The following is a 43,007-nucleotide window of genomic DNA, read 5'->3' on the forward strand; positions in this document are numbered from 1 at the left end:
CGCTCCACAGCGACGCGTACCCGTGGTGCGAGAGATCGGCCTCCGGCACGACGGCACCGGCACCGGCACCGGCACCGGCACCGGCAACCGCACCCTCGTCCGCGTCCCCATCCATATCCGCGTCCACAGCGACACCGGGGCACGCGCCCATCACCACCGTCACCACCGCCGTGAGGGCCGACACCGCCACCAGCAACGCCTTGCGCTTGACACCCATGGCGGGAACATATCGATCGTCACATCACGAATCGGGCCTCCCTCAGGCCCGGCGCGCCCCGGTCACCCACATGACACGCCACCGGCACGCGCTCCCACCCACGCCCTCGCCCGCGCACCCCCTCGTCCCGCCCCGCCTATCCTGGCCGGGTCCGCCATCGATCATCGATCACACGCGCGAGGAGTTACGTCATGACCGCCGCGGGGACCCCCATCGCCGTCATCACCGGAGCGAGCAGTGGCATCGGCGCCGCCACCGCCCGCCAACTCGCGACAGCCGGCTACCACGTCATCGTCACGGCCCGCCGCAAGGACCGTATCGAGGCGCTCGCCGCCGAACTGACCGCCGCCGGGCAGCGAGCCTCCGCGTACGCCCTCGATGTCACCGACCGCGCGGCCGTCGACGCCTTCGCCGCCGAGCTGGACCGCTTCCCCTCCGTGAACGTCCTGATCAACAACGCCGGGGGCGCGCTCGGCGCCGACCCGGTGGCCACCGGCGACCCCGCGGACTGGCGCCGGATGTACGAGACGAACGTCCTCGGCACGCTCAATGTCACCCAGGCGCTGCTTCCCGCCCTCACCGCGAGCGGCGACGGCACGGTCCTGGTCCTCTCCTCCACCGCCGGCCTCGGCACGTACGAGGGCGGCGGTGGCTATGTCGCGGCCAAGCACGGCGCCCATGTCCTCGCCGAGACGCTGCGCCTGGAGATCGTCGGCACACCGGTCCGGGTGATCGAGATCGCCCCCGGCATGGTCAAGACCGAGGAGTTCGCCACCACCCGCTTCCACGGCGACACCGAGAAGGCGGCGAAGGTCTACGCGGGCGTCGCGGAACCCCTCACCGCCGACGATGTCGCCGACACGATCACCTGGGCGGTCACGCGCCCGAGCCATGTCAACATCGACCTGCTGGTGGTACGCCCCCGCGCCCAGGCCTCCAACACCAAGGTCCACCGCGAGCTGTGACGACCCCGGCGGCGGAGCGGAACGGCCGGGGCGCCACGGCATCCCGCACGGGGCCGTGACGCCCAGGGCCTGTCCGGCGGATCCTCGCGGGCAGGCCCTGGCCGCTTCAGCCCTTCACACAGATGACCTGCTTCAGCTTCGCCACCACTTCGACCAGATCCCGCTGCTGGTCGATGACCTGCTCGATCGGCTTGTACGCGGCCGGGATCTCGTCCACGACGCCGGAGTCCTTACGGCACTCCACGCCCCGCGTCTGCTCCTCCAGGTCCCGGGTCGAGAACCGGCGCTTGGCGGCGTTGCGGCTCATCCTCCGGCCCGCGCCGTGCGAGGCCGAGTTGAACGACGCCTCGTTCCCCAGGCCCTTCACGATGTACGAGCCCGTGCCCATGGAGCCCGGGATGATCCCGAAGTCGCCACTGCCCGCACGGATCGCGCCCTTCCGCGTGACCAGCAGGTCCATGCCCTCGTACCGCTCCTCCGCCACATAGTTGTGGTGGCAGGAGATGACCTCGTCGAAGGTCACCCGCGCCTTCTTGAACTCCTTGCGGACCACGTCCTGGAAGAGCGCCATCATGATCGCGCGGTTGTACTTCGCGTACTCCTGCGCCCAGAAGAGATCGTTCCGGTATGCCGCCATCTGCGGGGTGTCCGCGATGAAGACGGCGAGATCCCGGTCGATCAGCCCCTGGTTGTGCGGCAGCTTCTGGGCCTGGCCGATGTGGTGGTCGGCCAGTTCCTTGCCGATGTTCCGGGATCCGGAGTGGAGCATCAGCCAGACCGAATCCGACTCATCGAGACAGAACTCGATGAAGTGATTCCCCGATCCAAGCGTTCCCATCTGCTTCGTGGCGCGCTCCTGACGGAATTTGACCGAATCGGCGACCCCATCGAACCGCCCCCAGAAATCCGCCCAGCCCGCCGTCGCGAAACCGTGCATCCGTCCCGGATCCACCGCCTCGTCGTGCATGCCACGGCCCACCGGAATCGCCTGCTCGATCTTGGAGCGCAGCCGGGACAGATCGCCGGGCAGATCGTTCGCCGTCAGGGACGTCTTCACCGCCGACATCCCGCACCCGATGTCCACACCCACCGCCGCCGGGCAGACCGCTCCGTGCATCGCGATCACCGAACCGACCGTCGCGCCCTTGCCGTAATGCACGTCCGGCATGACGGCGAGGCCCTTGATCCAGGGCAGTGTGGCAACATTCCGGAGCTGCTGCATGGCGCCTTCTTCGACCGTCGCGGGATCCGCCCACATCCGGATCGGCACCTTCGCGCCCGGCATCTCTACATACGACATAACCCCTCGATTCCCCCGGAAGCCTCATAACGCAAAAGCCGGAACCAGAGCCGTCAAAAAAGACAGCCGACCAGCATCGACGGCGTTGCGTGCGATAGACATTGTGTCCATCGGCCGTCATCCGGCGGCAAGCAGTTTTCGCGCGGAGCCCCGCGCGGAACCCCGTACAGAAGGGAGCCCGGGACCGTGCAGCCAAAGGCGCGCAAGGCGTACGTACCCGGCCTGGCGGCGCTCCTCGTGGTGGTGGTCGCCGGCTGCTCGGGGGGAAGCGGCGCGGACGGCGCCGTCACCGACACCAAGCCGGGCGGCCCCACCACCGCCACCGCCGCTCAGCCGGGCAAATACCGCACGCTCCGCGAGGCCTGCGGCTCCGTACCGCGCTCCATGCTCAAGGATCTCCTGCCCGGCGCCGCCTCGCTCCCCGAGGACCAGCAGGCGAAGACGTACGAGGGCACGGCCTCCGTGACGTACGACACCGACCGCCGCGTCGGGTGCAGCTGGAAGGCCACCTCCCCCGACGCCTCGAACCAGCTGATGATCGATCTCGAACGCGTCGTGTCGTACGACCCGGCCGTGAGCGACGCCGACCGGGCGCAGGCCGTCTACACGACGAAGGAGACGGCCGCGGGGCTGTCCTCGCCCAACGCCTCCGGGACACCGAGCGGCACCCCCACCGCCTCCGGCGCCGGCACGGGCATCGGTACGGGTACGGACACCGCCCTCGGCACGACCCCGGGGACCGGCGCCCCCTCCGGTTCCGGGACCCCTTCCGGGGCGCCCTCCGGGACGCCGTCCGGCGGCACGACCCCCGACGGCCTCGAACCGCGCGTCCTCGACGGCCCCGGCGACGACGCCTTCCTCGACGATGTCCTCGCCCGCGCCGGCGCTGCCGCTCAGCGGCGCACGGTGAGCGTGGTCTTCCGCACATCGAATGTGATCGTGACCGTCCGGTACACCGAGCAGTCCGCCCACCTCGCCGTGGTCCCCGACAGCAAAGAACTGCAGGACAAGGCGCGAGGACTGGCCGAAACGCTCAACGAGCAGCTCAACGAATAGCCGCCCCCGTCCCCGGCGCCCGCCCCGGGCGCGCGGGGCCCGGACTCCCGCTCAGGGGGCCCGCGGACCCGGCTCGGCGGTTACCGTGGCCGATCGGACCGTATGACAACCGACCGACTGAAGGAACCATGCACCGTTCAGCCTCGCGACTCACCCGCATACTCGCCTGCGCAGCCGTTCCGGTGATGCTCGTCGTCGCCGGCTGCTCGTCCGACTCCGGCGGCGAGAGCGACGCCGACGGCTCCTCGTCGAGCCCGAGCACCGCACCGGCCCCGAGCGTCACCCCGGCCAAGTACAGCGGGCTCCCCGACGCCTGCGACACGATCGGCGAGAAGACGGTCGGCTCGCTCGTTCCCAAGGTCAAGAACAAGGGCGGCACGGCGGCGCGGTCCAGCGACATCGACACCCGCGGCAGCTGCTCCTGGAACGGTCTGGACGACAAGGGCGTCAAGGGCTCGCAGTACCGCTGGCTCGATGTCTCCCTCATGCGGTACGACTCCGACGTCACGCTCGGCAGCGGCGCCGAGCGCGCCGGCGAGTACTACGCGAAGGAGGTCGCCGGGGCCCAGGGCACGGCGGGCGCCAAGAGCGTCAAGTCGGTCGCCACGGCCGGCATCGGCGACCAGGCGACGCTGGTCACGTACACCCTCAACAAGACCGACGAGGACTTCGCGTACGCCACGGTCGTGACCCGCGCGGAGAATGTCGTGATCACCCTCACCTACAACGGTGCGGGTTACGCGGGCGCGAAGTCGCCCAGCTCCGCCGATCTGACGAAGAACGCGGAGAAGGCGGCCAAGGAGGCTGTCGCGGCGGTCACCGCCGGCTCCGAGGACGCGCCGGGCGCCGGGGAGAGCCCGAAGGCCGGATCCGAGGCCCCGTCGGGGTCGGCGTCGACCAAGTCGGGCTGAGGCTGTCGGAAGCCGCCCGAGTCGTTTTCTCCGCAAGCCGCCCGAGTCGTTTTCTCCGCTTATCCACGGGGCCCGGACCTCTCCCGAAGGCCGGGCTCCGCTCCCCGCGCCACGCCGTACACACTCATGTGCCAGGCTGTGCCCGCCGGGTGTCGGGTCGTCGAGTGATTGTTGTCGAGTACCTGACGCCCCATACGGGCCGAATACGGGAGGAGATCGCGGGTGGCCGCGATGCAGCTGACACGCACGCACCGGATTCTCATCGGAATCGTGGTGTTCGGAGCGGTGATCATCGCCGCGATCGGATTCGCGGGGTCCTACGCCGCCGTGCGCGAACTCGCCGAGGCCAAGGGCTTCGGGCAGTTCTCCCTCGTCTTCCCGATCGGTATCGACGCGGGCATCTGCGTCCTGCTGGCGCTCGACCTCCTCCTGACCTGGATGCGGATCCCGTTCCCGCTGCTGCGCCAGTCGGCGTGGCTGCTGACGGCCGCGACCATCGCCTTCAACGGCGCCGCCGCCTGGCCGGACCCGCTGGGCGTCGGGATGCACGCGGTGATCCCGCTCCTCTTCATCGTCTCCGTCGAGGCGGCACGCCACGCGGTCGGCCGGATCGCGGACATCACCGCCGACAAGCACATGGAGGGCGTGCGGCTCACCCGCTGGCTGCTCTCGCCCATTCCCACGTTCATGCTGTGGCGCCGGATGAAGCTGTGGGAGCTGCGTTCCTACGAGCAGGTCATCAAGCTCGAACAGGACCGGCTCATCTACCAGTCGCGCCTTCAGGCGCGGTTCGGCCGCAACTGGCGGCGCAAGGCGCCCATCGACGCGCTGATGCCGCTCCGGCTCGCGAAGTACGGCGTACCGCTCGCCGAGACCGCGCCGTCGGGACTGGCCGCCGCCGGTATCGAACCGGTACTGCTGCCGCCCGCGCCCCCGGTGGCCGAACTCCCGCAGGGCCGGGGCGAGATACCCGCCGCGGTCCCGTCCCCGGAGCAGACGGAACCGCGGCCCCAGGCTCAGGCCCAGCCCCAACAGCCCCAACAGCTTCAACCCCAGCAGCAGATACCCCCGCAGCTGCGGAAGCAGGATCAGGCGCAGGACCAGGCACAGGCACAAGCGCAGGCGCAGGCGCAGGCACAGGACTTCCAGCCGCAGCCGCACCCCCAGCACTCCCAGCAGCCCGAGCCCCAGCAGCAGCCCCAGCCCCAGCCCCAGCCCCAAAGCGGGCCCCAGCCCCAGCAGGAGCCCCAGACCAGCCCCTGGTTCGCGGCCCAGCAGGTGCAGGAGACGGCGTACGAAGGCGCCTACAGCCCCGCGTACGCCGAAGGCCAGGACCCCGCGCCGGTCATGATCCCCGCCGGTCCCGGCCGCAGCCGCCCGCTCGGCGGCGTGCCCGGTCAGCGCGTGGAGGGCCCGTACGCGGCCCCCGAGCCGGAGCAGATCCCCGAACGGACGGCGGAGCAGCGGCAGTACGCCGAGCCCGCCCCCGCCCCCGGCCCTGACCAGCCCGAGGAACTGCCCGTCCCCGCCCTCCCCGACGATCTCTCCCGCGAAGAGGCGTACTTCAGCGCCTTCCGCAAGTACATCAGCGAGCACGGCGACTTCCCCAACGGCCGCCAGTTCGGGCTGTACCTGCTCGATCTGTACGGGATCACCGGCCGCACCGGCGGCCCGCTGAGCGAGAGTTCGCTCCGCCCCTACCTGAAGGAGTTCCGCTTCCGGTACCAGTCGGAGCTGGACGAGCACATCGCGTAGCCGTACCGCATACGCCCGGAAGGGTCCTCACCCACCGGGCGAGGACCCTTCCGCGTCACACATTCGGACCGTCACCGTTCGGCCGTCGCCGATCAGAGCGTCACCGATCCGACCGTCATCGATCCGACCGTCACCGGCCGTAGCCGGGGCTCAGCTCCCGAGCAGCTTGCGCACCCGGTCCGCGCCCACCGCCAGCAGCAGCGTGGGCAGCCGGGGCCCGGTGTCCCGGCCGACCAGCAGCCGGTAGAGCAGCGCGAAGAACGACCGCTGGGCCGTCTTCAGTTCGGCCGTGGGCTTGGCGTCGGGCGCCAGCCCCTCCATGACCTTGGGCACGCCGTAGACGAGCGTGGTCAGCCCGTCCAGCGACCAGTGGCTGTCCAGGCCCTCCAGCAGCAGCCGCAGCGACTCGCGCCCGCGCGCGTCGAGCGAGTCGAGCAGTTCCTGGTCAGGCTCGGCGCGCACGACCGTCCGCGACTCGGCCGGCACCTGGCTGGTGATCCAGTTCTGTGCGCGGTCCAGCCGGGGACGTACCTCGTCGAGCGAGGCCAGCGGCTGCGCCGGGTCCAGCTCGCTGAGGATTCGCAGCGTCTGCTCCTCGGCACCGGCCGTGATGTCCACGACCGAGGCCAGCGTGCGGTACGGCAGCGGGCGCGGCGTACGCGGCAGCTCACCGGCCGCCGTGCCCGCGGCGCGGGAGTACGCGGCAGCGTCGGCCGGCAGGACGGAACCGTCCGCGACCTTGCGCTCCAGCGCGTCCCACTCGTCGTAGAGCCGCTGGATCTCCTGGTCGAAGGCGATCTTGAACGACTGGTTGGGCCTGCGCCGCGCGTAGAGCCACCGCAGCAGCGGCGCCTCCATGATCTTCAGCGCGTCGGCCGGGGTCGGCACGCCGCCCTTGCTGGACGACATCTTCGCCATCCCGGAGATCCCGACGAAGGCGTACATCGGGCCGATCGGCTGCACACCGCCGAAGATCTCGCGCACGATCTGCCCGCCGACGACGAACGAGGACCCGGGAGAGGTGTGGTCGACCCCGGACGGCTCGAAGATCACGCCCTCGTACGCCCAGCGCATCGGCCAGTCGACCTTCCAGACCAGCTTGCCGCGGTTGAACTCGCTCAGCAGGACGGTCTCGGAGAAGCCGCACTCCGCGCAGGTGTAGGTGAGCGCGGTCGTCTCGTCGTCGTAGGCGGTGACGGTGGTCAGGTCCTTGCCGCAGCCGCCGCAGAAGGGCTTGTACGGGAAGTAGCCGGCGGCCCCGCCGCTGCCGTCGTCCTCGGCCGCCGCGCCCGAGCCCTCGGCGGCCTCCAGCTCGGCTTCCTCGGGCTTCTTCTGCCCCGACTTCTGCCCCTGCTGCTGCCCCTGCTGGGCGTTCTTCGGCTTGTCCTTCTTGTCCTTCGTCCGATAGCGGTCGAGGATCGCGTCGATGTCCGCGCGGTGCTTCATCGCGTGCAGGATCTGCGCGCGGTACGCGCCCGAGGTGTACTGCTCGGTCTGGCTGATGCCGTCGTACTCGATGCCCAGCTCGGCCAGCGCCTCGGTCATCGCGGCCTTGAAGTGCTCGGCCCAGTTCGGGTACGCCGACCCCGCCGGGGCGGGCACGGACGTCAGCGGCTTGCCGATGTGCTCGGCCCAGGACGGGTCCGTACCGGGAACGCCGGCCGGGACCTTGCGATAGCGGTCGTAGTCGTCCCAGGAGATCAGATGCCTGACCTCGTGGCCGCGCCTGCGGATCTCGTCCGCGACCAGGTGCGGGGTCATGACCTCACGGAGATTCCCCAGGTGAATGGGTCCGGAGGGAGAGAGTCCGGACGCGACGACGACCGGTTTGCCAGGCGCACGACGCTCCGACTCGGCGATGACATCGTCCGCGAAACGGGAGACCCAGTCGGTCTCGGTGCTCTGAGCCACGATCGGCACGTCCTTCTTCTTTCTCTTACGCCCAGACATTCCGGCGGCTGCCATTCTCCCAGGTACCCCCGGGAGAGCGAAAATGGCTTGTTACCCCATGGGATACTGGGCAGGACTTCATTCCGCACCCGACAGGAACGGCACCAGCCCATGGCCTCGGTCTCTTCCCTCGCTTCGACCGTCGATCAGCGCATCGCGGACGCCCTCTCGGCAGCCCTGCCGGAGGCCGGCCCCGCGAACCCGCTGCTGCGCCGAAGCGACCGGGCCGATTTCCAGGCCAATGGCCTCCTGGCGCTCGCCAAGCAGCTCAAGGGCAATCCGCGCGAGCTGGCGACGCGGGTCGTGGCGTCCCTCCCCGCCGATGGCGTGATCAAGGAGGTCGAGGTCTCAGGACCCGGTTTCCTCAACATCACGATCACGGACCGGGCGATCATCGAGACCCTCGCGGCCCGCGCGACGGACGCGCGGCTCGGCGTCCCGTACGAGCCGAGCCCCGGCACGACCGTGATCGACTACGCGCAGCCGAACGTGGCCAAGGAGATGCACGTCGGACATCTGCGCTCCGCCGTGATCGGCGCGGCGATGGTGGAGATCCTGGAGTTCACCGGCGAGAACGTGATCCGGCGCCATCACATCGGCGACTGGGGCACCCAGTTCGGCATGCTCATCCAGTACCTGATCGAGCACCCGCACGAGCTGGACCACAAGGGCGCCGTCTCCGGCGAGGAGGCGATGTCCTCCCTCAACCGGCTGTACAAGGCGTCCCGGGCGCTCTTCGACTCCGACGAGGAGTTCAAGGCGCGGGCCCGGGACCGGGTGGTGGACCTCCAGGCCGGCGACAAGGAGACGCTGGCCCTGTGGCAGCGGTTCGTGGACGAGTCGAAGATCTACTTCTACTCGGTCTTCAACCAGCTGGACATGGAGATCCGCGACCCCGACATCGTCGGCGAGTCCGGCTACAACGACATGCTGGAGGAGACCTGCCGGATCCTGGAGGAGTCCGGGGTCGCGGTCCGCTCCGAGGGCGCGCTCTGCGTGTTCTTCGACGATGTGAAGGGCCCGGACGGCAACAAGGTCCCGCTCATCGTCAAGAAGAGCAACGGCGGCTACGGCTACGCGGCCACCGACCTCTCCGCGATCCGCGACCGGGTGCGGAACCTGTCGGCGACGACCCTGCTGTACGTGGTCGACGTGCGCCAGTCGCTGCACTTCAAGATGGTCTTCGAGACCGCCCGCCGGGCCGGCTGGCTGAACGACGAGGTCCACGCGGTCCAGCTGGCGTTCGGCACGGTCCTCGGCAAGGACGGCAAGCCGTTCAAGACCCGTGCGGGCGAGACCGTACGGCTGGAGGACCTGCTGGACGAGGCGGTCGAGCGGGCGACGGCGGTCGTACGGGAAAAGGCGAAGGACCTCAGCGAGGAGGAGATCGCCGAGCGCGGCAAGCAGGTGGGCATCGGCGCGGTGAAGTACGCCGACCTGTCCACGTCCGCCGCCCGCGACTACAAGTTCGACCTGGACCAGATGGTCTCGCTGAACGGCGACACGTCCGTCTACATCCAGTACGCGTACGCCCGTATCCAGTCGATCCTGCGCAAGGCGGGCGAGGCGAAGCCGGTGCCCCACCCGGAGCTGGAACTGGCCCCGGCCGAGCGGGCGCTCGGGCTGCATGTGGACCAGTTCGGCGAGGTGCTGGCGGAGGTCGCGTCGGCGTACGAACCGCACAAGCTCGCCGCGTATCTGTACCAACTGGCCTCGCACTTCACGACGTTCTACGACCAGTGCCAGGTACTGAAAGCCGAGAACCCGGCGGAGCTGGTCGAGAACCGCCTCTTCCTCTGCGACATCACGGCCCGCACGCTCCGGCAGGGCCTGGCACTCCTGGGCATCCAGTCCCCCGAGCGCCTGTAACGCTCCGCACGCACGACGGGGCGCCACCGCCACTTGGCGGTGGCGCCCCGTTTCTTCGTACCTCGGCGCACGCTCCGGTAGCTTCCGACCACGGCTACCGCCCGCTCAACCGCACCACCGACCCCGACCGTTGGCATGCCCGTCATGGCCACCGTCAAGGAACAGGACCGGACCACGGCCACGCGCACCCACCTCGACCCCCGGCTCGTATTCCGACTTCGTCCCCGACGCGGCCGAGTACGACAGTCGGCAGCACGGTCCGCGCACGCTCTGGGGTGAAGTGGAGGCCGCCTATGCCTGGTGGCAGAGCGCCGGCTCACCGGACCGCACCCGGTACGGCCTCACCGTGAACGCCGCCGGACAGCGCCTCTGGCTCGACAGCCCGGACACTTTGGTGCCGGAGAGGCGGTAGGGCGCGCCCGCGGCGGCAAACACCCCGCTCCCGCTCACGAGGGAGGCCACGTGAACGGGAACGGGGTGTCAGCTACTGCTGCGACAGCTCCGTCAGAGCGCGACGATGCCTTCGCCGCCGACTCCGTCGGGGACCTTGGTGGTGCTGATCTTGGTCAGCGAGCCGTCCTTGTGGATGCGGAAGGCGTCGACAGCGCCCGCGCCGCCCGTCTGGACGTAGAGGAACTGGCCGTCGGGCGTGATGGACGAGTCCACCGTGCCGACGCCCGTGGGGGTGTTGCCCAGGCGTTCGAGGCGGGCCTCGCGGTCCTGGCGGAAGCGGGTGACGGTGTTGCTGCCCGCGTTGGAGGCGAAGAAGTGGTTGCCGGTGCGGGAGACCCAGCAGGTGGCCTGCTCACCGGACGGTGCCGCGTCGACCAGGGTGGTACGGCCGTCCTTGTGGATACGGAACGTCAGGAGGGCGTTTTCCACGCCGTCGGCGACGACGAGCCGCTTCTGCTCGTCGAAGGTCAGTCCGAACGGCTGCGCGCCCGGCTTGCTGTCCACGACGGGCTTGTGCGACAGCTTGCCCTCACGGCTGAGGTGGAAGATCTCGATGCTGTTGCCACCCAGCTTGGTGGTGACGACGAGCTGATCGCCCTCGGGGGTGAAGGCCACCTGGCCCGGGGTGTGGGTGAACTCGGGCATGGCGCCGGTGTTCAGGTGCAGCGCACGGTGCCAGGCCTCGACCCGGTGCAGCTTGCCTTCCTTGAGCCGGAAGCCCTGGATGGAGCCGCCCTCACGCGCGTTGAGCACGAAGACACGGTCCCCGTGCGCGGTGACGCTGACCGGGAACATGCCCCCGGACTCGATGACCTGCTTACGGTGGAGCCGGTCGCCCTCGACCGCGAACACCGTGACCGTGTTGCTGCCGGCGTTGACCGCGTACAGCAGCTTGTGGTGCTGGTCGTACGTCAGCGATCCCTGCGAGGCCAGGTGGTCCACGACGGAGCCGCCGAGGACACCGCCCTTGCCGCCGGTGTTGTAAATCGCACGCTTGTGTAGGGAACCGTCGGCCTCGCGGGTGTACGCGATCACCTGGTTGCCTTCGACACGGTCGTTCTGGACGAACACTGCCTTGCCGTGGTGCTTGGCGGGCGCGACGGGGGTGGCGACGGCGGTGGTGGCGGTGGCGGGCACGGCGAAGGCCGCCGTCGAGACGGCCACGGCCATGGCGGCCTTGGCAATACGGGCGAATCTGCGGGTAGTTGTCGGCATCTGCTCTTCCTGAGTCGGGCCGGCCGGGCGGCGGACTCCTATGAGGAAGGCGTACACCGCAGCCGGAACAGGGCGTCATTCCGCCGCCATATTGGGGGGAGGCGGGCCCGCGTCGGCGGACCGTCGCCCATCGGGTAATTCGTACGGATGATCAAGGCTGGCGAACGGTCGCACGCCCGGCGGGGCAAACGCGGCCGGACCATACGGCGCATGACGGCACTGGGCCGACCGCCGGGGAGGGGTCCTCGGAGGGGAGGAGTCCCCGGAGGGGACGGAGGGGATCCGTGCATGATCCGGTCCATCGCCGACCGCAGGTCGGTGGGCCCTGCGGGGCGCGCAGTGGAATGGGGCGGCCCGACACCGGCAAAGCGACTGACGGCATGTGGGAGGCCGGGACTCATGCCCCGCTGGTGGGGGTGCGCTGTTTGGTGCGGGTGAGGACCGAGGGGTAGTCGGGGTGGGCCGGAAGGTTCGGAGACGGGTGGGGGCCGCCCCTAGGTTTCAGTTTCGCGGCTCCGGGTCGGGCGTCAAGGGCGCTCCTTCGTCGCGTCGGCAAGCCGATGACCTTCGGTCACCCTTGACACCCAACCCTCCACCGCAAGTGCAGCTTTGAGGGGGGCGGCCCGGGGGAGGGGTCCCCGGGGAAGCACCCATGTGCCAGGGGTCTGTTCCCGACCTCGGCCCGGTGGGTGGTCTGCGCGGCAGTGGAGTGGGGCGGCCCGGCACCGGCAAAGCGACTGATCCCCGTGGGGAGCTGGGATTCATGCCCCGCTGCGAGGGTCCGCTGTCGGGTGACACCTGTCAGCCGAGGCGGACAGGCCCGCCACCTGCACCCAATGTCCCAGTTTGGAAGGGGCTTTGGGGAGGGCTCTGGCGGGTCATGCGTCGGGAGTTCGGTTAACCGGGCCACCTGACACATCACCCTCTCCGACCGGTCCAATCAGCACCTCACCAGCCACACCCGCCCCACCGCCCCAGGGTGCGTGCACAGAGGGACAGGTGTGACTCATGGGGCGGCCAATGGGCCACTCAGAGCCGGTGATGCGTCATGGGAACGACTTAACTGCACTCAGGACGCATGACCGGCCGGGGAGCCCCCAGAACAGCCCGCCAAACTGGGACATAGGGGGTGGCTTGCGGGTCCGTCCGCCTCCGTCGACAGGTGCAGGCGACAACGAGCCCGCACAGCGGGGCATGAATCCCAACCACCCACCCACGCCTGCTCGCTGAGCCGGTGCCGGGCCGCCCCACTCCACTGCCGCGCGCCCCGCAGGGCCCACCGGGCCGCAGGCCGGGAAAGGACCGGCCCCACAAACCCAGCCCCCCGGGGACCCCTCCCCCCGGGCCGCCCCCCTCAAAGCAGCACTTGCGGTGGAGGGGCGGGTGTCAAGGGTGGAGCGCAGCGGAATCGGCGCAGCCGACGCGACGGAGGAGCGCCCTTGATACCCGACCCGGAACCGCGACACTCAAAGATCAGGGGCGGCCCCCACCCGTCTCTGGACCCTCCGGGTAACCCCGGTTACCTCTCGGCACGAACCCGCACCCACCCCCACCGGTGGCAGCCGAAACCCGCTTGCACAGTCGCCCGGCGAGTCGGTACTCAACACTCGGAAGACAAGGAGGACACGATGACCACCCTCGGTTCGTTGAACGAATTCTGCTGGATGGACCTAAAAATCCGCGACCAATCCGGCACCACTGCCTTCTTATCGCGGGCACTGGGCTGGCATTTCGCAGTGGATGAAGAGGACTGGCGCCAGGCCATCAAGATAACCATCGATGGTTACCAGATCGGCAGCGTCAGCAGCCTCGCGAGCCCGATCTACCCGCCGGACACACTCGCCCACGTCGCCTACTACCTGGCCGTTGACGACGTCGACCGCCGCGCCGAAGCCGCGACAGCGAACGGCGCGCGTCTTGTCGTGCCTCCTTTTGACGCGGGCGATCAGGGCCGCACGGCGACGCTGATCGACCCGATGGGTGCCGCCTTCTCCCTGTGGCAACCCCAGGGGTTCACCGGGTGGAAGTTCCCGCCCCGCTTCGTAGGCGCCCCACACCACATGGTCCTGGCCTGCGACCAGCCAGACCAGGCCCGGGACTTCTACCACCAGTTGACAGGTACTCCCCTGATGGCTGCCGCATTCATCGCGGCGCGCGAGCCTACCGCTACCCCGCAGTGGGAACTCTCCGTCGGGATCGATGATCTGGCTGGCGTCATCTCCCGCGCGCAGATCGGTGGCCAGGATCTCGCTGCCCGGGTTCGAGACAACGACCACTCCCCCCTGAGATTGCACAGCCCAGAAGGGCTGTCATTCCGAGTTCACCTTCTGGGGCAATGACGCAGGCACGACCACACGGTGTCGACGGACCACGTTGAGCCGACGGCACCTCATTTCGTCAGCGGTTCTCAGGCCGGGCCAGCAGGAGACCGAGCCAGCCCTCGGCGTGGTGCGTGACCGCCGGGGGCGTTGTCTCGTCGGCCTCCGTCCGGTCCACCACGAACTCGCACCAGACCACCTTGCCGGGACTCCGCTCCCCCACGCCCCACTTGTCGGCGAACGCCGCGACGAGGAGCAGCCCACGTCCGCCCTCACCGTCCGGCTCATCAACGATCCGGGGGACGCCGGGTCCGCTGTCGTGCACCTCGACACGGAGTACGTCTCCGTCGTACCCCAGATTCAGCCGGAACCCCCGGCCGGGCGGCACCCCGTGCAGCAGAGCGTTCGTTGCGAGTTCACTCACGCACAGCAATACGTCGTCGGCGCGGAAGCCCTCGGTCAGATCCCAGTCGACGAGGGCTTGATGGGTGAACAGCCTGGCGGCGGGAACGGACCGGCGATCGCGGCGGAAGAAGCGCTCCCGGAGTACGGAGTGGCGAGTTGTCGCAGTCATGGAGCGATCGTCGCGGAGAGTAACTAAACTTGAGCACCAGGTGACTCCGTACAGATCTTTTGTACGGGCCGCACCAGGATCAAGTACGCGTGCACGTGGGGAGTTGGGCCGGCATGAATCCCAGGAAACATCCGAGGAAGAAGAACGCCTCGGCGATGAAGATGCTGGGCGCCCAGGTGGCGGCCTTCCGCCGGGCGGCGGGTTATACGCAGCGTTCCCTCGGTGAACGCGTCGTGGCGGACGAGGAGACCATCGCGTCGATCGAGCAGGGCAGACGGCCGCTGAAGGCGGATCTGGCGGAGACGCTGGACGAACTGCTGGACACGAAGGGGGCGTTGTCGGTCGGGGTGGCCAACATGCCTGCGATCGACCAGTTTCCGCTGTGGGCGGAGCAGTACGTGGACCACGAACGCGAGGCGATCTCCCTGTCCTCGTATCAGAACCAGGTGGTGACTGGCCTGCTCCAGACGGAGGCATACGCGCGGGCGCTATTCCGCGGACGAGTTCCGGCGTTCAGCGAGGACGAGGTCGAGACCAAGACCGCCGCCCGTATCGAACGCCAAGAAATCCTTCAGCGCAAGGTTCCTCCGACGCTCAGCTTTGTCCTGTGGGAGCCGGTTCTCCACTTTCCCCTCGGTGGCCGAAGGGTCCATCTCGATCAACTGAACCACCTGCGCGCTTGCGCTGAACTCCCTGGCCTCTCATTGCAGTTCCTTCGGCAAGACCGAACAGCCAACGCCGGGATCAGTGGCCCCTTCTACCTGATGGAGACCCCCGACCACCAGCATCTCGCCTACACCGAATCCCAGTTGGGCAGCCACTGGGTCTCCGACCCTGACGGAGTGTCCAACATGTCCCGCAGATATGCGATGCTGCGATCGCAGGCCCTTACCCCCGAGGACTCCTTGGACCTGTTGGACAAGCTTCTAGGAGAGCAATGAACACGACGCTTCAGTGGTTCAAGTCCAGCCACAGCGATGACGCAGGCGGCGCCTGCCTCGAAGTCGCCCCCTCCCCCCACGCCATCCACATCCGCGACTCCAAGAACCCCACCGGCCCCACCCTCGCCCTCGCCCCCACCTCCTGGGCCGCCTTCACCACCTTCGCTGCCACCCACCAGGCGGATACGGCGTACCCAGCGGCCTAGAAGAGCGGCGCCCGGGGGCCGTCCGGTGCTTGGAGGCGCTGCTCGACCACCGTGTGGGCGACCTCGGCGACCTCGTCCTGCGTCAGTTGCCGGTATCCGTCCGCCGTGATGAGCGCGACGAGCGGGAAGAGGCGCCGGGTGAGGTCGGGGCCGCCCGTGGCCGAGTCGTCGTCCGCGGCGTCGTAGAGCGCGTGCACCGCGGCCATGACGATTTCCTGTTCCGACATGCCCTCGCGGTAGAGCTTCTTTAGGGAACCCCGTGCGTAGACGGAACCGGATCCGGTGGCGGCCACGCCTCTCTCCTCGCTCCGGCCGCCGGTGACGTCGTAGGAGAAGATGCGCCCCTCGCCCTTGTCCAGGTCGTAGCCGGCGAAGATCGGTACTACGGCGAGCCCCTGCATCGCCATGGAAAGGTTGCCCCGGACCATGGTGGTGAGGCGGTTCGCCTTGCCGTCGAGGGAGAGGGCCGCGCCCTCGATCTTCTCGTAGTGCTCAAGCTCCAGTTGGAACAGCCTGACGAGTTCGATCGCGATGCCCACGGTCCCGGCGATGGCTATGGCCGAGTGCTCGTCGGCGGGGAAGATCTTGTCGCATTCGCGGTGTGCGATGACGTTGCCCATGGTGACGCGCCGGTCTCCCGCCACCAGTACGCCGTCCGCGTATCCCGCCGCGACGATCGTGGTCCCATGAGGCGCCTCGAAGCCGCCCTTCACCGAAGGCAACGCCCGCCGGGTGGGCAGCAGGTCGGGGGCCTGTGCCGACAGGAACTCCAAGAACGAGGAAGTCTCGGCCGCGGTGAACGCGGGCGGGAGGCCGCCCGTTCCGCGTGAACGATGGGTCATGTCCGTGTCCTTCCTATAGGCCCCGCATACGTGCTTGACGGGTTCCGCCGGCCGACAGGGGCCGCGGGCAGCGCTCGACAGCCCGATACCTGCCCGGCGCCTCCGAATCCGTAACTTCGGGCGAATCGCACCGGAGGCCGACGCCTCAGGCCCGCCGGACCGCGCTCACCAACAGCGTGTCGGCGGTACGCGGGCCCTCGGTCGTCGCCGGTAGTACGTCGACGCTGATCCGGGTGAACCCGTACGCGTCCAGGGCCTTCGTCCAGACCTGCGCCTGGAGCACCCAGCGGTGCATCGTGGTGGGCGCCCCGTCCGGTGTCTTCGCCGCGACATCGGCGGGCACGACATCGAGCTGTGCGGGCGCGCCGTTCAGGTAGTGGCCGAGGCCGGAGAACACCAGCCGCCCGCCGGGCCGCAGCGCGAGGGCCGCAGCGGGCAGCAGGTCGCGCGGGTCGGTGAAGTCGACCGCGCCGAAGACGCTGTAGAGCACGTCGTAGGTGTCGGCCATCGCGTGCAGGTGCGGCACGACATCGGATCGCACGATGTGCAGGCGCGGCGCGAGGTGGCCGTACAGATCGGTGGCCATGGTGTGCTGCGCGGGCGAGGCGTCGACGGCGGTGATCCGGGCCGGCTCGTGATAGGTGGCAAGGTGGGCGGCGTGCCGGGCGGCTCCGGCGCCGAGGTCGCCGACGACTCGCCCGGACAGGTCACCAAGGACTTCCGCGCCGGGTCCGCCGTCCTGGCTCCAGATCCAGTGGAAGGACTCGGGGACCGAGCGGTCACGCTGGGCGCGGGTGCGGCCGTAGTGGTGCCAGAGGTCTGCGGTGGTGGTTGTCACCCGCCTCATCCTGGCGGGCGCGGCCTGGAGTCGGGCCGGTTCCCCGGAATCTCACCCGGGAGCGCTCGGGGCCGCGACCGCCCGCGCGAGCGGCGGTCGGGGCTACTGGCTCGCCGCCGCGAGGGCCGGTTCGACGCGCCGCAGAATGCCCGGCCAGCCACGGCCCATGCCTTCGAACGCTGTCCTGCCCAGGGGGGAGTCGAGGTCGAATCCGGCGTGTTCGAGCAACAGGCGGGTGCCGGTGCCCTCGGGGTGGAGCTGCCAGGTGATCGTGGAGTCCAGCGTGCCGGGGGCGAAGCTGTAGCGGAGCAGGCGTTCGGGCTCGACCGCGAGCACTTCGCAGGACTGCTGTCCCCACTGCCCCATGTCCAGAGTGAAGCGGTGACCCACGACGGGGCGTACATCACCGGTGGCCCACCACCGCGCGTGCAGTTCGGGATCGGTCAGCGCCCGCCAGACCGTCGCGGGCGGATGGGCGATGAACTGGTCACAGCGGATGACCTTCGGGTCGGTGGTGCTCATGGGTTCTCCTCGTCGATCAGGTCGCGCAGCGCGCCCATCCGGGCGCGCCAGTAGTGCTCGAAGGGATGCAGCCACTCGCCCACTTCGGCCAGTGGTGCCGCCTCAAGGTGGTAGTAGCGATGCCGCCCGCGCGGCTCCTCGCGCACCAGCCGCACGTTCTTGAGCACGGTCAGGTGCTCGGAGACCGCGGACCTGCTCAGCGCGAACTCACCGGCGAGATCGCCGGCCGCGCGTGGCCCGTTCCGCAATGACTCCAGCAACTTGCGCCGTACCGGGTTGGCAAGGGCACTGAACACATCGACTGCCGCCATGCGCCTCACTATGCGTCGGAGAGTTCCGACATGTCAACTCTCTCCGACACGTCGGGCGCCGTCACGCCGGCGGTCGCCGCGAGGTGGCGGTCGCCGCCGAGGGCGGCGGCGGCTCGGCCGCATCATGGCCGGGTGGACACTCCGGCCGGGTCCGGCGCCGCGCGCCGTCCCGGCTCCTCGACGCCTTTGGCTCGTCGCCCCCGTATGACCTCGGGAAGCAGCGTGACCAGGCCGGTCGCCGCCAGCACCGCGCCCAGCCACAGCGGTGCCCGCAGTCCGAAGCCGTCGATCGCGAGTCCGCCCACGGACGAGCCGATCATCACGCCGAGGGTGATGCAGGACGAGTGGACGGTGTTCACCAAGGCGCGCGCGTTCGCCGTGCGCTGGACGCGGGTGGCCATCGCGGGGTTCATGGTGACGCCGACCAGTCCGATGCCCAGCATGCACACCACAGCGGGCACCGGTACGTCCGCGAACAGCGCGAATCCGGTGAGGAACGCCAGGTTCAGGGCGAGTCCGGCGCCCAGCACGCGCAGCGTGTACCGGTCGGCGAGACGGCCGACGACGGAGTTGCCGATGACGGTCGCCGCGCCGTACGCGATGAGCAGCAGCGGTACGGTTCCGGTGGAGAAGCCGGTGATCTCCGTCATGATCGGGTTGAGATAGCTGAAGGCCGCGAAGGTCGCGCCGATGATCATCGTGCTCGTGGAGAACACCAGCCACAGCCGACGCTTCTTGAAGACCGCGAGTTCTTCGCGGAGGTTCCCTGTTCCCTCGGCTCGGCCCAGGGACGGCACGCCGACGATGGTGCAGAGCGCGGCGAGGACGGTCAGTGCGGAGATGGCCCAGAAGGCGGCCCGCCAGCCGAACCGTTCACCTATCAGGGTGGACAGCGGCATTCCGAGCAGCGTGCCCAGCATCAGTCCGTTCATGACCGCCGCGATGGCCCGGCCCCGTATCTCGGGGCGGGTGAGCTGGACGGAGATCGAGACGGCCACTCCGAAGAACGCCTGTGAGGCGACGCCGGTGATCAGTCGCGCCGCCAGCATCACGCCGTAACTGGTGGCCGTCGCCGCGAGCACATTGCCCACCAGGAAGACGGCGAACAGGATCATCAGCGCGGTCTTCTGATGTGTCCTCAGGAGCGCGACGGTGAGGAAGGGCCCTCCGAAGGCCATGGCCGCCGCGAAGGCGGTGATCAGGTAGCCGACCTGCGGGACGGTCGCGTCCAGCCCGTCGGCGAGTTGGGGCATCAGTCCGGCGACCACGAACTCGCTGGTCACCATGGCGAAGATGCCCAGGGCGAGGACATATACGGCGCGGGGCATGGCAAATGGCTCCCGTGATGGGGATGGGGGTGGAGGTGTGGGTGGGATGGCGATTATTTTGGATCGATCAGTTCAAAATTTGAGCAGGCGCAAGCGCGTCCCCTGTGCGTACGCGGGTCCCCGCGCGGCTCAGCGCCGGAGCGCGTCCACGGCGATGGCCGCGACGGATTCCAGCGCGGCGCGGTCCGCGCCCCCTTGCGCGGAGACCCGCATGCCGGCGATCACCGCGTTGAGGAACCGGGCCAGTTCGCCCGCGTCCCGCGAGGAGCCGATCTCACCGGCGCGCTGACCGGCCTCCAGCGCCACCCGCAGCGAGGCGAGCCGCAGCGCCAGGTCGCGGTCCAGGATGGCGTCGGCGTCCGGGTCGCGTCCGGCGAGTTCCACGGTCGTATTGACCGTCAGACAGCCCAGGCTGCGACCGCCGCCCTCACCACCGCCGGCGCCCCCGGCCCCCTCACGGACCGCGAACTCGCCCTCGATGATGGAGTCGAACAGCGCCTGGATCCGCTCCACCGTCGGCCGCTCCTGATCCTCCAAGATACGGATCTGCCGCATGGTCATGGTGTCGATGTAACGCGTCAGGGACCGTCTGAACAGGTCGCGCTTGCTGTGGAAGGTGTTGTAGATGCTGCTGCGGCCCAGCCCGGTGGCCTCGCACAGGTCCTGGGTCGAGGTCGCCTCGTAACCGTTCGCCCAGAACGTACGCATCGCCGCGTCCAGGGCCCGGTCCTCGTCGAATGTCCTCGGTCTGGCCATGACCGGCACGCTACAGGTTTTGGAACGCTCGATGCAATACCTGTCTCAGCCGCTGACCGTCAGCCGTCAGCCGTCAAGGGGCTTCTGCCACTCCGACCCACCCGGCGGGTAGTTGTACGACGGACGCCCCGCCGACCCGCTCGTACGGAAGGGCTTCCCGTTGTCGTCCACGCGGATCGTGCCGTGCCGCTCACCGCTGCTCCAGTCCAGCTCCAGGTACCAGCTGACGTCCCGTGTCTTCGAACTGGCGGAGATGTAGAAGACCTCGGGGTCCGACTCACTGACCTTGTAGGGGAAGTCCCGCTGTCCGGCCTTCGGTACGGAACTGGGCCGGCCCGCGTCCAGGTCGACGGCGAAGGACTTCGTGCCCACGCCGCCGCCGCAGCCGACGCCCATCGCGTAGTCGGTCCAGGCGAGCGGGGCGTCGCTCTTCACGATCCGTACGTTCAGGGCCCGCAGCACGACCGTCTCACTGCCCGTGCCCTGGAGGGTCAGCTCGATGAACTGACCGTCGCTCGCCACCCCGCCGAGCGCCCCGACCCAGCCGGGCGCGTCCTGCTCGGTGGGCGGCGGGGGGACCTCCTCCGGCGGGCTGTCGATGAGGTAGTGCTGACTGCACGGGTCCTCGAAGGCGTACGCCCGGGTCGCCACCGTCACCGGCACCGCGTCACTGGAGGGTTTGCCCGCCGCCGGGGGATCCTTGCGCGCGCTGGGAGCACCGGACGGGCTCGCGCTCCGGGAGGGGGAGAGGGAGAGCGAGGGCGAGGCCGGCGGCGCCGTCTTCTTGTCCTTGCCGTCCGGCGAGGCGGCGGGCGACGCGCTCTCCTCCGCCTCCTGGTACGGAGCCTCCGACACCTCCGATGCGGCGGAATGGTCATCGGTCGACGGCCTGCCGGCGTAGGCGACGGCGGGTACGACGACCGCGACGACCGCCACGGCGGCGAGAACAAGACGCAGGCGTTTGGTACGGGGGAAACGGGCGAGGCGGGATCCGGCGACGGATCCACGCACGAACCCGAACCCGGACTCGGACTCGGACTTGGACTCGGATACGAGTACGGGCACGGGTACGGACTCGGGTACGGGTTCGGTCACGGACTCGCGTCCGGGGCCGGGGCCGGGTCGGGGTCCGGCCTCCGGTGCGGGGGCCGCCGCCTCAGCGGGGGCCTCGGCCTCACCGTCACCACCGTCACCACCGCCGGCAGTCCCCGAGTCGGGCGCTGTGGAAGCGGACGGCGAGGCCGACGGAGCCGACGGAGCCGACCGGGCCCGCCGTCTCGCCTCGTCCGCGAGGATCCACCGCCGGTGCAGCTCGACCAACTCTTCGGCGTTCGCCCCGCACAGCCGCGCGAGCCGCTCCACGGACGCGTAGTCGGTCGGCACGGCGTCCCCGTTGCAGTAACGGTGCAGCGTGGACGTGCTGACATGGAGCCTTCCGGCGAGGACGCCGTAACTGCGCCCCGAGCGGTCCTTCAGCCCCCTGAGCAGTTCCGCGAAAGCCTCGGCCTCGGTCGTCGCCACCCGTTGTTCCCCTCCCTGGTTCCTGCCGGCCCGTCCCGGGAACGCGTTCCAGGGAAACCATGTCTCCCCAGGTCAAAGCCTGCGTGAGCGTTCCAGCTTCCCCCATTGTCCCTTGCCGATTGCGGCCGCTTCCGGCCGCCCCGCAAGGTGAGTGCAGCGCCAGCCGAACGGGGAGCAGAAATCAGAACCCGACTCCGTATCAGCCTGGTCGACGCGCTGGCCGTCGTCGTGGTGATCGCCTCCACCGCGGTCGTGATCATGCTCGTCAACCGTCACTGAACGCATCACTCGACAACCTCACCGAAACGGGGACTCCATCCTTATGCGTACGATCCGTAACCGCGCCGTCGCGGTCGCCGCCACCGCTCTCATCGCCTCCCTCGCCCTCACCGCCTGCGGGCCCGGCGACTCCGCCGACGCCGCGAAGAACTCCGGCGGGGCCGCCGCGTCCTCCAGCACGCCGCCGGCCGGCCAGCAGACGCCGACGGACAACGAGCAGCAGACTTCGCAGACTCCGGCCGACCGGATCAGCGGCGCCGGCGGCAACACAGGCACCACCGGCAACACCGGCTCGGGCACCAGCGGAGGAGGCGGTACCACCTCGAAGGACACCACTCCCAAGGGCACCTCCCCCGGCGACCCCGCCAAGCGCATCGCCTGCACGGGCGACAACGCCAAGGTCAAGGTCAGCCAGGTCAGCCGTCCGATCAACCACCTTCTCCTGACGGTCACCAACACCGGCGGCAAGAACTGCGACGCCTACTACGCCCCCGCCCTCCGCTTCGACGACGCCCAGGCCCCCACGCAGGTCAACGAGGACAGCCAGCCGCAGGCGGTCGTCACCCTCGCCCCGGGCCAGTCGGCCTACGCCTCGGTCGCCCTGGGCGGCGACGGGGCCCCGAACATCCCGGCGGAGCAGCTGACCGTCCACTTCCCCGGCCGCGACAACCAGGGCTCGGTGGGTTCCTCCTACGGCCCGATCACACTCCCCGCGGGGACGAAGATCTCCGACACCACGTCCGTGTCGTACTGGCAGACGGACATGGCCGACGCCCTCATGTGGTGACACCCGCCGGTGACGACCTCGCCCAGTGACACCCCCGACTGATCGGGGCCCCTGCCCGAACGGCGGCCGGGGCCCCGATCAGGCCGCGCCCCTACCCCGTACGTCCGGATAGTCCACCTCGTCCGGCAGCCGGTGGCCGAGGGCGGTCAACCGCGACGCGACGTCCGCCGGGCTCCTCCCCGTCAGACTCGCGCCGCGCAGGACGTGTTCGAGGTGGACGTTGTCCAGGAACGAGCGATCGACCGCCGCCAGCAGCCGGATGTCCGCCACGTCCGCGACCGCGGGCACCTTCGCGTCGGCATGCAGCCCGTGCCCCAGCGTGGCCAGCCTCTCCGTGGTCTCCGCGGGGCCCGTCCCGTCGCGAGGGCCGCGCGCAGGATGTGCCGCAGCGACACCCCGACGACACGGTTCACCGACAACCAGGGCGCGCGGCCGTCGAGTTCCCGGCTGAGGAGAACGAGGTCGTCCGCCTCCGGCGCGTCCGGCACGGGCCCGTCCGTTCCGCAGCCCAGCTCGGCCAGCCGGGCGACAATGGCCGCCTGCGGCCGGCCCGTCTCCCGTGCGACATCGAGGACATGCCCGCTGGGGACGGCGGAGTACGCGGTCGGCCAGGGCCCCTGACCGATCCCGTAGCCGAGAATCCGCTCGTCCCCGGGTTCAGGGGTGTAGGGCAGCCGGAAGCCGAGCGCGATCAACCGGATGGCGGCGGCGTGCGGGCTGTACCCCAGTTCCGCCGCGGCGCCGAGCACGTGGCTTGCGGGCACCTCCGCGCCCCAGTCCAGCCACTCACCCTCGCCCCTGCGTCCCAGGCGGATCAGCGCGATGTCCCGGGTGTCCGGGGTTTCGGGCAGCGGATGCCCGGCCGGGACGGCATAGCCGAAGGCGGTCAGCGTACGTGCGGCATCGGCGGGGCTCCGGCCCGCCCGGCCCGCCGAGGCGAGTATCTGGCGCAGCGGTACGGGCTTGCCGAGTTCGAACCAGGACAGGCTGTACGTCTCGGCCTTGATCAGCAGAGCGTCGTCCCGGCCGACCGTGAGAGGCAGCGGGCCGTCGGGCAGCTCGAAATCGGCGTACCCCAGCGCGGTCAGCCTCTCCACGACGGCGGCGGGAGAACACTCCAACGTGGCGGCGGCGTACAGAACATGTCCGAACGGCACCCGCCGGTCGGGCTTCGCCACGGAGGTCTCACGTCCCACCCGGAGACGGGTGATCCGGAGGTCGTCCGGGTCCTGGGATTCGGCGCTGTTCGACATCGTGGACCTTTCAGGAATGGTGCGGGTGCCCGGAGCGGGTACGGCGGCGAGGATCAGACATGGCGATCATTCGGCCACCGCGATGTAACGGCCGCCGTTGCCGAACTCCTCACCGGCGCCCGCCCATTCACCCCATTCGTCCTCGTCCGCCTCGTTCCTCCCGCACAGGTTCACCCGGACCCCGGCGGGCTCCAGCGCCGTCCATATCCGCAGCATCATGGCGTGGCTGAGGAAGTGGTGGGAGAGATCGAGTTCCTTGAGGTGGGTGAGCGGCTGCCCGTGCAGCAGCGCCTCCCCGCCCTCGTCGGAGAGCGTGCCCATGGACAGGCTCAATGAGGTGAGTCGCGGCACGACCGGCGCGGAGGCGGTCGCGGCGGCCAGCTCGTCCTGGATGGGGCTGTTCTGCAGGCCCAAGTGGCGCAGAGCGGGCTTGCGTTCACCGGCGAGGAGCGGGGCGAGCTGCTCGACGGTGGTGCCGCCGCCGTACTCGTCGTCTCCCAGCCACAGCTCCAGCCGCTCCAGCGAGGGCAGATCGGCGGCGGCGATGTGCGCCGCCGCCTCGGGAGGCAGCCCGCCGGACTCGACGCGCAGCACCCGCAGCCCCGCGTGACCTGTCACGGGAAAGTCCAGCCCGTCCCCGCCGCGAACGGCCAGCTCCCGCAGACCGGGGAACGCCTCCAGCAGCGGTGCGAGATCGGACTGCCCTATCGAGGAGATCATCTCCTCCTCGTCCTCCAGGTCACCGAGGAAGAGCGCTTCGAGGCCGACCAGCCGGGAACTCAGGTCGATGAGGAGCTGGTCGGGCATGTAGTGCGCGCCATGGCCGAGGACCAGCGCCCGTACCTTCTCCAGCTCCACCGTGCTGGTGAAGCGGTCCCAGTAGTCCTCGTCGGACGTGTACGGCCCGGTCCGCAGGCACCAGGCGACGGAGGCGGCGTCGGGCAGCTCCGTGGCGCGGGTGTACGGCGGAACGGTCAGTACGGGCAGGCCATGGAAGTGCTCGACGTGGTGCACGTAGGACAAGGGGGCTCCCGAGGTTCTTGGGGCCGGTATCGGTGCGCCCTGTTCTACCAGCGGCCACCGACAGCCCGGCCCCACATCCCGGCCCCGGAGCCCGCCCCAACCCGGAGCCCCGGTCCCACAGCCCGACCCCACAACCCCGGCGTCAGAGCTTCCCCGCCACCTCGGTCGCCCAGTACGTCAGGATCATGTTCGCCCCGGCGCGCTTGACGCCGGTCAGGGTCTCCATGATCGCCGCGTCGCGGTCGATCCAGCCCTTCTCGGCCGCCGCCTCGACCATCGCGAACTCGCCGGAGATCTGGTACGCGGCGACCGGCACGTCCACCTCGGCCGCGATGCGCGCCAGGATGTCCAGATACGGCAGCGCGGGCTTGACCATCACCATGTCGGCGCCCTCTTCGAGGTCGAGCGCCAGCTCGCGCAGGGACTCCCGGGCGTTGGCCGGGTCCTGCTGGTAGGTCTTGCGGTCGCCCTTCAGCGCGGAGCCGACGGCCTCCCGGAACGGGCCGTAGAACGCCGACGAGTACTTCGCGGTGTACGCGAGGATCGACACGTCCTCCCTGCCGATCGTGTCGAGCGCGTCGCGTGTGACACCGATCTGGCCGTCCATCATGCCGCTGGCGCCCACCACATGGGCGCCCGCGTCGGCCTGGACCTGGGCCATCTCGGCGTACCGCTCCAGGGTCGCGTCATTGTCGACCCGCCCCAGGCTGTCCAGCACCCCGCAGTGGCCGTGGTCGGTGAACTCGTCCAGACACAGGTCGGACATGACGACCAGGTCGTCACCGACCTCTTCCCGTACGGCGCGGATCCCGGCCTGGAGGATTCCGTCCGGGTCGGTGCCCGCCGTACCCGTCGCGTCCTTCTTGGCCTCCTCGGGGACGCCGAAGAGCATGATCCCGGAGACGCCGGCCGAGGCCGCCTCCACCGCCGCCTTGCGCAGCGTGTCCAGCGTGTGCTGGACGACGCCGGGCATCGAGGAGATGGGAACGGGCCGGCTGATGCCCTCGCGTACGAACGCGGGAAGGATGAGATCCGCCGGGTGCAGCCGGGTCTCGGCCACCATCCGTCGCATCACCGGGTTCACCCGCAGCCGCCGGGGCCGCGAGGCGGGGAAGGATCCGTGCACAGTCATCGTCAGTCGCCTCTTGGGTCTGGTCTGCTGCTTCGTCGGGGCCCGGCCGGCCGTCGGACCACCTTCGACCATAAACCCGGCATCCCCGCCCCTTTACCGACACCGCGACCGGGAAACCGACGACGGAACGCGGAAACGACGGCGGGGCCCGGCCGCTCCGGCGACCCGGCCCCACTTCGTTCAACGCCCCCGCCCCCGCCCGGCACGCGGGCGTACACGTCTCAGGTCGTACGGCGCCTACGGCTGCCCGGCCTGCGCTCGCTCGGCCGCGTGACCGTTTCGCCTGCCTCCTTCGCTGCCTCACGGCGCTGCGTGCCGAACGCGGCCAGCGCCTCGGCCAGCTTGTGCACCGACGGCTCCGGCGAGAGGACGTCCACACGCAGCCCGTGCTCCTCGGCGGTCTTCGCCGTCGCGGGGCCGATACACGCGATCACCGTCACGTTGTGCGGCTTGCCCGCGATACCGACCAGGTTCCGCACGGTCGAGGACGAGGTGAAGAGCACGGCGTCGAAGCCGCCGCCCTTGATCGCCTCACGGGTCTCGGCCGGCGGCGGCGACGCGCGCACCGTGCGGTACGCGGTGACGTCGTCGACCTCCCAGCCCAGCTCGATCAGCCCCGCCACCAGCGTCTCGGTGGCGATGTCGGCGCGCGGCAGGAACACCCGGTCGATCGGGTCGAAGACCGGGTCGTACGGCGGCCAGTCCTCCAGCAGCCCGGCCGCCGACTGCTCGCCGGACGGCACCAGGTCGGGCTTGACGCCGAAGTCCACGAGCGACGCGGCGGTCTGCTCGCCCACCGCGGCGACCTTGATCCCGGCGAAGGCGCGGGCGTCGAGCCCGTACTCCTCGAACTTCTCCCGTACCGCCTTCACCGCGTTGACCGAGGTGAACGCGATCCACTCGTAGCGGCCGGTGACCAGGCCCTTGACCGCGCGCTCCATCTGCTGGGGCGTGCGCGGGGGCTCGACCGCGATGGTCGGGACCTCGTGCGGGACCGCGCCGTACGACCTGAGCTGGTCGGAGAGCGACGCGGCCTGCTCCTTCGTCCGCGGGACGAGCACCTTCCAGCCGAACAGGGGCTTGGACTCGAACCACGCGAGCTGGTCACGCTGTGCGGCGGCGCTGCGCTCACCGACCACGGCTATGACGGGCTGGTGTCCCTCCGGGGAGGGCAGCACCTTCGCCTGCTTCAGAATCTGCGCGATGGTGCCGAGCGTGGCGTTCCAGGTGCGCTGACGGGTGGTCGTACCGGCGACGGTGACGGTCATCGGGGTGTCCGGCTTGCGGCCGGCCGCGACCAGTTCACCGGCGGCGCTCGCGACCGAGTCCAGGGTGGTGGAGACGACGACCGTGCCGTCGCTCGCGCCGAGCTCGGTCCAGCACCGCTCACCGGCGGTCCTGGCGTCCACGAGCCGTACGTCCGTGCCCTGCGCGTCGCGCAGCGGTACCCCGGCGTACGCCGGCACACCGACCGCGGCCGCGATGCCGGGGACGACTTCGAAGGGAATGCCCGCGGTGGCGCAGGCGAACATCTCCGTGCCCGCGTCGCCGTCCAGCCCCGGGTCACCGGAGACCGCACGCACGACCCGCTTGCCGCCCCGCGCGGCCTCCATGACAAGATTGGCCGCATCCCGGATCGCGGGGATCCCGGCGGCTGCTGACACATCGTCAACAACCGTCAGCGCAGGGGTGTGCACACCCGCCCTGGCGTGGCCGCGTACGACTTCGAGCACATCAGGCTCGGCAATCAGTACATCCGCCCCCGCGAGCGCCTCGACGGCGCGGAGTGTCAGCAGACCCGGATCTCCGGGTCCGGCACCGAGGAAGGTGACGTGCCCCGATGCGGAGCAGGCTGGAAGGTCAGAGGTGGTGGGGCTCAAAGTGCTCGCTCCCCCATAAGACCGGCCGCACCCTTGGCGAGCATCTCGGACGCGAGTTCGCGACCGAGCGCGATGGCGTCGCCGTGCGACGTGGGTACGGGACCGGTGGTGGACAGCTGCACCAGCGTCGAGCCGTCGGTCGTGCCGACGACGCCGCGCAGGCGCATTTCGTTGACAACCTGTCCGTCGGCCAGCAGGTCGGCCAACGCACCCACGGGTGCGCTGCAGCCGGCCTCCAGGGCGGCGAGCAGGGAACGCTCGGCGGTCACGGCGGCCCGGGTGTACGGGTCGTCGAGCTCGGCGAGCACTGCGGCGAGGTCCACGTTGACCGCGGCGCACTCGACAGCAAGGGCCCCCTGGCCGGGGGCGGGCAGGACCGTGTCGACCGACAGGAACTCGGTCACCTCGTCGATCCGGCCGATGCGGTGAAGCCCGGCGGCGGCGAGCACGACTGCGTCGAGCTCCCCGTCGCTGACATAGCCGATCCGCGTGTCGATGTTCCCGCGGATCGGTACGGTTTCGATGGTGCGGCCGTGGTTGCGCGCGTACGCGTTGAGCTGCGCCATCCGGCGCGGCGACCCCGTACCGACCCGGGCGCCCGCCGGCAGCCGCTCGAAGGCCAGCCCGTCGCGCGCGATCAGCACGTCCCGGGGGTCCTCGCGGCGCGGCACGGCGGCCAGCGTCAGATCGTCGGGCTGGGTCGTCGGCAGATCCTTGAGGGAGTGCACGGCGAAGTCGACCTCGCCCGCCAGCAGCGCGTCACGCAGCGCGGTGACGAAGACGCCCGTGCCGCCGATCTGCGCGAGATGCTCGCGGGAGGTGTCGCCGTACGTGGTGATCTCGACCAGCTCGACCGGCCGGCCGGTCAGCTCCCGCACGGCGTCCGCCACCTGGCCGGACTGTGCCATGGCGAGCTTGCTGCGCCTGGTTCCGAGCCTCAGCGGCTTCTCGGTCCTCAGTGCCTTCTCGGTCATACTCGCCCTCTGCCTACACCGTCGGTGTCATTCAGGTCGGCCCGGCTGACGGCGGCGACCGTCTGCGGGTCGAGGTCGAAGAGTTCGCGCAGCGCGTCCGCGTACCCGGCGCCGCCGGGCTCGCCTGCCAGCTGCTTGACCCGCACGGTGGGCGCGTGCAGGAGTTTGTCGACGACGCGGCGCACGGTCCTGGTGATCTCGGCGCGCTGCTTGTCGTCAAGACCCGGGAGCCTGCCTTCGAGGCGCGCGACCTCGCTGCTCACCACATCGGCGGCCATGGCGCGCAGCGCGACCACGGTCGGTGTGATGTGAGCGGCGCGCTGGGCGGCGCCGAAGGCCGCCACCTCGTCCGAGACGATCGTGCGCACCTGATCGACATCGGCGGCCATGGGGGCGTCGGCGGACGCCTCGGCCAGCGACTCGATGTCCACGAACCGCACCCCGCCGAGGCGGTGCACGGCGGCGTCTATGTCCCGGGGCATGGCGAGGTCGAGCAGGGCCAGCTGGGTCGTACGGCGGTGCAGCGCCGTCTCGACGGCGCCGTAGGTCAGCACCAGACCGGTCGCGCCCGTGCAGGAGACGACCACATCGGCGCGGGGCAGCTCGTCGGCGAGGGCGTTCATGTCCACGGCGCGCGCGAGGACGCCCGTCGAGCCTGGCTCGGTCAGGATCTGTACGAGCCGGTCGGCGCGCGCGGCCGTGCGGTTGGCGATGACGATCTCGTCGACGCCGAGGCGCGCGAGTGTCGCGGCGGCCAGCGAGGACATCGAGCCCGCGCCGATCACCAGCGCGCGCTTCTTCTTGGCCCAGGCGTCCACGGCCGCGCCGGCCGCGAGCTGTTCGAGGCCGAAGGTGACCAGCGACTGCCCGGCCCGGTCGATCCCGGTCTCGCTGTGGGCGCGCTTGCCGACCCGCAGGGCCTGCTGGAAGAGATCGTTGAGCAGCCGGCCGGCGGTGTGCAGCTCCTGCCCCAGCGCCAGCGCGTCCTTGATCTGTCCGAGGATCTGGCCCTCGCCGACAACCATCGAGTCCAGCCCGCAGGCCACCGAGAACAGATGGTGGACGGCCCGGTCCTCGTAGTGCACATAGAGATACGGGGTGAGCTCCTCCAGGCCGACGCCGCTGTGCCGGGCGAGGAGCGTGGACAGCTCGGCGACCCCGGCGTGGAACTTGTCGACGTCGGCGTACAGCTCTATGCGGTTGCAGGTGGCGAGGACCGCGGCCTCGGTCGCGGGCTCCGCGGCGAGCGAGTCCTGCAACAGCTTGATCTGTGTGTCGGTGGCAAGGGAGGCCCGCTCCAGCACACTCACGGGTGCGCTGCGATGGCTCACTCCGACGACCAGGAGGCTCATGCCGGCATCACCGCGGGGACGTCCCCGTCGGGTCCCTTCCGGTTCACGGCGCCGCCGCCCGTCTCCGGCGCGTCCGCATCCGTGGCGCTCATGTCCACGGCGTCCACGGCGTCCACCGCGCCCCCGCGCTCGGCGGCCGACGCCGCTTCCGCGGCGGCCCCCTCACCGGCCTTGCGCTGCTCGTGGAAGGCGAGGATCTGCAGCTCGATGGAGAGGTCGACCTTGCGTACGTCCACGCCGTCGGGCACCGAGAGCACCGTCGGCGCGAAGTTGAGGATGGAGGTCACACCGGCGGCGACCAGCCGCTCGCAGACCTGCTGCGCGGCGCCCGCGGGGGTCGCGATGACCCCGATCGAGACGCCGTTGTCGGTGATGATCTTCTCCAGCTCGTCCGTGTGCTGGACCGGCATCCCGGCGACCGGCTTGCCCGCCATCGCGGGATCGGCGTCTATCAGCGCGGCCACCCGGAACCCGCGGGAGGCGAATCCGCCGTAGTTGGCGAGCGCGGCGCCGAGGTTACCGATACCGACGATGACGACCGGCCAGTCCTGCGTCAGCCCCAGCTCGCGGGAGATCTGGTAGACGAGATACTCGACGTCGTAGCCCACACCGCGCGTCCCGTAGGAGCCGAGATAGGAGAAGTCCTTCCGCAGCTTGGCGGAGTTGACCCCGGCCGCGGTCGCGAGCTCTTCGGAGGAGACCGTGGGTACGGAACGCTCGGACAGAGCGGTCAGCGCCCGCAGATACAGCGGAAGCCTGGCGACGGTGGCCTCGGGGATTCCTCGGCTACGGGTCGCCGGTCGGTGAGTTCGGCCAGTTGCCACGGTGCTCCTGCGGGATGAGCGAGGCTGCAGGCGGTCGTATGTCCCTGGACCGCCCCGTCGAATGCAGGTTATGTCTTTGTGAACGCGTGCACAAAGATTGTGTCCGCTTTGTCCGAGCAAAGTGACCGGGGTCACGCGCCTCGATCCCGTGATGACGGAACCGGCGACCACGTCAACCCGTTGCACACACGAAGGGGGCAAAACCGCACACACTCCTCAACGAATACGCCCCCGAGACCGCTCCCCTGTCCTCCCGGGACCGATCCCCGGACGCCCGGCGCCACCTCGGGGCCACTCTCGCGGTCCGGACCATGATCACCAGGGAAAACCCAGCAAAGCGCCCACGATGGTAACCGCCTTTCCCTTCAGCCCCCCAGTTCGCGGCGGAGCCGATCGGCGTCGACTCGCCAGAAGGTGTGCTGCTCCCCGTCCACCAGGACAACCGGAATCTGCTCCCAGTACGCGCGATGCAGCTCTTCGTCATGCGTAATATCCTTTTCCTCCCATGATGCTCCGGTCTCCGCGCACACCTTTTCGACCACGGCGCGGGCGTCGTCACAGAGATGGCACCCGGGTTTCGAGACGAGCGTCACCATCCGCTCGGCGGCCTTCTTCTTCGTCATACGTCGCAGCAGAGGACTCATGCGGCTATTCTCCGCCCGCGCCGGACGCGGTGGCGCCGGCCATCCACAGCCGGGACCGGATCACACGATCAGCGGATTAACGCACCGGCCGTGGAGAGTTCACTCCACGGCATCCCCACGCGTCGGGAAGTACCGAACAGACTGGCTATGCTCACGATATGGCCGCACTGGGATGGCTCACCCCCCGTAAGCGCTCCGCCACCGCACGGAGCGTGCTCGCAGGCGAGGCCGCAGCCGAGGCAGGACTCAGGTCCACACAGGAGTCGCACGCGGCGTCGGAGGCCGAAGCCGCCGCCACGGCGGACAAGGTGCCCGACTTCCCCGTCTTCGGGGACAACCGCGCCGCCGCCTTCTTCGATCTCGACAACACCGTGATGCAGGGCGCCGCGATCTTCCATCTCGGCCGCGGCCTGTACAAGCGGAAGTTCTTCCAGCGCCGCGAACTCGCCCGGTTCGCCTGGCAGCAGGCCTGGTTCCGGGTGGCCGGGGTCGAGGACCCCGAGCACATGCAGGACGCCCGCGACAGCGCCCTGTCCATCGTCAAGGGCCACCGGGTCTCCGAGCTGATGTCCATCGGCGAGGAGGTCTACGACGAGTACATGGCCGACCGGATCTGGCCGGGCACCCGCGCGCTCGCCCAGGCCCACCTGGACGCGGGGCAGCAGGTCTGGCTGGTGACGGCGGCGCCCGTCGAGACCGCGACGATCATCGCCCGCCGGCTCGGCCTGACCGGCGCCCTCGGCACCGTCGCCGAATCCATCGACGGCGTCTACACCGGCAAGCTCGTCGGCGAACCGCTGCACGGCCCCGCGAAGGCCGAGGCCGTCCGCGCCCTGGCCGCCGCCGAGGGCTTCGACCTGGACCGCTGCGCGGCGTACAGCGACTCGCACAACGACATCCCGATGCTCTCGCTGGTCGGACACCCGTACGCCATCAATCCGGACACCAAGCTCCGCAAGCACGCGCGCCGGCTGGACTGGCGGCTGCGCGACTACCGGACCGGCCGCAAGGCGGCCAAGGTCGGCATCCCGGCGGCGGCCGGAGTCGGCGCCCTCGCGGGCGGCACGGCCGCCGCGGTCGCCCTGCACCGCCGCCGCCGCTGACCCGCCGCGCCGGTCCGACCCGGTCCGACCCGATCCGCCCGCAACGAGAGACACGCCCGGGAGACACGCCGCCGGGCGACAAATCGACACGTACGGCCCTGCGGGATTCCCCGCAGGGCCGTACGTACATCCGTCACTCAGGCACAACCCAGCGCGAGAGCAGACAGATCTTGACGCAATCCGATCAGTAAATGGTCACGATGTGCGACTAGATACGCCGCTTAGGCGTCATGGAAGCGACGTAATCGATGATTTGAGCAACTGGGTGTAGCACTGCCTGTACGAAGCGTTATTCTCCTCAGACGCATACCGGACCCCACACGTCGCCACGACGAGTGAACGGTCCCGCACTGCACGTGATGGAAGCTCTGCCTCTGGGAGTCCCGTGTACCCACACGTCGGGGTTGACGCCTCGGGCCTGGCTACGCTGCGCGCAACGGTCATCGACCACTTGCGCGGCTTCGTCCCCACCGCGTACGCCGTCCCCGCCCTCGCCGCACCGGCCCCTGCCGTGAGCGGCCCTATCGGTCCTTGTTATGCCCTGGCGAGCGGCGGTGCGGCGGTCGGCAGACGGGGGAGCCGAAGCAGCACCGCCGCCTCGACCACCGCCCGTCGGCCCAGCGCCGACAGCGACAGCGCCCGCATGATGGAACTCGTCGAGCGCGCCCAGGCCGGTGAGGCCGAGGCCTTCGGCCGGCTGTACGACCAGTACAGCGACACCGTCTACCGTTATATCTACTACCGCGTGGGCGGGAAGGCGACCGCGGAGGATCTCACCAGCGAGACGTTCCTGCGCGCCCTGCGCCGGATCTCCACCTTCACCTGGCAGGGGCGCGACTTCGGCGCCTGGCTGGTCACGATCGCCCGGAACCTGGTCGCGGACCATTTCAAATCGAGCCGTTTCCGACTCGAAGTGACCACGGGCGAAATGCTCGACGCCAACGAGGTGGAGCGCAGCCCGGAGGACTCCGTCCTGGAGTCCCTCTCGAACGCGGCGCTGCTCGAAGCCGTACGCAAGCTCAACCCGCAGCAGCAGGAGTGCGTCACACTGCGCTTCCTGCAAGGTCTCTCGGTCGCCGAGACGGCCCGCGTCATGGGCAAGAACGAAGGAGCGATCAAAACCTTGCAGTACCGAGCCGTACGAACACTGGCCCGGCTGTTGCCCGAAGACGCCCGCTGATCGCCGCTGTCCCCCCACCCTCCACCAGCCGGCCGTCCCCCCTCTGCCCACCCCCACCTCGGACCCAACTCACTGTCGGTGACGCCTCGATGACGCGCTGGTCCGATCATCCTTCGCGCGTAACCCATGTGCCGCGCCGCTCGTTGTGCGGGATGCAGGCTCCCTGCGGTCACGCCATGCCCGCAGCCACTCACTCAATCGTGTGGATGTGCTCAAGGCGTGCAACCTTCCGGACCCCCAGGGGAGTCGATCGTCATGACGAGAGGAGGTGCCGCCAGTGATCGCGAACGTTTCGGCACACCGGCGGGCGAACGCCTTCGCCCAGGCCCTGGAAGACCAGACGGTCCAGGGCGCGGCGGCCGAACAGCCCGCCGAGTCGGCCGAACCGGCCGAACAGGGGCGGCTGTTGGCCCTGGCGAGTGGTCTCGGTGAACTGCCGAAACCGACGCTGGACCCCGAGGTCAAAATGGTGCAACGGGCACAGCTCGTGGCAGCCATGGAGGCCATGCTGCTGGAGGGCACAGCCGCCGGGGGGGCGACTCCGGGCCCCACGGTGCCGGAGCAGCGCAAGTCCGGACGGGGCGCCCACCGGGCCTCCCGCCTCCGGAGATTGCGCCCCAGATCCCGCTGGTCCAAGGGCCTTGCGGCGGGCGGACTCACGGTCGGTGTGGCGGCGGGCGCCTTCGGCGGCGTCGCCGCCGCCAGCTCCGACGCCCTGCCCGGTGATTCGCTGTACGGGCTGAAACGAGGAATGGAGGACTTCAAGCTCAATCTGGCGGACGACGAGTCCGACCGCGGCGAGCTGTATCTGGACCACGCCTCGACCCGGCTCAGCGAGACCCGCCGGCTGATGGAGCGTGGCCGCTCCGGCCGGCTGGACCACGAATCCATGGGCGAGATCAGGCGCACGCTCAGCGGGATGAAGCACGACGCCACGGAGGGCCACCGCCTGCTCCATCAGGCATACGAACGGGACGGCTCGCTCGGCCCGATCGCCACCCTCTCGTCGTTCTCCGCCTCGCACCGCCAGGCCTGGAACGGGCTGCGCGAACGGCTGCCGGTCCAGCTGACGGACGTCGGCGACGAAGTCAGCTCGGTCTTCGACGCCATAGACGAAGAGGTCGCTCCGCTCCAGTCCCTGCTGCCGCGGCCACCGGAGAAGCAGACGGGAGCCACGCTTCCCGGCTCCACACCCGACTCCATCGGCTCCGGCCGTCCGAGCCATCCCTCGTCCCCCGCACCGAGCGAGGGCGGCGGAAGCGGCTCGCACACCAGCGACCGGCCCGACCCGTCCGCACCGGACTCGGACAGCGCGTCCGAGGAGGGCCTGCTCGGCGGTGGCACGGGCGGCCTGCTCGACCCGCCGCAGAGCAGCGCCACGCCGTCCCCGCCCGAGAACCAGGACAGCTCCGACCGTCCGGGACCGGACGTCACGATCCCGCCGCTGCTGCCGGATCTGCTGCCGGGACTCGGCTTCAAGGCCGAGGACACGGATCAGTGACCAGCAGTCGGTAACGGTCAGCGGCCGTACGGACGAGGGGCGGTGCTCCACCGGAGCACCGCCCCTCGTGCGTGCCCGCGTAGGCGCCCTCGTTCAGCAGAACTCAGCAGAGCTCGGCAGAACTCGGCGGAACTCAGAAGAACACCGACCGCCGCTGCACCAACAACTTGTAGAGGGTGTGCTGGATCTGCTCGCGGACCTGATCCGTCAGATTGAACATCAGCATCGGATCCTCCGCCGCCTCGGGCGGATAGCCGTCCGTCGGGATCGGCTCACCGAACTGGATCGTCCACTTCGTCGGCAGCGGCAGCATCCCCAGCGGTCCCAGCCAGGGGAACGTCGGTGTGATCGGAAAGTACGGCACGCCCAGCAGCCGGGCCAGCGTCCGCGAGTTGCCGATCATCGGATAGATCTCCTCGGCGCCCACGATCGAACACGGCACGATCGGCGCCCCCGCGCGCAGCGCCGTCGACACGAAGCCGCCCCGGCCGAACCGCTGAAGCTTGTACCGATCGCCGAACGGCTTGCCCAGCCCCTTGAAGCCCTCCGGCATCACCCCGACGACCTCGCCGCGCCGGAGCAGTATCTCGGCGTCCTCCGCGCACGCCAGGGTGTGCCCGGCCTTCCTCGCCAGCTCGTTGACCACGGGCAGCACAAAGACCAGATCGGCCGCGAGCAGCCGCAGATGCCGGTCCGCCGGATGGTTGTCGCGCACGGCGACCTGCATCATCAGCCCGTCCAGCGGCAGCGTCCCCGAGTGATTGGCCACCACGAGCGCCCCGCCGTCAGACGGGATGTTCTCGATGCCCTTCACCTCGACCCGGAAGTAGTTCTCGTAGAGCGGCCGGATCAACGCCATCAGGACCTGGTCGGTGAGTTCCTTGTCGTACCCGAACTCGTCGATGTCGTACTCGCCGGTGAGCCGTCGGCGCAGAAACGCCAGCCCGCCCGCGAGCCGCCGCTCCCAGCCGCCGTCGGGCGCCACTTCCACTTCCGGCTCCGATTCCGGCTCGGGCTCCGGTACGGGGGCCAGCGGTCCCGGCCCCGGCTCACGTACGGCACCCGACCCCGCCCCCGGCGCCTGCGAGCGCTTCGGAGAACCGTCCTTGGCGTGCTGCCGCCGGCCGCCGGCGGAGCCACGCCTCGACCTCGGTTCATCACCGAAGGGGATGACCTTGGCATCAGCCATGTCAGATGCGCTCCTTGCTGACGAGAGTGGAGAGCCGGTCGACAGTACGGGCCACCGCCTCGGGCGGCAGCAGAGCGGCACCCCGGGCGCGCGCGAAGTCCGCGAAGGCCTCCGCGGTCGTGAACCGCGGCACAAAGCCCAGTGTCTCGCGCATCTGGTCCGTGCTGACCACCCGGCCATGGGTCAGCAGCCTGATCTGTTCCGGCGCGAAGTCCGTCATACCGACCGTACGCAGCGCCGTACCGACCCAGGTCACGGCGGGCAGCGGAACGGGCACCGTGGGCCGCCCCAGCCGCCGTGAGCACTGCGAGAGCAGCAGCACACCCTCACCGGCCACATTGAAGGTCCCGCTGTTGAGCGTCCCGCGCCGCGGCTCGTCCGAGGCGATCAGCAGGATGTCGACCACATCGTCCTCATGGACGAACTGGAGCCGGGGGTCATAACCGAAGACGGTCGGCAGCATGGGCAGCGAGAGATATTCGGCGAGCGGCGAATCCGCCGCGGGCCCCAGGATATTCGCGAAGCGCAGCACACAGACCGCCACATCCGGTCTGCGGCGCGCGAACCCGCGTACGTACCCCTCGACCTCCACCGCGTCCTTGGCGAAGCCGCCGCTCGGCAGCGATTTGGGCGGTGTGGTCTCGGTGAAGATCGCCGGATCGCGGGGCGCGGAACCGTACACACTTGTACTGGACTTGACCACCAGCCGCTTCACCGTCGGCGACTTCTGGCAGGCGCCGAGCAGCTGCATCGTGCCGATGACATTGGTTTCCTTGACCGAGGCACGCCCGCCGGAGCCCAGCGGAGTGCCCGTCACATCCAGATGGACGACGGTGTCGACTCCGTGCTCGGCCAGAATCCGCGCGATAACCGGCTGCCGGATATCCGCGCGGACGAATTTCGCCCCGTCCAACTCATGCGCGGGTGGGACCGCGTCCACGGCGATGACCCGGTCCACCTCGGAATGGCGCTGAACACGCCGTACGAAACGGCCTCCGAGCTGACGGGCCGCTCCTGTCACGAGCACGACCTTGCCCAAGATCAGCGCCTTCCCCTGAAAGTCTCCGTGGCCGCCACCGTATCGGGTCGGTATCGCCCCGGCGTGACCGCACGACGCGCCACACCATTTCTTTGACCGGCAAACACCGCGGCCCTCCCACCATGTCGGTGGAAGGGCCGCGAATGCACGAACAGCTGCCGCTACTTCTTGTTGCGACGCTGAACGCGGGTGCGCTTGAGCAGCTTGCGGTGCTTCTTCTTGGCCATCCGCTTACGCCGCTTCTTGATAACAGAGCCCACGACTACCCTCGCTCACTTCTCTTCACTCGGTGCGGGGCGTCTGGGCCCACACGACCTACGTCGGCCTAGCCTACCCGCCGCCGAGTGAGGGACGTAATCCGAGGGACACCCGAGGTGATTCTCCCGGCGCCACGCACCCCGTCGCGACACGCGCCGCGACGGGGAACGAGCCGTACCGGTCTCGGCATCACGCAGACTCGACCCCCACAAATGACTCGCGGAGGTACTCGTGAACCGCTTGCTCCGGAACCCGGAATGACCTGCCCACCCGGATCGCCGGCAGATGACCGCTGTGCACCAAGCGGTACACGGTCATCTTCGACACTCGCATCACTGAGGCGACTTCCGCCACGGTAAGGAACTTGACCTCGTTGAGAGGCCTCTCGCTGCCAGCAGCCATGACCCACCTGTACCTTCCGCACGCGACGGCCACCGGCTTCCCCTCCGGTAACTCTTCGTCGCTGTGCGCTCACTCACCAGACTAGGGGCGGGTGATGCGAGTGGGGAAGAGGAGCAGCCTTCAGCCGCCTACTGTGACAGACACGCCCGATTGAGTACATAGCGCGTAAGCGGCCGGTAGTAATCAGACCGCACGGCGTCATCGAGGGGAACGGCGACGGACACCCGCCCCTCCGCCTCCCCGACGAACAGCGCGGGGTCGTCCGTATCGGCGAGACCGATGGCCTCAATGCCCAGCTGACCTGCCCCGCAGACCCAGCCGTGATCCCCCACGACCAGCTCGGGCAGCGGGCCCCCGGACTCCGCCACGCCCTCCAGAGCCACCCGGACCGGCAGTGGTGAATGGGTGTGCGCGCCGGTCTCGCGCCCGGCGCATCGCACGCCGGGCTCCCGCATCAGCGCGACTCCCCGTACGTAGTCAAGGTTGTACGTACGTACCCCGAACCGGGTCGTTATGTCGACAGATCGCCCCTGCGCGGGAGTGAGAACGAGACATCCCGCCGCCGACAAAGCGTCTGCGAGTCCCGCGTAGAACCCGAGCAGCCGATGCGGATGCCCCGTCCCGAGCAGCACCGGAGCCCTCCGCTCCGCCGCGGCTCCCAGCCGACCGGCGAACGCGTCCAGCGCGGTCAGCGTCCGCTCGGGGTCGATGACATCAGGACCCGACACATGATCGGAATCAGCGGAAACTCCACACTTGTCGGCCATGAGCCTGAGCAAGTCCTGCTCATTCCATGCCCATTCCGGATCGAGTCCGAGCATCACCCGCGGATCGCGTGCGGCGAAGAGACGGTAGCTGCGCAGACTCTCCTCCCGCGAGGTGGCCACGGGTCCGGCCAGCCTGGCCGCCAGCAGATGCGCCCGCAGCGCTCCGGTGCTCAACACCCGGTCGATCCTGCCGCTTACGGCACTCCGGCGGGCTGGAACCCCTGATTCACCGCACGGTTGGCGTAACGGCGGACCAGTGGACCGGCGACCCCGCACAACGGCGAACCGTCGAACAGGCGAACCGGCGAACCGTGACGGGAGGGAGCCGGGACCCGACGCGCCCCGCCGCCCGCTACGCCAGCAGCCCCCGCAGCGGGAACACCGCCTTGCGCGTCGCCAGCACCGCCTGGTCCAGCCGGTCCGCCGGATCGTATCCGGCCTCCCACGGCTGCCAGGCCGGCGTCCGCCCGTCCGTCATCCGCCCAGGACCCAGCTGCCGGGTCCGCGCGTACACCTCGTCCCGCCAGGACTCCGGCACCTCCGACAGCGGATCGATCGGCGCGTGCGCGGCGATCCCCACCAGATGCGTCCAGGACCGGGGCACCACATCGACGACCGCGTACCCGCCGCCGCCCAGCGCGACCCACCGCCCGCCGTCCACATACTCGTGCACCAGGTCATGGCAGGACGCCTGCACCGCACGCTGCGCGTCGAGCGACACCGCGAGATGCGCCAGCGGATCCTCGAAATGCGTATCCGCACCATGCTGTGTCACCAGCGCCTGCGGCCGGAAGTCCGCCAGCAGCTCGGGCACCACCGAGTGGAACGCCCGCAGCCAGCCCTCGTCCCCCGTCCCGGCCGGCAGCGCCACATTCACCGCGCTGCCCTCGCCCGCGCCGCCGCCGGTCTCCTCCGCCCAGCCGGTCCCCGGGAACAGCGTCCGCGGGTGCTCATGCAGAGACACCGTCAGCACCCGGGGGTCATCCCAGAACGCCGTCTGGACACCGTCCCCGTGATGCACATCCACATCGATGTACGCGACCCGCTCCGCGCCCAGCTCCAGAAGCCGCGCGATCGCGAGGGCCGCGTCGTTGTAGATACAGAACCCGGACGCCGCACCGGGCATGGCGTGATGCAGCCCGCCGGCGAAGTTCACGGCGTGCGCGGTCTCCCCGCGCCACACCGCCTCTGCCGCGCCGACCGACTGCCCGGCGATCAGCGCCGATGTCTCGTGCATCCCCGCGAAGGCCGGATCGTCCGGCGTGCCGAGGCCGTACGCCCCGTCGGCGCTGCGCGGATCCCGCGACACCCGCCGTACCGCGTCCACATACTCCTGCTGGTGGACGAGACGAAGCGTCGAATCCCCGGCGGCCGGCGCGGCCACCACGTCCGCCGCCCGATCCAGCCCGTACGCCCGCACCAACCCCATGGTCAGCACGAGCCGTACGGGATCCATCGGGTGGCTGGGCCCGAAGTCGTATCCCGTTACTGCGTCATCCCACATCAACCGTGCGCGGCCGCTCATGCCCGCCACCGTATCGGTCCTGCCGCTCTCCGAACGAGCGGGCGTACACGAGCGTCACCAAAACCATCACCATCGGTACGAGCATCGCGCCCCGGTAGCTCCACAGGTCCCCGACCGCTCCCACCAGCGGCGATCCGATCAGGAAACCCACGTAGTTGAAGATATTGAGCCGTGCCACGGCCGTGTCACTCGCGGCGGGAAACAGTCGCCCGGCCGCCGCGAACGTCTGCGGAACGATCACACACAGCCCGAGCCCGAGCATCGTGAACCCGACGATCCCCACCCAGGCGGCGGACGCCAGCGCCACCACCGCGAACCCGGCCCCCGCCAGCAGCGACCCGCACCGCACGACAGCCACGGGACCGAACCGCCGCACACCCAGATCCCCGACCGCACGCCCCAGCAGTGTGGTGACCATATAGGCGTTGTACGGAACGGTCGCCAGCTCCTCCGAGCCACCGAGGACGTCCTGGAGGTACTTGGCGCTCCAGTTCGACACGGTGGAGTCACCGATATACGCGAAGGCCATGACGAGACAGAGAGGCAGCAGCAGCTTGAACGCGACCGGCTTGCTCGCGGCACCCGCCGAACCGCCGGCCTCCGCCGGGCCGGCCTCCGCGTCCGCGTACCACCTGCTGCCGATCAGCGCGGCCGGCAACAGCACGGCCACCACCGGGAGATACGACACCAGCAGCGGCAGATCCCAGTGCGCACCGGCCCAGGCCAACGAGGCCCCGGCAATCCCACCGAGGCTGTACGCGGCGTGGAAACCGAGCATGATGCTCCGGCCGTACGCCCGCTGAAGACTCACCCCGAGCATGTTCATCGACGCGTCGAGCGCACCGACCGACAGCCCGAACGCCGCCAGCGCGATGCCGAGCTGCCACACCTCGCCACCGGCCGCGGCACCGAGAAGCGCCAGCAGTACGAGGGGCTGCGCCCAGCGCAACACCACCCCGGGCCGCACCCGCGCGACCATCTTCTCCGTGACGACACTGCCGACACCGGCGAGAACCGGCACGGCGGCGAGGAAGGCGGGGAGGAGCGCGTCGGATATCCCGTACCGGTCCTGGATGGCGGGGATACGCGTCACGAGCAGGGCAAAGGTCACCCCCTGGACGAAGAAGCCCAGCGCCAGAGAGAGCCGACCGTGCCGCAATCGCGCGTCTGTCATGGCGGGACAGCGTAGGACGCTCCTCTACCCATGGGTAGACAGATCACACAATGGAGCCCGCGACGGATTCCACGGCTGATTCCGAGGCGGATCCCACGGCGGATCCGGACACGGATCAGGCGAGCAGTCCCGGCAGTTCGGCCATGCTGCTGAAGTATCCGGTGGCGCCCGGGAGCCGGTCGGCCGGCGTCATCGACGTGAACGCGTACACATCCATGCCCGCGGCCCTGGCGGCCCGGACCCCGAGGGGACTGTCCTCCACCACCGCGCAGCGCTCGGGTGAGACACCCATGCGCTCGGCGGCATGGAGGAAAAGGTCGGGCGCGGGCTTGCCCCGCCCGACGTCCTGCGCGCTGAAGATGACGCTGTCCTCGAACCATCGGCTCAGCCCGGTCTTCCGATGCCCGACACGGATCCGCTCATGGCTCCCGGAGGAGGCGACACAGTAGGACACCCCGTCACCGGCCAGCTTCTCCAGCACCTCGGTCACACCGTCGACCGGCGCCAACTCCCGCTCGAAGGCGGCGAAGACACGGGCGTGCAAGGTGTCGTCGAAATCAGCGGGCAGAAGCTGACCGGTCCGCTCCTTCACCAGGTCATGGACGCGATGAACGGCGGCCCCCATGTAGTCCCGAAGGGAGTCCTCGTAGGAGGTGGGATGGCCGAGCTCGGTGAGATAGGCGGCCAGGATGGTGTTGGAGAGCGGCTCGCTGTCGACAAGGACGCCGTCATTGTCGAAGATGATCAATTCATAGCGCATATACCGAGCCTAATATGGGTCCTGAACGCAGGAATGCCCCGCACCAAAAGGTACGGGGCATTCCCACAATAATTGTTCGGCGGCGTCCTACTCTCCCACAGGGTCCCCCCTGC

Annotated in this window: 41 protein-coding genes (1 of these 41 cut by a window edge); 13 read left to right on the plus strand and 28 right to left on the minus strand. The window is 69.7% G+C overall.

Annotation, left to right across the window (positions count from 1 at the left end):
* On the minus strand, window positions 1–217 hold the 5' end (the start) of the coding sequence (locus tag M1203_RS06260; protein ID WP_249948454.1) for a hypothetical protein. Its footprint begins 338 nt before the window's first position; 217 of the gene's 555 nt are visible here — the first part of the coding sequence; the start codon lies at window positions 215–217; its stop codon lies beyond the left edge, outside the window.
* Window positions 218–408: 191 nt separating this feature from the next.
* Here M1203_RS06260 and M1203_RS06265 point away from each other — a divergent pair, with 191 nt between their 5' ends.
* Entirely contained in the window at window positions 409–1,182 is a 774-nt protein-coding gene (locus M1203_RS06265; protein WP_249948455.1) for an SDR family NAD(P)-dependent oxidoreductase, read from the plus strand.
* A 106-nt stretch (window positions 1,183–1,288) separates the two neighbouring features.
* Here M1203_RS06265 and M1203_RS06270 read toward each other — a convergent pair whose 3' ends face one another.
* Complete coding sequence (locus M1203_RS06270; protein ID WP_249948456.1) at window positions 1,289–2,482, minus strand: RtcB family protein; 1,194 nt, start codon at window positions 2,480–2,482, stop codon at window positions 1,289–1,291.
* A 186-nt stretch (window positions 2,483–2,668) separates the two neighbouring features.
* Here M1203_RS06270 and M1203_RS06275 point away from each other — a divergent pair, with 186 nt between their 5' ends.
* The 3 genes from M1203_RS06275 (at window position 2,669) to M1203_RS06285 (ending at window position 6,204) form a co-directional block, all read left to right on the plus strand.
* Entirely contained in the window at window positions 2,669–3,538 is an 870-nt protein-coding gene (locus M1203_RS06275) for a DUF3558 domain-containing protein (protein ID WP_249948457.1), read from the plus strand.
* 128 nt (window positions 3,539–3,666) lie between these two features.
* Entirely contained in the window at window positions 3,667–4,449 is a 783-nt protein-coding gene (locus tag M1203_RS06280; protein ID WP_249948458.1) for a DUF3558 domain-containing protein, read from the plus strand.
* A gap of 222 nt (window positions 4,450–4,671) precedes the next feature.
* The gene (locus M1203_RS06285; protein ID WP_249948459.1) at window positions 4,672–6,204 is read left to right on the plus strand and encodes a DUF2637 domain-containing protein; all 1,533 of its coding nucleotides are present in this window, start codon (window positions 4,672–4,674) and stop codon (window positions 6,202–6,204) included.
* Window positions 6,205–6,354: 150 nt separating this feature from the next.
* Here M1203_RS06285 and lysS read toward each other — a convergent pair whose 3' ends face one another.
* Window positions 6,355–8,124, minus strand: coding sequence for a lysine--tRNA ligase (gene lysS / locus M1203_RS06290; RefSeq protein WP_249948460.1), 1,770 nt, complete (start codon window positions 8,122–8,124; stop codon window positions 6,355–6,357).
* 141 nt (window positions 8,125–8,265) lie between these two features.
* Here lysS and argS point away from each other — a divergent pair, with 141 nt between their 5' ends.
* On the plus strand, window positions 8,266–10,023 hold the full coding sequence (gene argS / locus M1203_RS06295) for an arginine--tRNA ligase (protein ID WP_249948461.1): 1,758 nt from the start codon (window positions 8,266–8,268) through the stop codon (window positions 10,021–10,023).
* 504 nt (window positions 10,024–10,527) lie between these two features.
* Here the strand turns inward: argS and M1203_RS06300 are convergent.
* Window positions 10,528–11,691, minus strand: a complete 1,164-nt coding sequence (locus M1203_RS06300) for a beta-propeller fold lactonase family protein (protein WP_249948462.1) — start codon at window positions 11,689–11,691, stop codon at window positions 10,528–10,530.
* Window positions 11,692–13,319: 1,628 nt separating this feature from the next.
* Here M1203_RS06300 and M1203_RS06305 point away from each other — a divergent pair.
* Complete coding sequence (locus tag M1203_RS06305) at window positions 13,320–14,030, plus strand: VOC family protein (protein ID WP_249948463.1); 711 nt, start codon at window positions 13,320–13,322, stop codon at window positions 14,028–14,030.
* 58 nt (window positions 14,031–14,088) lie between these two features.
* Here the strand turns inward: M1203_RS06305 and M1203_RS06310 are convergent, their stop codons facing one another.
* Complete coding sequence (locus M1203_RS06310; RefSeq protein ID WP_249948464.1) at window positions 14,089–14,583, minus strand: ATP-binding protein; 495 nt, start codon at window positions 14,581–14,583, stop codon at window positions 14,089–14,091.
* A 113-nt stretch (window positions 14,584–14,696) separates the two neighbouring features.
* Between M1203_RS06310 and M1203_RS06315 the strand changes: the two genes are divergently transcribed.
* Both M1203_RS06315 and M1203_RS06320 read left to right on the plus strand, forming a co-directional pair.
* A complete protein-coding gene (locus M1203_RS06315; protein WP_249948465.1) occupies window positions 14,697–15,524 on the plus strand; it encodes a helix-turn-helix transcriptional regulator in 828 nt (275 codons plus the stop codon).
* A complete protein-coding gene (locus tag M1203_RS06320; protein WP_249948466.1) occupies window positions 15,521–15,730 on the plus strand; it encodes a DUF397 domain-containing protein in 210 nt (69 codons plus the stop codon). The genes M1203_RS06315 and M1203_RS06320 overlap by 4 nt, the downstream gene beginning before the upstream one ends.
* Here the strand turns inward: M1203_RS06320 and prcB are convergent.
* The 7 genes from prcB to M1203_RS06355 form a co-directional block, all read right to left on the minus strand.
* A complete protein-coding gene (gene prcB / locus M1203_RS06325) occupies window positions 15,727–16,572 on the minus strand; it encodes a proteasome subunit beta (RefSeq protein WP_249948467.1) in 846 nt (281 codons plus the stop codon). The genes M1203_RS06320 and prcB overlap by 4 nt on opposite strands.
* Window positions 16,573–16,717: 145 nt before the next feature.
* Window positions 16,718–17,419, minus strand: coding sequence for a methyltransferase domain-containing protein (locus M1203_RS06330; protein WP_249948468.1), 702 nt, complete (start codon window positions 17,417–17,419; stop codon window positions 16,718–16,720).
* Window positions 17,420–17,512: 93 nt separating this feature from the next.
* The gene (locus M1203_RS06335; RefSeq protein WP_249948469.1) at window positions 17,513–17,932 is read right to left on the minus strand and encodes an SRPBCC domain-containing protein; all 420 of its coding nucleotides are present in this window, start codon (window positions 17,930–17,932) and stop codon (window positions 17,513–17,515) included.
* On the minus strand, window positions 17,929–18,243 hold the full coding sequence (locus M1203_RS06340) for a helix-turn-helix transcriptional regulator (protein ID WP_249948470.1): 315 nt from the start codon (window positions 18,241–18,243) through the stop codon (window positions 17,929–17,931). Before M1203_RS06340 ends, M1203_RS06335 begins: the two co-directional genes overlap by 4 nt.
* Window positions 18,244–18,365: 122 nt before the next feature.
* The gene (locus tag M1203_RS06345; RefSeq protein WP_249948471.1) at window positions 18,366–19,571 is read right to left on the minus strand and encodes an MFS transporter; all 1,206 of its coding nucleotides are present in this window, start codon (window positions 19,569–19,571) and stop codon (window positions 18,366–18,368) included.
* Between the two features lie 129 nt (window positions 19,572–19,700).
* A complete protein-coding gene (locus tag M1203_RS06350; protein WP_249948472.1) occupies window positions 19,701–20,327 on the minus strand; it encodes a TetR/AcrR family transcriptional regulator in 627 nt (208 codons plus the stop codon).
* 66 nt (window positions 20,328–20,393) lie between these two features.
* Window positions 20,394–21,848: a helix-turn-helix transcriptional regulator gene (locus M1203_RS06355; RefSeq protein ID WP_249948473.1), complete on the minus strand. Its 1,455-nt coding sequence runs from the start codon at window positions 21,846–21,848 to the stop codon at window positions 20,394–20,396.
* A 147-nt stretch (window positions 21,849–21,995) separates the two neighbouring features.
* Between M1203_RS06355 and M1203_RS38655 the strand changes: the two genes are divergently transcribed.
* The gene (locus M1203_RS38655) at window positions 21,996–22,127 is read left to right on the plus strand and encodes a hypothetical protein (protein ID WP_283958206.1); all 132 of its coding nucleotides are present in this window, start codon (window positions 21,996–21,998) and stop codon (window positions 22,125–22,127) included.
* A gap of 43 nt (window positions 22,128–22,170) precedes the next feature.
* Window positions 22,171–22,914 (plus strand): DUF4232 domain-containing protein, encoded by a 744-nt coding sequence (locus M1203_RS06360; RefSeq protein WP_249948474.1) that lies wholly within the window; start codon window positions 22,171–22,173, stop codon window positions 22,912–22,914.
* A 182-nt stretch (window positions 22,915–23,096) separates the two neighbouring features.
* Here M1203_RS06360 and M1203_RS06365 read toward each other — a convergent pair whose 3' ends face one another.
* From M1203_RS06365 to M1203_RS06400, 8 genes are all read right to left on the minus strand, one after another.
* Complete coding sequence (locus M1203_RS06365) at window positions 23,097–24,167, minus strand: hypothetical protein (protein WP_249948475.1); 1,071 nt, start codon at window positions 24,165–24,167, stop codon at window positions 23,097–23,099.
* 66 nt (window positions 24,168–24,233) lie between these two features.
* Window positions 24,234–25,181, minus strand: a complete 948-nt coding sequence (locus M1203_RS06370; protein ID WP_249948547.1) for an STM4015 family protein — start codon at window positions 25,179–25,181, stop codon at window positions 24,234–24,236.
* A 151-nt stretch (window positions 25,182–25,332) separates the two neighbouring features.
* Window positions 25,333–26,322 carry a porphobilinogen synthase gene (hemB, locus tag M1203_RS06375; RefSeq protein ID WP_249948476.1) on the minus strand — a complete coding sequence of 330 codons (990 nt, stop codon included), beginning with the start codon at window positions 26,320–26,322 and terminating at the stop codon, window positions 25,333–25,335.
* Between the two features lie 221 nt (window positions 26,323–26,543).
* Entirely contained in the window at window positions 26,544–28,202 is a 1,659-nt protein-coding gene (locus M1203_RS06380; RefSeq protein ID WP_249948477.1) for a bifunctional uroporphyrinogen-III C-methyltransferase/uroporphyrinogen-III synthase, read from the minus strand.
* A complete protein-coding gene (hemC, locus tag M1203_RS06385; protein WP_249948478.1) occupies window positions 28,199–29,176 on the minus strand; it encodes a hydroxymethylbilane synthase in 978 nt (325 codons plus the stop codon). The genes M1203_RS06380 and hemC overlap by 4 nt, the downstream gene beginning before the upstream one ends.
* Window positions 29,173–30,528 (minus strand): glutamyl-tRNA reductase, encoded by a 1,356-nt coding sequence (locus tag M1203_RS06390; RefSeq protein WP_249948479.1) that lies wholly within the window; start codon window positions 30,526–30,528, stop codon window positions 29,173–29,175. The genes hemC and M1203_RS06390 overlap by 4 nt, the downstream gene beginning before the upstream one ends.
* Window positions 30,525–31,352, minus strand: a complete 828-nt coding sequence (locus M1203_RS06395) for a redox-sensing transcriptional repressor Rex (RefSeq protein WP_249948480.1) — start codon at window positions 31,350–31,352, stop codon at window positions 30,525–30,527. Before M1203_RS06395 ends, M1203_RS06390 begins: the two co-directional genes overlap by 4 nt.
* Before the next feature lie 365 nt (window positions 31,353–31,717).
* A complete protein-coding gene (locus tag M1203_RS06400; protein WP_249948481.1) occupies window positions 31,718–31,996 on the minus strand; it encodes a glutaredoxin family protein in 279 nt (92 codons plus the stop codon).
* A gap of 158 nt (window positions 31,997–32,154) precedes the next feature.
* Here M1203_RS06400 and M1203_RS06405 point away from each other — a divergent pair, with 158 nt between their 5' ends.
* From M1203_RS06405 to M1203_RS06415, 3 genes are all read left to right on the plus strand, one after another.
* Window positions 32,155–33,099 (plus strand): HAD family phosphatase, encoded by a 945-nt coding sequence (locus tag M1203_RS06405; RefSeq protein ID WP_249948482.1) that lies wholly within the window; start codon window positions 32,155–32,157, stop codon window positions 33,097–33,099.
* A gap of 385 nt (window positions 33,100–33,484) precedes the next feature.
* On the plus strand, window positions 33,485–34,279 hold the full coding sequence (locus M1203_RS06410; protein ID WP_249948483.1) for an ECF subfamily RNA polymerase sigma factor, BldN family: 795 nt from the start codon (window positions 33,485–33,487) through the stop codon (window positions 34,277–34,279).
* 277 nt (window positions 34,280–34,556) lie between these two features.
* Window positions 34,557–35,780 (plus strand): DUF5667 domain-containing protein, encoded by a 1,224-nt coding sequence (locus tag M1203_RS06415; RefSeq protein WP_249948484.1) that lies wholly within the window; start codon window positions 34,557–34,559, stop codon window positions 35,778–35,780.
* A gap of 133 nt (window positions 35,781–35,913) precedes the next feature.
* Here the strand turns inward: M1203_RS06415 and M1203_RS06420 are convergent, their stop codons facing one another.
* The 8 genes from M1203_RS06420 to M1203_RS06455 form a co-directional block, all read right to left on the minus strand.
* Window positions 35,914–36,969 (minus strand): lysophospholipid acyltransferase family protein, encoded by a 1,056-nt coding sequence (locus tag M1203_RS06420; protein WP_249948485.1) that lies wholly within the window; start codon window positions 36,967–36,969, stop codon window positions 35,914–35,916.
* A gap of 1 nt (window position 36,970) precedes the next feature.
* On the minus strand, window positions 36,971–38,008 hold the full coding sequence (locus M1203_RS06425) for an NAD-dependent epimerase/dehydratase family protein (protein WP_249948486.1): 1,038 nt from the start codon (window positions 38,006–38,008) through the stop codon (window positions 36,971–36,973).
* A gap of 161 nt (window positions 38,009–38,169) precedes the next feature.
* Entirely contained in the window at window positions 38,170–38,268 is a 99-nt protein-coding gene (locus M1203_RS06430) for a 30S ribosomal protein bS22 (RefSeq protein ID WP_003948845.1), read from the minus strand.
* Window positions 38,269–38,455: 187 nt separating this feature from the next.
* Window positions 38,456–38,668, minus strand: coding sequence for a helix-turn-helix domain-containing protein (locus tag M1203_RS06435; protein ID WP_014046653.1), 213 nt, complete (start codon window positions 38,666–38,668; stop codon window positions 38,456–38,458).
* Window positions 38,669–38,796: 128 nt separating this feature from the next.
* Window positions 38,797–39,612 (minus strand): phosphatase, encoded by an 816-nt coding sequence (locus M1203_RS06440; RefSeq protein WP_249948487.1) that lies wholly within the window; start codon window positions 39,610–39,612, stop codon window positions 38,797–38,799.
* 175 nt (window positions 39,613–39,787) lie between these two features.
* Window positions 39,788–40,960 carry an acetoin utilization protein AcuC gene (locus M1203_RS06445; RefSeq protein WP_249948488.1) on the minus strand — a complete coding sequence of 391 codons (1,173 nt, stop codon included), beginning with the start codon at window positions 40,958–40,960 and terminating at the stop codon, window positions 39,788–39,790.
* Entirely contained in the window at window positions 40,929–42,134 is a 1,206-nt protein-coding gene (locus M1203_RS06450) for an MFS transporter (RefSeq protein WP_249948489.1), read from the minus strand. The genes M1203_RS06445 and M1203_RS06450 overlap by 32 nt, the downstream gene beginning before the upstream one ends.
* A gap of 115 nt (window positions 42,135–42,249) precedes the next feature.
* On the minus strand, window positions 42,250–42,894 hold the full coding sequence (locus tag M1203_RS06455; RefSeq protein ID WP_249948490.1) for an HAD family phosphatase: 645 nt from the start codon (window positions 42,892–42,894) through the stop codon (window positions 42,250–42,252).
* Between the last annotated feature and the right edge of the window lie 113 nt (window positions 42,895–43,007).

It is taken from the genome of Streptomyces sp. 35G-GA-8 (genome assembly GCF_023534745.1).
Lineage (GTDB): Bacteria > Actinomycetota > Actinomycetes > Streptomycetales > Streptomycetaceae > Streptomyces.

Bases quoted from the DNA above. Each gene is read 5' to 3' on its own strand.
- M1203_RS06450 (WP_249948489.1), bottom strand. From the start codon at position 42,134: ATGACAGACGCGCGATTGCGGCACGGTCGGCTCTCTCTGGCGCTGGGC.
- M1203_RS06345 (WP_249948471.1), bottom strand. From the start codon at position 19,571: ATGCCCCGCGCCGTATATGTCCTCGCCCTGGGCATCTTCGCCATGGTG.
- M1203_RS06435 (WP_014046653.1), bottom strand. From the start codon at position 38,668: ATGGCTGCTGGCAGCGAGAGGCCTCTCAACGAGGTCAAGTTCCTTACC.
- M1203_RS06340 (WP_249948470.1), bottom strand. From the start codon at position 18,243: ATGGCGGCAGTCGATGTGTTCAGTGCCCTTGCCAACCCGGTACGGCGC.
- M1203_RS06280 (WP_249948458.1), top strand. From the start codon at position 3,667: ATGCACCGTTCAGCCTCGCGACTCACCCGCATACTCGCCTGCGCAGCC.
- M1203_RS06330 (WP_249948468.1), bottom strand. From the start codon at position 17,419: ATGAGGCGGGTGACAACCACCACCGCAGACCTCTGGCACCACTACGGC.
- M1203_RS06315 (WP_249948465.1), top strand. From the start codon at position 14,697: ATGAATCCCAGGAAACATCCGAGGAAGAAGAACGCCTCGGCGATGAAG.
- M1203_RS06455 (WP_249948490.1), bottom strand. From the start codon at position 42,894: ATGCGCTATGAATTGATCATCTTCGACAATGACGGCGTCCTTGTCGAC.
- M1203_RS06445 (WP_249948488.1), bottom strand. From the start codon at position 40,960: ATGAGCGGCCGCGCACGGTTGATGTGGGATGACGCAGTAACGGGATAC.
- hemB (WP_249948476.1), bottom strand. From the start codon at position 26,322: ATGACTGTGCACGGATCCTTCCCCGCCTCGCGGCCCCGGCGGCTGCGG.
- M1203_RS06320 (WP_249948466.1), top strand. From the start codon at position 15,521: ATGAACACGACGCTTCAGTGGTTCAAGTCCAGCCACAGCGATGACGCA.
- M1203_RS06305 (WP_249948463.1), top strand. From the start codon at position 13,320: ATGACCACCCTCGGTTCGTTGAACGAATTCTGCTGGATGGACCTAAAA.
- M1203_RS06405 (WP_249948482.1), top strand. From the start codon at position 32,155: ATGGCCGCACTGGGATGGCTCACCCCCCGTAAGCGCTCCGCCACCGCA.
- M1203_RS06360 (WP_249948474.1), top strand. From the start codon at position 22,171: ATGCGTACGATCCGTAACCGCGCCGTCGCGGTCGCCGCCACCGCTCTC.
- M1203_RS06400 (WP_249948481.1), bottom strand. From the start codon at position 31,996: ATGAGTCCTCTGCTGCGACGTATGACGAAGAAGAAGGCCGCCGAGCGG.
- M1203_RS06350 (WP_249948472.1), bottom strand. From the start codon at position 20,327: ATGGCCAGACCGAGGACATTCGACGAGGACCGGGCCCTGGACGCGGCG.
- M1203_RS06300 (WP_249948462.1), bottom strand. From the start codon at position 11,691: ATGCCGACAACTACCCGCAGATTCGCCCGTATTGCCAAGGCCGCCATG.
- M1203_RS06335 (WP_249948469.1), bottom strand. From the start codon at position 17,932: ATGAGCACCACCGACCCGAAGGTCATCCGCTGTGACCAGTTCATCGCC.
- argS (WP_249948461.1), top strand. From the start codon at position 8,266: ATGGCCTCGGTCTCTTCCCTCGCTTCGACCGTCGATCAGCGCATCGCG.
- M1203_RS06310 (WP_249948464.1), bottom strand. From the start codon at position 14,583: ATGACTGCGACAACTCGCCACTCCGTACTCCGGGAGCGCTTCTTCCGC.
- M1203_RS06265 (WP_249948455.1), top strand. From the start codon at position 409: ATGACCGCCGCGGGGACCCCCATCGCCGTCATCACCGGAGCGAGCAGT.
- M1203_RS06390 (WP_249948479.1), bottom strand. From the start codon at position 30,528: ATGAGCCTCCTGGTCGTCGGAGTGAGCCATCGCAGCGCACCCGTGAGT.
- hemC (WP_249948478.1), bottom strand. From the start codon at position 29,176: ATGACCGAGAAGGCACTGAGGACCGAGAAGCCGCTGAGGCTCGGAACC.
- M1203_RS06420 (WP_249948485.1), bottom strand. From the start codon at position 36,969: ATGGCTGATGCCAAGGTCATCCCCTTCGGTGATGAACCGAGGTCGAGG.
- M1203_RS06365 (WP_249948475.1), bottom strand. From the start codon at position 24,167: ATGTCGAACAGCGCCGAATCCCAGGACCCGGACGACCTCCGGATCACC.
- prcB (WP_249948467.1), bottom strand. From the start codon at position 16,572: ATGACCCATCGTTCACGCGGAACGGGCGGCCTCCCGCCCGCGTTCACC.
- M1203_RS06270 (WP_249948456.1), bottom strand. From the start codon at position 2,482: ATGTCGTATGTAGAGATGCCGGGCGCGAAGGTGCCGATCCGGATGTGG.